General features: G+C 68.0%; 41 protein-coding genes, 1 other RNA gene and 1 pseudogene (1 of these 43 running past the window's edge). 36 read left to right on the forward strand and 7 right to left on the reverse strand.

The annotated features are described in order from the left end of the window. The 9 genes from ASE02_RS23305 to ASE02_RS22260 form a co-directional block, all read left to right on the forward strand. A protein-coding gene (locus ASE02_RS23305) for a TonB family protein (protein WP_369818528.1) crosses the window boundary here: on the forward strand, positions 1 to 137 show its 3' end. The gene continues 244 nt to the left of window position 1, outside the view; only the last 137 of its 381 coding nucleotides appear in the window; the start codon falls outside the window, past its left edge; its stop codon occupies positions 135 to 137. A 115-nt stretch (positions 138 to 252) separates the two neighbouring features. After that, complete coding sequence (locus tag ASE02_RS06610) at positions 253 to 1,455, forward strand: acyl-CoA dehydrogenase family protein (protein ID WP_056732385.1); 1,203 nt, start codon at positions 253 to 255, stop codon at positions 1,453 to 1,455. Positions 1,456 to 1,538: 83 nt separating this feature from the next. Then, positions 1,539 to 2,684: an acyl-CoA dehydrogenase family protein gene (locus ASE02_RS06615; protein ID WP_056732387.1), complete on the forward strand. Its 1,146-nt coding sequence runs from the start codon at positions 1,539 to 1,541 to the stop codon at positions 2,682 to 2,684. Positions 2,685 to 2,897: 213 nt separating this feature from the next. Further along, positions 2,898 to 3,932, forward strand: a complete 1,035-nt coding sequence (locus ASE02_RS06620; RefSeq protein ID WP_056732389.1) for an aldo/keto reductase — start codon at positions 2,898 to 2,900, stop codon at positions 3,930 to 3,932. Between the two features lie 84 nt (positions 3,933 to 4,016). Beyond that, a complete protein-coding gene (locus ASE02_RS06625) occupies positions 4,017 to 4,445 on the forward strand; it encodes a VOC family protein (RefSeq protein WP_056732391.1) in 429 nt (142 codons plus the stop codon). An 84-nt stretch (positions 4,446 to 4,529) separates the two neighbouring features. Beyond that, positions 4,530 to 5,210 carry an AraC family transcriptional regulator gene (locus ASE02_RS06630; RefSeq protein WP_056732393.1) on the forward strand — a complete coding sequence of 227 codons (681 nt, stop codon included), beginning with the start codon at positions 4,530 to 4,532 and terminating at the stop codon, positions 5,208 to 5,210. Positions 5,211 to 5,309: 99 nt separating this feature from the next. Continuing rightward, on the forward strand, positions 5,310 to 6,233 hold the full coding sequence (locus ASE02_RS06635) for a DMT family transporter (protein WP_369818526.1): 924 nt from the start codon (positions 5,310 to 5,312) through the stop codon (positions 6,231 to 6,233). A 760-nt stretch (positions 6,234 to 6,993) separates the two neighbouring features. After that, positions 6,994 to 7,464 (forward strand): RpiB/LacA/LacB family sugar-phosphate isomerase, encoded by a 471-nt coding sequence (locus ASE02_RS06645; RefSeq protein WP_056732398.1) that lies wholly within the window; start codon positions 6,994 to 6,996, stop codon positions 7,462 to 7,464. Positions 7,465 to 7,489: 25 nt separating this feature from the next. Further along, positions 7,490 to 7,768, forward strand: coding sequence for a hypothetical protein (locus ASE02_RS22260; protein WP_156405938.1), 279 nt, complete (start codon positions 7,490 to 7,492; stop codon positions 7,766 to 7,768). A 179-nt stretch (positions 7,769 to 7,947) separates the two neighbouring features. Here the strand turns inward: ASE02_RS22260 and ASE02_RS06650 are convergent, their stop codons facing one another. Then, positions 7,948 to 8,526, reverse strand: a complete 579-nt coding sequence (locus tag ASE02_RS06650) for a gamma carbonic anhydrase family protein (protein WP_056732401.1) — start codon at positions 8,524 to 8,526, stop codon at positions 7,948 to 7,950. A 101-nt stretch (positions 8,527 to 8,627) separates the two neighbouring features. On the opposite strand from ASE02_RS06650, the gene ASE02_RS06655 reads away from it, so the two are divergent. The 4 genes from ASE02_RS06655 to ASE02_RS06670 all read left to right on the forward strand — a co-directional run bounded on the left by ASE02_RS06655 (position 8,628) and on the right by ASE02_RS06670 (position 11,633). Continuing rightward, complete coding sequence (locus tag ASE02_RS06655) at positions 8,628 to 9,533, forward strand: DMT family transporter (RefSeq protein WP_056732403.1); 906 nt, start codon at positions 8,628 to 8,630, stop codon at positions 9,531 to 9,533. Beyond that, positions 9,530 to 10,249, forward strand: coding sequence for an N-acetylmuramoyl-L-alanine amidase (locus tag ASE02_RS06660; RefSeq protein WP_056732405.1), 720 nt, complete (start codon positions 9,530 to 9,532; stop codon positions 10,247 to 10,249). Before ASE02_RS06655 ends, ASE02_RS06660 begins: the two co-directional genes overlap by 4 nt. A 1-nt stretch (position 10,250) precedes the next feature. Then, the gene (locus ASE02_RS06665) at positions 10,251 to 10,778 is read left to right on the forward strand and encodes a GNAT family N-acetyltransferase (protein ID WP_235536631.1); all 528 of its coding nucleotides are present in this window, start codon (positions 10,251 to 10,253) and stop codon (positions 10,776 to 10,778) included. Between the two features lie 87 nt (positions 10,779 to 10,865). After that, the gene (locus ASE02_RS06670; protein ID WP_056732780.1) at positions 10,866 to 11,633 is read left to right on the forward strand and encodes an SDR family oxidoreductase; all 768 of its coding nucleotides are present in this window, start codon (positions 10,866 to 10,868) and stop codon (positions 11,631 to 11,633) included. A 45-nt stretch (positions 11,634 to 11,678) separates the two neighbouring features. Here the strand turns inward: ASE02_RS06670 and ASE02_RS06675 are convergent, their stop codons facing one another. Continuing rightward, positions 11,679 to 12,287, reverse strand: a complete 609-nt coding sequence (locus ASE02_RS06675) for a TetR/AcrR family transcriptional regulator (protein WP_056732407.1) — start codon at positions 12,285 to 12,287, stop codon at positions 11,679 to 11,681. Between the two features lie 90 nt (positions 12,288 to 12,377). Between ASE02_RS06675 and ASE02_RS06680 the strand changes: the two genes are divergently transcribed. The 10 genes from ASE02_RS06680 (at position 12,378) to murD (ending at position 23,258) form a co-directional block, all read left to right on the forward strand. Then, positions 12,378 to 13,703 carry a cytochrome P450 gene (locus tag ASE02_RS06680; RefSeq protein ID WP_162257142.1) on the forward strand — a complete coding sequence of 442 codons (1,326 nt, stop codon included), beginning with the start codon at positions 12,378 to 12,380 and terminating at the stop codon, positions 13,701 to 13,703. Positions 13,704 to 13,737: 34 nt separating this feature from the next. Beyond that, positions 13,738 to 14,121: RNase P RNA component class A (gene rnpB / locus ASE02_RS07575), an RNA gene on the forward strand. A gap of 287 nt (positions 14,122 to 14,408) precedes the next feature. Further along, positions 14,409 to 14,876 carry a division/cell wall cluster transcriptional repressor MraZ gene (locus ASE02_RS06685; protein ID WP_056732411.1) on the forward strand — a complete coding sequence of 156 codons (468 nt, stop codon included), beginning with the start codon at positions 14,409 to 14,411 and terminating at the stop codon, positions 14,874 to 14,876. Further along, positions 14,873 to 15,802, forward strand: coding sequence for a 16S rRNA (cytosine(1402)-N(4))-methyltransferase RsmH (gene rsmH / locus ASE02_RS06690; protein ID WP_056732413.1), 930 nt, complete (start codon positions 14,873 to 14,875; stop codon positions 15,800 to 15,802). Before ASE02_RS06685 ends, rsmH begins: the two co-directional genes overlap by 4 nt. Continuing rightward, positions 15,799 to 16,122, forward strand: a complete 324-nt coding sequence (locus tag ASE02_RS06695; RefSeq protein WP_056732415.1) for a hypothetical protein — start codon at positions 15,799 to 15,801, stop codon at positions 16,120 to 16,122. The genes rsmH and ASE02_RS06695 overlap by 4 nt, the downstream gene beginning before the upstream one ends. Positions 16,123 to 16,124: 2 nt before the next feature. Next, on the forward strand, positions 16,125 to 17,870 hold the full coding sequence (locus ASE02_RS06700; protein WP_056732417.1) for a penicillin-binding protein 2: 1,746 nt from the start codon (positions 16,125 to 16,127) through the stop codon (positions 17,868 to 17,870). Beyond that, a complete protein-coding gene (locus tag ASE02_RS06705) occupies positions 17,870 to 19,324 on the forward strand; it encodes a UDP-N-acetylmuramoyl-L-alanyl-D-glutamate--2,6-diaminopimelate ligase (protein ID WP_056732419.1) in 1,455 nt (484 codons plus the stop codon). The genes ASE02_RS06700 and ASE02_RS06705 overlap by 1 nt, the downstream gene beginning before the upstream one ends. Then, the gene (murF, locus tag ASE02_RS06710) at positions 19,317 to 20,714 is read left to right on the forward strand and encodes a UDP-N-acetylmuramoyl-tripeptide--D-alanyl-D-alanine ligase (protein ID WP_056732421.1); all 1,398 of its coding nucleotides are present in this window, start codon (positions 19,317 to 19,319) and stop codon (positions 20,712 to 20,714) included. The genes ASE02_RS06705 and murF overlap by 8 nt, the downstream gene beginning before the upstream one ends. Continuing rightward, positions 20,714 to 21,823 (forward strand): phospho-N-acetylmuramoyl-pentapeptide-transferase, encoded by a 1,110-nt coding sequence (gene mraY / locus ASE02_RS06715; protein ID WP_056732423.1) that lies wholly within the window; start codon positions 20,714 to 20,716, stop codon positions 21,821 to 21,823. The genes murF and mraY overlap by 1 nt, the downstream gene beginning before the upstream one ends. Positions 21,824 to 21,842: 19 nt before the next feature. Continuing rightward, positions 21,843 to 23,258 carry a UDP-N-acetylmuramoyl-L-alanine--D-glutamate ligase gene (murD, locus tag ASE02_RS06720; RefSeq protein ID WP_056732425.1) on the forward strand — a complete coding sequence of 472 codons (1,416 nt, stop codon included), beginning with the start codon at positions 21,843 to 21,845 and terminating at the stop codon, positions 23,256 to 23,258. Here murD and ASE02_RS06725 read toward each other — a convergent pair. Both ASE02_RS06725 and ASE02_RS06730 read right to left on the reverse strand, forming a co-directional pair. Next, complete coding sequence (locus tag ASE02_RS06725; RefSeq protein WP_056732428.1) at positions 23,255 to 23,698, reverse strand: cupin domain-containing protein; 444 nt, start codon at positions 23,696 to 23,698, stop codon at positions 23,255 to 23,257. The two genes, murD and ASE02_RS06725, sit on opposite strands and share 4 nt — an antisense overlap. A gap of 118 nt (positions 23,699 to 23,816) precedes the next feature. Further along, positions 23,817 to 24,497 carry a PEPxxWA-CTERM sorting domain-containing protein gene (locus ASE02_RS06730; RefSeq protein WP_056732429.1) on the reverse strand — a complete coding sequence of 227 codons (681 nt, stop codon included), beginning with the start codon at positions 24,495 to 24,497 and terminating at the stop codon, positions 23,817 to 23,819. 337 nt (positions 24,498 to 24,834) lie between these two features. Between ASE02_RS06730 and ftsW the strand changes: the two genes are divergently transcribed. The 4 genes from ftsW to murB are packed head-to-tail and all read left to right on the forward strand — an operon-like array spanning position 24,835 to position 29,428. Further along, positions 24,835 to 26,007, forward strand: a complete 1,173-nt coding sequence (ftsW, locus tag ASE02_RS06735) for a putative lipid II flippase FtsW (protein WP_056732431.1) — start codon at positions 24,835 to 24,837, stop codon at positions 26,005 to 26,007. Positions 26,008 to 26,016: 9 nt separating this feature from the next. Next, the gene (gene murG, locus ASE02_RS06740; protein WP_056732433.1) at positions 26,017 to 27,114 is read left to right on the forward strand and encodes an undecaprenyldiphospho-muramoylpentapeptide beta-N-acetylglucosaminyltransferase; all 1,098 of its coding nucleotides are present in this window, start codon (positions 26,017 to 26,019) and stop codon (positions 27,112 to 27,114) included. Further along, positions 27,111 to 28,523, forward strand: a complete 1,413-nt coding sequence (gene murC, locus ASE02_RS06745; protein ID WP_056732435.1) for a UDP-N-acetylmuramate--L-alanine ligase — start codon at positions 27,111 to 27,113, stop codon at positions 28,521 to 28,523. The genes murG and murC overlap by 4 nt, the downstream gene beginning before the upstream one ends. Beyond that, positions 28,520 to 29,428: a UDP-N-acetylmuramate dehydrogenase gene (gene murB, locus ASE02_RS06750; protein WP_056732436.1), complete on the forward strand. Its 909-nt coding sequence runs from the start codon at positions 28,520 to 28,522 to the stop codon at positions 29,426 to 29,428. Before murC ends, murB begins: the two co-directional genes overlap by 4 nt. Positions 29,429 to 29,522: 94 nt before the next feature. Here murB and ASE02_RS06755 read toward each other — a convergent pair whose 3' ends face one another. Further along, the gene (locus ASE02_RS06755) at positions 29,523 to 30,146 is read right to left on the reverse strand and encodes a PEPxxWA-CTERM sorting domain-containing protein (protein WP_056732439.1); all 624 of its coding nucleotides are present in this window, start codon (positions 30,144 to 30,146) and stop codon (positions 29,523 to 29,525) included. Between the two features lie 307 nt (positions 30,147 to 30,453). Beyond that, complete coding sequence (locus ASE02_RS06760; protein ID WP_056732441.1) at positions 30,454 to 30,900, reverse strand: PaaI family thioesterase; 447 nt, start codon at positions 30,898 to 30,900, stop codon at positions 30,454 to 30,456. A 103-nt stretch (positions 30,901 to 31,003) separates the two neighbouring features. Between ASE02_RS06760 and ASE02_RS06765 the strand changes: the two genes are divergently transcribed. From ASE02_RS06765 to ftsZ, 5 genes are all read left to right on the forward strand, one after another. Then, on the forward strand, positions 31,004 to 32,377 hold the full coding sequence (locus ASE02_RS06765) for a M20/M25/M40 family metallo-hydrolase (RefSeq protein WP_056732443.1): 1,374 nt from the start codon (positions 31,004 to 31,006) through the stop codon (positions 32,375 to 32,377). Further along, positions 32,374 to 33,351 carry a D-alanine--D-alanine ligase gene (locus tag ASE02_RS06770; protein ID WP_056732444.1) on the forward strand — a complete coding sequence of 326 codons (978 nt, stop codon included), beginning with the start codon at positions 32,374 to 32,376 and terminating at the stop codon, positions 33,349 to 33,351. The genes ASE02_RS06765 and ASE02_RS06770 overlap by 4 nt, the downstream gene beginning before the upstream one ends. After that, the gene (locus ASE02_RS06775; RefSeq protein WP_056732445.1) at positions 33,287 to 34,201 is read left to right on the forward strand and encodes a cell division protein FtsQ/DivIB; all 915 of its coding nucleotides are present in this window, start codon (positions 33,287 to 33,289) and stop codon (positions 34,199 to 34,201) included. Before ASE02_RS06770 ends, ASE02_RS06775 begins: the two co-directional genes overlap by 65 nt. A 19-nt stretch (positions 34,202 to 34,220) precedes the next feature. Beyond that, positions 34,221 to 35,549: a cell division protein FtsA gene (gene ftsA, locus ASE02_RS06780; protein ID WP_056732446.1), complete on the forward strand. Its 1,329-nt coding sequence runs from the start codon at positions 34,221 to 34,223 to the stop codon at positions 35,547 to 35,549. A gap of 337 nt (positions 35,550 to 35,886) precedes the next feature. Continuing rightward, on the forward strand, positions 35,887 to 37,485 hold the full coding sequence (gene ftsZ / locus ASE02_RS06785; protein ID WP_056732448.1) for a cell division protein FtsZ: 1,599 nt from the start codon (positions 35,887 to 35,889) through the stop codon (positions 37,483 to 37,485). 57 nt (positions 37,486 to 37,542) lie between these two features. Here the strand turns inward: ftsZ and ASE02_RS06790 are convergent, their stop codons facing one another. Then, positions 37,543 to 38,328: a GNAT family N-acetyltransferase gene (locus ASE02_RS06790; RefSeq protein ID WP_200957622.1), complete on the reverse strand. Its 786-nt coding sequence runs from the start codon at positions 38,326 to 38,328 to the stop codon at positions 37,543 to 37,545. Between the two features lie 502 nt (positions 38,329 to 38,830). Here ASE02_RS06790 and ASE02_RS06795 point away from each other — a divergent pair. The 4 genes and pseudogenes from ASE02_RS06795 to recN all read left to right on the forward strand — a co-directional run bounded on the left by ASE02_RS06795 (position 38,831) and on the right by recN (position 43,197). Then, positions 38,831 to 39,088 (forward strand): hypothetical protein, encoded by a 258-nt coding sequence (locus tag ASE02_RS06795; RefSeq protein ID WP_156405939.1) that lies wholly within the window; start codon positions 38,831 to 38,833, stop codon positions 39,086 to 39,088. A 293-nt stretch (positions 39,089 to 39,381) separates the two neighbouring features. Further along, a complete protein-coding gene (gene lpxC, locus ASE02_RS06800; protein WP_056732452.1) occupies positions 39,382 to 40,275 on the forward strand; it encodes a UDP-3-O-acyl-N-acetylglucosamine deacetylase in 894 nt (297 codons plus the stop codon). A gap of 121 nt (positions 40,276 to 40,396) precedes the next feature. Next, positions 40,397 to 41,260: pseudogene (locus ASE02_RS06805) on the forward strand (outer membrane protein assembly factor BamD); the annotation flags it as partial. 239 nt (positions 41,261 to 41,499) lie between these two features. Continuing rightward, positions 41,500 to 43,197 (forward strand): DNA repair protein RecN, encoded by a 1,698-nt coding sequence (gene recN, locus ASE02_RS06810; RefSeq protein ID WP_056732454.1) that lies wholly within the window; start codon positions 41,500 to 41,502, stop codon positions 43,195 to 43,197. Positions 43,198 to 43,275: the final 78 nt, after the last annotated feature.

A 43,275-nucleotide genomic window follows, 5' to 3' on the forward strand; every position in this document is an offset into this window, starting at 1 on the left:
AGGCGGCGCTCAAGCTTGCTCCGAAATTTCGATTGCACCCGGCGCTTCCCGACGGAACGCCCGTCAAAGGGGGCACAATCAAGATCCCTTTGCGGTTCATGGGGCCTTGGAGCAGCGTCACGCGTGGCGTCAACTGAACCGCGATAACTTATGCTGCCGTTTACGTAAGCGTCATCTTCACATCGTCACGCGGGGCGTCTATGGTCCGCGCCAACGAAATACGCTGTAAATGCTCACGCCAGGGAGCCCGCCATGGACCTCGATTTTTCGCCTGAAGACAACGCTTTCCGCGAGGAAGCCCGCAACTTCATCGCCCAGAACTATCCGCAGGAGCTGCGTGAAAAGCAGAATCGCGGCGAGGATCTCGGTCGTGAGGACTATCTGTCCTGGCACCGCACCCTGGCGAAAAAGGGCTGGTCGACCCCTTCGTGGCCGAAGGAATTCGGCGGCACCGAGTGGACCCCCACCCAGAAGTACATCTGGTCCGAGGAACAAGCCCGCGCCGACACCATCGGCATCTTGCCGTTCGGCGTCGCGATGCTGGCGCCGGTGATCTACACCTTCGGCACCCAGGAGCAGAAAGAGAAGTTCCTGCCGGGCATCCGTGACGGCCAGGTGTGGTGGTGCCAGGGCTATTCCGAGCCGGGCGCGGGTTCCGACCTCGCCTCGCTGAAGTGCAAGGCCGAGCGCGTCACCGGCGACGACGGCAAAGAGTACTACATCGTCAACGGCCAAAAGACGTGGACGACCCTCGGCCAGCACGCCGACTGGGGCTTCTTCCTGGTCCGCACCGACCCGAATTCGAAGCCGCAGGCCGGGATCTCCTTCCTGCTGATCGACATGAAGTCGCCGGGTATCGAGGTGCGCCGCATCACGACCCTGGAAGGCGGCCATGAGGTCAATGACGTCTTCCTCGACAATGTGAAGGTGCCGGTCGAGAACCGCGTCTTCCACGAGAACCAAGGCTGGACCTGCGCCAAGGCGCTGCTGGCCCATGAGCGTTCGGGCATCGCCGGCGTCGCGCGTTCGAAGCGTGGCCTGGAGCGGGTTCGCGAGATCGCCACCACCGAGCGTTCGGACGCCGGCGGCCCGCTGCTGGCCGACCCGTTTTTCAAGCGCAAGGTCGCCGAACTCGAGATCGACTTGACGGCGCTGGAATATACCGAACTGCGCACCCTGGCCGGCGAAAGTAGCGGCAAGGGTCCGGGCACGGAAAGCTCGATCCTCAAGATCAAGGGCACCGAGATCCAGCAGCGCCTGCACGAGCTCGCCCTGGAGGCCGTCGGCCACTACGGCGCGCCCTACCTGCGCGACCTCGGCCACAACGCCAACATCGGCCCCAGCTACGCCGACGGCCTGGCCGGCGACTACTTCAACGGCCGCAAGACCTCGATCTACGGCGGGTCGAACGAGATCCAGCGCAACATCATCGCCAAGATGGTGCTGGGCCTCTAAGCGCCGATCGTTTTAAGTTTCACAACAAGCCTAAGCCCGCCCCGGACGATGAGCCGGGGTGGGGTGTTGCACGGGGAAACCAGATGGATTTCAGCTTCACCGAAGAACAGTCGATGCTGCGCGATACGGTCGCGAGCTATCTGGCCGACCACTACAGCTTCGAACAGCGCCGTGACGCGCTGAAGGCCGAACCGGGCTGGCGCCCGGCGGTCTGGAAGGCCTTCGCCGAAGAGCTCGGCATCCTCGGCGCGCCGTTCTCCGAAGAGCTTGGCGGCCTCGGCGGCGGCTCGACCGACAACATGGTCATCATGGAAGAGCTGGGCAAATCCCTGGTGGTCGAGCCCTATCTCGGCACCGTGGTGATCGGCGGCGGCTTCCTGAAGCACTCCGGCTACGCCGGCGCGGCCGACATGATCGCCAGCATCATCGGCGGCGAGACGATCATCGCCTTCGCCTACGCCGAACCGCAGGCCCGCTACACCTGGCAGGACCTGAAGACCACGGCCAAGAAGGACGGCGCGGGCTATGTGCTGAACGGCCAGAAGGCGGTCGTCATCGGCGCGCCCTACGCCACGCACCTGATCGTCACCGCCCGCACCGGCGGCGCTCAGCGCGACGCCGGGGGCGTCTCGGTGTTCATCGTGCCGAAGAGCGCCAAGGGCGTGACCACCCGCGACTATCCGACGGTCGACGGCTTCCGCGCTTCGGAAGTGACCTTCGAGAACGTCGCCCTGGGCGCCGACGCCCTGATCGGCGCGGAGGGCGCGGCCCTGCCGCTGGTCGAGAAGGTGATCGACGAAGCCATCGTCGCCACCTGCGCCGAAGCCTGCGGCGTGTTCCGCCGCCTGCATGAAGGCACGCTGGAATACACCAAGCAGCGCAAGCAGTTCGGTCAGCCCATCAGCCAGTTCCAGGTGCTGCAGCACCGGATGGTGGACATGTTCATCCAGCTCGAGCAGTCGATCTCGATGACCTATATGGCCGACATCAAGCTGAACGACAGCGACGCCGAACGGGCCAAGGGCGCCTCGGCGGCCAAGGTCCAGATCGGCAAGGCGGCCAAGTTCATCGGCCAGAACGCCATCCAGCTGCACGGCGGCATGGGCATGACCGACGAAATGGCCATCGGCCACTACTTCAAGCGCTCCACGATGATCGAGAGCGCCTTCGGCTCCACCGATCACCACCTGGCCCGCTACGAAGGCCTCAGCCTCGGCAAGGTGGCCTAAGCACTAGAACGCATCCCGGCGAAAGCCGGGACCTAGGCGGCGCTCCGGCTTGCTGGAGCGCCGTTTTTTATGGGCCATTCAGCTGGCTTTCGCCGAGGTCGGCGGGTGAGGGGCGATCTGTGCCGCTTAGTCACAAGTGATTGTCTGACTGCGCCTCTAATTCCCAGGCCGGGTCGCCGCTATCTCCATGCCTCAGCGGCAAGGAGAGCCACCATGGAATACAGAACCCTCGGCAAGTCGGGTCTCAAGGTCCCGGCCTTGAGCTTCGGCGCCGGCACCTTTGGCGGGCAGGGACCGCTGTTCAGCGCCTGGGGCGACACCGACGCCGCCCAGGCGCGCAGGCTGATCGAGATCTGCCTGGAGGCGGGTGTGAACCTGTTCGACACCGCCGACGTCTATTCGAACGGCGCCTCGGAGGACGTGCTGGGCGAGGCGCTGCAGGGGCTGCGCGACCAGGCGCTGATCTCGACCAAGCTTGGCCTGCCGATGGGCGATGGCCCGCTGGACGCCGGGACCTCGCGGCTGCGGCTGGTCCGCGGCGTCGAGGCGGCGCTGAAGCGCCTGCGCACCGACAGGATCGACCTCTTACAACTCCACGCCTTCGACGCCGCGACCCCGGTCGAGGAGACGTTGTCGGCGCTCGACGACCTCGTGAGCGCGGGCAAGGTGCTCTATGTCGGCGCCTCGAATTTCTCGGGCTGGCAATTGATGAAGTCGCTGGCCGCCGCCGACCGCCACGGCTGGCCGCGCTATGTCGCCAACCAGGCCTATTATTCGCTGGTCGGCCGCGACTACGAGTGGGACCTGATGCCGCTCGGCCTCGACCAGGGCGTCGGCGCGATGGTCTGGAGCCCGCTGGGCTGGGGCCGGTTGACCGGCAAGATCCGCCGCGGCCAGCCGCTGCCCGAGAGCAGCCGCCTGCACGAGACCGCCGACTTCGGCCCGCCAGTCGATGACGAGCGGCTCTACCAGGTGGTGGAGGCGCTCGACGTCATCGCCGCCGAGACCGGCAAGACCCTGCCGCAGATCGCCATCAACTGGCTGCTGCGCCGACCAACCGTGTCCAGCGTCATCATCGGCGCGCGTAACGAGACACAGCTTCGCGACAATCTGGGCGCGGTCGGCTGGGCGCTGAGCCCTGACCAGATCGCGCGCCTGGACGCCGCCAGCGCGGTGACGCCGAGCTATCCTCACTATCCCTACTGGCGCGAGGGCGGCTTCAAGGCGGTCAATCCGCCGCCGGTCTGACGTCAAAAAATTTGCATGGGGGTGTCGGGACACGGCTGGCTGGTTCGTCCTAGGGTTCGTAAAACCCCCCGGAGGAGACCCCCCATGCGAATGATCTTCGTCAACCTGCCCGTGAAGAACGTCGAGGCGTCGCGGCGCTTCTTCGGCGCCCTGGGCTTCGACTTCAATCCGCAGTTCTCGAACGAGAACACCGCCTGCATGGTCATCGAAGAGAACATCTTCGCCATGCTGCTGGAGCATGATCGCTTCAAGGATTTCATCACCGGCGAGATCAGCGACGCCACCAAGGCCACCGAGGTTCTGACCTGCCTGTCGGCCGACAGCCGCGCCCAGGTGGACGGCACCCTGGCCAAGGCGCTGGCGGCGGGCGGCAAGCCTTGGAAACCGATCCTCGACATGGGGCCGATGTACGGCTGCAGCTTCCAGGACCTCGACGGCCACGTCTGGGAACTGATGTACATGGACCAGGCGGCGATGGCCGAGATGGGTGAGGCCGCCGAGGCCAGCGCCTAGAGTTTGATCGCCTAGAGGGATATTGGGTGGGGTGTGAACGCAGCTCACCCTCTCAGCTTTCGCAGCTATGGCGCGGACGGCGCGATGCACCGGCACGACCATGTGCAGCTGGTGCTGCCGGTGATCGGCCAGCTGGAGATCGAGGTGGGCGGGCGCGGCGGCCGGTTGGACGCCGCGCGCGCCGCCTTCGTTGCGCCGGGCGCCGATCACGTGCAATCGGGCGACGGCGCCAATCGCCTGCTGGTCGTCGACTGCGCGATGGCCGACGTCGGCGAGGCGGCGGTCGAGCGCATGAGCCGCCAGGTGTTCCTGCCCATATCGCCGGTGGCGCGGCGGCTGATCGAATTTGTCGACCTGTCGGGCCGCCGCCAGCCGATGTCGGCCGCGACCGCCTGGCGCTGCACGCCGTTGTTGCTCGAGGCCTTGCTGGACACGCCCCAGGCGCCCTCGCGGCTGGAGATGCTGAAGCGGCGGATCGAGGCTGATCCCGGTCGCGATTGGTCGGTCGCCGCCATGGCCCAGGCGGCGGGGGTGAGCGCCAGCCGGCTGCACGCGCTGTTCCTCGCCGAACTGGGCCAGACGCCGGGGCAGGTGCTGACGGAGCTGCGGCTGCGCGCCGTGCAGGACGGCCTGGCCACCTCCACCGCCTCGATCGCCGAATTGGCGTTCCAGGCCGGCTATTCCGACCAGGGCGCGCTGACCCGGGCGATGCGCCGGGCCACCGGCCTCACCCCCGCCGCATACCGCAAGCGTTTCCGGCGATAGCCTGGGTCCAAGCTTAGGTAGCCTCGGCCAAGACGCGCACCTCGCACCTCGCCACCCTGATCTCCGCAGTCAGGCGAGATGAAGAGGAACGGGCAGGTGGTGCGTGGAATCGCAAACGGAGTCGCGGCGGGCGCGGCCTGGGGCCTGGTGTTCCTGGCGCCCCAGATGCTGGGCGATTTCAGCCCGTTCCAACTCTCGGCCGCGCGCTATCTCGCCTATGGCGCGGTGGCGGCGCTGCTGCTCGCCCCGCGTTGGCGCCCGCTGGCCGCACGGCTGGGGCGGGCTGAATGGATCGGCCTGGTTCGGCTGAGCCTGCTCGGCAACATCCTCTACTACGTGCTGCTGGCGAGCGCCGTGCAGTGGGCGGGCGGCGCCTCGGCCTCGCTGATCGTCGGACTGCTGCCGGTGGCGTTGAGCGTGGTCGGCGCGCGCGAGGCGGGCGCGGTGAGCTTTCGCGCCCTGGTTCCGTCGATGGCGCTGTGCTTGGCCGGGGTGGGGCTGGTGGCGTTCGAGGCGTTCCGGCTCGACACCGGGAGCGGCGATCCGGTCGTCCGGCTGTTGGGATTGGTCTGCGCGGTCGGGGCGCTGGCCGCGTGGTCGGCCTATTCGGTGGACAACGCTCGCTGGCTGGCCCGGCGGCCGGATATCTCCGCCTACGACTGGTCGTTGCTGACTGGCGTGGTGACCGGCGCGTTGGCGCTGCTGCTGGCGATCCCGGCGTTCTGGGGCGGGGCCGGGCACGGGCCGGCGGAGTGGGCCAGGTTCTGGGGTGTCGCGACCGGGGTGGCGATCCTGGCCTCCGTGGTCGGCAACGGCCTGTGGAACCAGGCCAGCCGCCTGCTGCCCCTGACGCTCAGCGGCCAGCTGATTGTGTTCGAGACGCTGTTCGCCTTGCTCTATGGCTTCCTCTGGTCGCAGCGCTGGCCCACCGGCCTGGAGGTCCTGGCGATCGCCTGCCTGGTGGCCGGGGTGCTGTGGTGCGCCTCGCTTCATCGTGCACTGAGGGTGTCGCCGGCCTTGTAGGGGCGTAGACTATCCGCCTCTCAGGTTTTTGGTTTCAGGCGAAGTGCATCGAGGCCTGTTCGCCCGCTTCGGGGCAACCGGCTTAAGGCGGCTATCGACTCTTAGGGCCCCCTCAACCCTCACGCCGCATGGTGATCCCGGACGCTCTTCTATGCGACTGGCCGATAGGGGGAGGTGATGCGCAAGGGATTGGTCTCTCTGGACTCTCTCGTGGTCGCTAGGCCCCAGCGGTCCTGCTTTGTGAAGCTCGCATTCGCAAGCCTAGCGGTTGCCTGCGGCCTAAGTACGGTAGGATGCGCGCGCACCGCGCCTCGCGCCTGTGGCCCTGGCGCTAGCCACATCGATGCAGCCACCGCAATCCAGCGAGCCTCGACGTTTTCCCTCCGCGAGCCCCTGATGCTCAGGGAGATAGGATACTCCGCCGACAAGTTCGCCGAGGTCCTGCATAGTCCTGATTGCTGTCGCGTGGACCAACTGTCCCCGGGTGATGGATCCGCTCCCGAATGGCAGGTCGGGATCACCACACCGGAGGTCGACCGTCCCTGGGAGATCGTCGTGATGTTGGACCTGTGCGGTGGATACCGAGCGATGAACTGGATTCAATTGCAACGAACAGCGTCTGTCTCGTGACAGTCTAGGAGCGGCCTTCGATAACCACCCGCCTCGATCACCAGGGAGCCGACGTCGGCGATGCGCTGGTGGCGGACGCAGGTCAGGGCGGCGAATTGCACCTGACTCCAGAGGCGCGCTAGATTGCGGCATGACCCAGAAGCTGACCGATAGGCCCATCTCAATCGCGGCGGACCATCGCGGAGTCGCTTTGAAGGCGCGACTAAAAGCCTGGCTGCTCGCCAATGGTTACACGGTGAAGGATTGCGGGACGGACAGCGACGCCGAGCGGGTCGATGCGATGGACTACGCGCTTCAGCTGGCCGCGGAAATCAAGGCCGGCCGGTCTGACTTCGCCATCGGGATATGCGGTAGCGGGCAGATGATGGCGATAACGGCCAACCGCTTTCCCTTCATACGGGCGACACTTCTTCATGCCGCAGAAGAGACCGTCGGCGCCCGCGAACACGGTGACGCCAACATGCTGGTATTGGGCGCAGACGCCACCGACGACGTCACGGCTGAGCACATCCTCAAGGCGTTCTTGAACACCGCCGCCGTAGGGGAGCGGTATGCCGCGCGTCGAGAACGGCTAGCTAAACTCGATATTTCTGGGTTGTAGAGCTACGTCGGCCTGGGGGTAGGGCATGGAATGGTTGGATCGGCTGTTCCGACGAGCAGCGAAATTAGCGCTGGATGGAAGCAGCTACCGGACAGCCTGCACGCTCTACAGCGAGGATGGCGAACGCGCGGTCGAGATCCGCGAGTTCTCCAACCGCAAAACCTATCTCGTCGAAAGCGAATGGGTCGAAGGGACCACGTTCACGGACCGTCGTTCAGGCAGCATGGTCGGCCCGTTCAAATCTCCCGCGCACGCTGAACGCTTCATCACATCAACTGCGTGGTTTCGCGGCCAGACGCGCTAACCCATCGCGGAGATCGGCGGCGCCGCCTTGTCACCAACCCGCTCCTCCCGGCGAAAGCCGGGATCCAGATGGGGTGGCGCAGACGTGGGCTCTACCGGCTCAGAACTGATCCAGACAGCCACTGACTTATGAGATCTGGATCCCGGCTTTCGCCGGGAGGAGCGGTGTTGAATGTGGCTCTAGGCGGCGGCCGTGAGCCGGGCGTGTTCGGCGGCCATCTCGGCGCGGAAGCTGTCCTTTGACCACAGCCGGTAGTCGCCCTGAGTGTAGGCCTGGGCGTTGCGCCAATAGAGGAAGGCGTTCATCGCGTTGGCGACCGAGTTGTCGCGGGTCTTGGTGACCGCGCCGGGCGAGCCCATGACGATGGAGTTCGGCGGGATGACGGTTCCTTCCTTCAGGAACGCGCCCCCGGCGACGATGGAGCCGGCGCCGACCACGCAGCCGTCCATGATGGTGGCGCCGATGCCGATCAGGCAGTTGTCGCCGATATCGCAGCCGTGCAGCGTGACATGGTGGGTGATCGAGCAATTGGCCCCGACAATGGTCGGCGTGCCCGATCCGACATGGACCATCACGAAGTCCTGGATGTTGGTGCGCGGGCCGATGACCACGCGCTGGCTCTCGGCGCGGACCACGACATTGCACCAGATCGAGGCCTCGGCGGCGATCTCGACCTCGCCAAAGATGCGCGCGGACGGATCGATCCAGGCCGAGCCAAGGTCGCGGACGTCGGGGCCGAGGAAGGGCGTGGCGGTCATGGGGCGGTCTCCGGTGAATTGGCGGCACACTTCTAGATTTCCCGCGCGTCAGACAAGCCTCGGGCTTGCCAAAGTCGGCGCGACCGCGCCTAACCCGAGCCATGGCGTTTCGCGACTTCGCCCTCCTGGTCCTGGTCTGCCTGCTCTGGGCGACGAACAACATCGTATCCAAGTACGTGGTGGCCTATCTGCATGCGCCGCCGCTGTTCTACGCCGCCGTGCGGTTCGGCATCGTGGCGCTGGCCGTATTCCCCTGGCTGAGGAACCCGCCGCGACCGCTCTGGCGCCTGCTGTTGATCGCGGTGTGCATGGGCGCGGGCTCGTTCGCCTTCATGTTCATGGCGCTGCGAACGGTCAGCCCGTCGTCGGCGGCCATCGTCAGCCAGCTGATGGTGCCGACCACCACTTTCCTGTCCTTCCTGATCCTGGGCGAGCGGCTGAGCCGCCGGCGACTGCTGGGCATCGGCCTGACGCTGACGGGCGCCTTGGCGGTGATGTGGGACCCGCACGGGGTGAGCATCTCGGCCGGCCTGCTGCTTGTGCTGGCGTCGGTGGGCACGGGCTCGCTGGGGGCGGTGCTGATGAAGCAGATGGACGGGGTGAAGCCGCTGCAGTTCCAGGCCTGGGTCGGGCTGGCCTCGGCGGTGGTGCTGACGGCGCTGTCGGCGGCGTTCGAGCCGGGCGCGCTGCAGGCCGGCATCGCCATCGGGTGGAAGTTCTGGCTGGCGGTGACGTTCTCGGCCCTGATCGTCTCGGTCTTCGGCCACACGGCCTATTACTGGCTGATCCAGCGGTATGAGGCGAACCTGATCTCGCCGTTGACCCTGATGACGCCGCTGGCCACCATCGGCCTTGGCGTGGCGATCACGCATGATCCGTTCGACGCGCGGATGGCTTTCGGGGCCGCCGTGGCGCTGGCCGGGGTGCTGATCATCGCCATGCGGCCCAACCAGATCATGCTGCTCATCTACGCCCTGCGCGGCGCGACCACTCGGAGCCCCAAGTGAACGTCATCGAGGCGGCCTCGCCGAACTTCAACGAACGCACCACGCCGCCGGACATGCTGGTGCTGCACTATACCGGCATGCGGACCGGGCCCGAGGCGCTGGCCCGGCTGTGCGACGAGGCGGCCAAGGTCTCGTCGCACTATCTGGTCGAGGAGGACGGGCGGGTGTTCGCGCTGGTGGCCGAGGAGCGCCGCGCCTGGCATGCGGGGCTGTCGTCCTGGAAGGGACAGACCGATATCAACGGCCGCTCGATCGGGATCGAGATCGTCAATCCGGGCCATGAGTTCGGCTATCGCGCTTTTCCGGCCGCGCAGATCGCCGCGGTGATCGAGCTGATCGCTGACATCCGCACGCGCTGGAGCATCGAGGACAGCCGGATCGTCGGCCATTCCGACGTCGCGCCCGACCGCAAGGACGATCCCGGCGAACTGTTCCCCTGGAAGCAGTTGGCGCAGGCCGGCCACGGCCTGTGGGCCGAGCCGGACGCCGCGCCGGGCCTCCCGCTATCCGAGGGCGAGGAGGGGGCTGGCGTATTCGCGCTGCAGGCCGGCTTCACGCGACTGGGCTATGACTGCGCGCCGTCGGGTAAGTACGACGCCCGCACCACGGCGGTGGTCCGCGCCTTCCAGCGCCACTGGCGCCAGGAGAAGGTCGATGGCGTGGCCGACGGCATGACCCGGGCGCGGCTGATCGCGTTGCTGCGCGCGGCGGCCTGAGGTGAGCGCGTTCGAGATCCGGCCGACCGAGGCCTCGCAGGCTCCGGCGGTGCTGGCGCTCTATCGCGCGGCGGCGGCGGGTTCCGGGGGGCTGGCCCGCAGGCCTGATGAGATGGACCTGGCCTATGTCGAGGGCTTCCTGGCCAAGGCCTTGGCTGGCGGCGTGAGCCTGGGCGCCTGGCGCGGCGAGGCGCTGTGCGGCGAGATCCACGCTTCGCGCATCGGGCCCGACCAGTTCGCCCATGTGCTGTCTGACCTGACGGTCGCGGTCGATCCGGCCTGGCAGGGCCAGGGCGTGGGGCGGGCTCTGTTCCAGGCGCTGTTCGCCGCCGCCGCGCAGCTGAGCCCGCAGGTGACCCGCATCGAGCTGATGGCGCGCGAGGGCAATGGCGGCGCCATCCGGCTCTATCAGGCGCTGGGCTTCGTGGTCGACGGGCGGTTCGAGGGGCGGGTGCGGACGCCCGACGGCCGGCTGGAGGCCGACATCGCCATGGGCCTGCTGATCCCCGCCGCCGGCGGCGCGGCTTGACGTCGCTTGCCTCCGCCGTCAGCACTGCCGGTCAGAGGTTTTGCGTTCTAATTCATACCCACTTTTCGAAAACTAAGGATCGTTTTGATGCGCAATTTGTTCAGCGTTGAAGGCAAGGTCGCCCTGGTCACCGGCGGCAGCCGCGGCATCGGCGAGATGATCGCCCGCGGCTATGTCGAGAACGGCGCCAAGGTCTATGTCTCCTCGCGCAAGGCCGATGTCTGCGACCGGGTCGCCGAGGAGCTGTCGCAGTACGGGACCTGCATCTCGCTGCCGTTCGACCTGTCGAACATGGCCGGGATCGTCGGTCTGGCGGGCGCGCTGGCCGAGCGCGAGAGCAAGCTGGACATCCTGGTCAACAACGCCGGCGCCACCTGGGGCGCGCCGATCGACGAGTATCCGGAAGACGGCTGGGACAAGACCGTCGACCTGAACGTGAAGTCGATCTTCTTCCTGACCCAGAAGCTGTTGCCGCAACTGCGCGCCGCCGCCACGCATGAAGAGCCCTCGCGGGTGATCAACATCGCCTCGGTCAACGGCATCGAGCCGCCGTCCCTGGAGACCTACGCCTATTCGACCTCGAAGGCCGGCTGCATCATGCTGACCCGCCACCTGGCCAAGCGGCTGGCGCCCGAGCACATCCTGGTCAACGCCATCGCGCCCGGCCCCTTCCAGAGCCACATGATGGCCGCGACCCTGGCGCAGGCCGGCGACGCCATCGCCAAGGCCAATCCGCGCGGCCGGATCGGCACGCCGGAGGACATCGCCGGGGTGGCGATCTTCCTGGCCAGCCGCGCCAGCGCCTACACCACCGGCACGGTCGTCCCCTGCGACGGCGGTTCGGCCGAATTCTAAGGGCCTGGCGCCTCCCGGCCGGAGCGGTCGGGAGGCGCGGTTCCATCAGCGCAGCCGGCGTTCCAGGCCGGCGACCAGCAGGTCGAGGCCGTAGTCGAAGCCGTTCTCCGGCTTTTGCTGGCCGGCGAGCGCCCAGGCGATGTTGGGGAAGAGATCGGCGGGCGGGGCGGCGGCGCCGGCCGGGTTGGCGCGGCGGGTGACCTCAAAGCGCGCCCAGCCGACGATGAAAGATAGCGCCACGCCATAGGCGTGCAGGGCCTCGTCAGCCGGCACTCCCGCCCGGCGCATGACGCCGAGGCCCAGCTCCAGGGGGCGGATCGCCCGTGGTCCTGAGCTGTAGTCCTCCGGGAACAGCCGCGTGATGTCGCGGGTCTCGACCAGGCGGCGGCGCAAGGCGTGGGCCATACGGCGGAGGTCGCCGCGCCAGTCGCCGCTCGGGGCGCCATAGTCGAGGTTGTCGATCAGGTGGTCGAACAGCAGGAGGCCGAGGTCCTCCTTGTTCTTCACGTGCCAGTAGAGGGCGGGAGCCTGGACGCCGAGTTCGGCGGCGACGCTGCGCATGGTCAGGCGATCATAGCCGTTGCGGTCCAGCAGGCGCGCGGCGGCCTGGACGATGTCTTCGCGGGTGAGTTGGGGGCCGAGCTTGCGGGGCATGTGTGGAAAGAGCCGGGTTTATTTAACGTTGTAAAGTGCGAGTGAGCTCGCTAGCTTTCAATTTAACAACGTTAAATAAGGAGGTTCAGCGTGCAGGCTTCCCTTCCTCCGGTCCCGGTTCCGCCGGCCAGGTCGCTGCCGCTCTGGCGCGCCATCAAGGTGGCCAGAGGCAACACCTTGGCGGTGATCCCAGCGCAGGCCTTCGAGGTCCCGGTCTTTGACCAGTCGAGCGCGATCCTCGGGCGCAGCTTCCTGGTCAGTGATCCGGAGGGCGTGAAACGAGTGCTGCTGGACGAGGTCGCCAACTACCCGAAGTCGGAGTTTCAGAACCGGATCTTCGCCGCGGCGTTCGGCGACGGCATCCTGACCAGCGGGGGAGAGACCTGGAAGGCGCATCGGCGGTTGATGGCGCCTGCCTTCGATCCGCGCAGCGTCGAGGCCCACGCCCCGATGATGGCGGCGACCGCGCGCGCTTTCGTCGACGGCTGGCGGCCGGGAGAGACGATCGACGTCGCCCAGGCCATGGCCGAGCTCAGCCTGAAAATCATCGCACGGGCGATGTTCTCCGGTGCGGGAGACGACCTGGGGCCACGGATGGATCAGACCCTGCGGGCCATGGATGTGATCTTGGCGGACTTTGGCCTTATCGACGTGGTTCCGGGCGTTCGGGGCCTGCGCTGGCGGGCGCGGGAGCGGCGCATCGCGGCTGGGTTCGCGGTCTTCGACAGCTGGATCGCCGAGTTGATCGGTTCGCGTCGCGCGGCGCCGGCCGGAGGTGATCTGCTCGACCGCCTGATCGCCGCGCGCGATCCCGAGACCGGGCTTGGCCTGAGTGACCGGCAGGTGCGCGACCAGTTGGTGACGATCTTCGTGGCTGGGCATGAGACCACGGCCGTGGTGCTGGCCTGGACCTGGTACCTGCTGTCGCAGAACCCCGAGGCGGAGGCGCGGCTACACGCCGAGCTCGATGCGTCGCCCGGCGCGCCGCCGGCCTATGCGCGCCAGGTGGTGGAGGAGGCGATGCGGATCTTTCCGCCGGTTCCGCGCATCCCGCTGCGGCGGGCGGCGGCGGACGACGTGATCTGCGGCGTGCAGATACCGAAGGGCGCTTATGTCTGCGTCGCGCCGTGGGTGATCCATCGCCACCGCAGCCTGTGGAAAGATCCCGAGCGGTTTGATCCCGGCCGGTTCGCAGGCGAGCGGCCGGCGCGCTTTTCCTATCTGCCGTTCGGGGCGGGGCCGCGGGGCTGCATCGGGGCCTCGCTGGCGCTCACCGAGGTGGCGATCGTGCTGACCGAGGTGGCGCGGCGATATCGCCTGAAACTGGCGCCGGGACAGGTCGTGGCGATGAAGCCGCGCATGACGCTGCGCCCATTGGGACGAATTGGGATGGAGCTGGTTGCTCGCGCCGCTTGACCTGGGGCGGCTTGGGCCTCACTGAACGCGCGGACCAGACGGCTGGGCGATCGCGGCTGCCTTCGGGCGGTCGAGGAAAGTCCGGGCTCCACGACGACATGGCGGCGGGTAACGCCCGCCGGGGGCGACCCCAGGGATAGCGCCACAGAGAGCAGACCGCCTCGGCTGCGGCCGAGGTAAGGGTGAAAGGGTGGGGTAAGAGCCCACCGCGGACCTGGTGACAGGGACGGCACGGCAAGCCCCGCCAGGAGCAAGACCGAATAGGGACGTTGCGCCCGCCTTGTGCGGGTAGGGCTGTCGTAGGCCCGAGACGTCCGGGTAGGTCGCGAGAACCGTCCAGCAATGGGCGGTCCAGAGGAATGATCGCCGCGTCTGTTCGCAGACGAGACAGAACCCGGCTTATAGGCCGTCTGGTCCATCGATCCCCACAGCTTATCCACACCCCGGCGACGGGTGGGTCGCTATACTTAACGAGTTCGCTGTATGTTCTGTGGATCGTTAATGTTCGGCCTTCGAGCGGGGCCATGACACCTTTGTTTTTACGAGAATTGAGCTCTTGGAGTCATTGTCTCCCAATTGATCCCATGTTAACCCAATCAGCATCCGTTAAGGATCTTGGCGTCGCCGTTTTCGGGGGCGCCGGGGACCGGAAGCGGGGCTGAACGGGCGGTCCACGTGGGGCCGCGAACTGGGGCGACGGCGGGGATGTTTCTCTCGACCTTCGAGAAACAAGTGGACGCCAAGCGGCGCATCGTTGTGCCGCAGGAATTCCGCGCGCTCGTGTCGGGGCCGTTCGACGGCATCGTCTGCTTCCCGTCCATCGAAGCCGATTGCGTCGAAGGTGGCGGCAAGGCCTTGTTCGACCGTTACCTTTCGCTGATCGAGGAAATGCCCTTCGGTGATCCGACGCGTTCGGCCATCGAGCTTTCGGTGCTGGGCGGGCAGGCGAAGATGAGCTTCGACACCGCTGGCCGCATCACCTTGCCAGAACAACTCTGCGACCAGTTCGGCCTGACCGACTGGGTCGTGCTGGTCGGCCTCGGCGACCGCTTCCAGATCTGGGAGCGCGAGGCGTTCCAGGCCCACCGCGCCGCCCAACGTGAACTCGCCCGTGACGGGCTGGCCCAACTGCGCGCCCAGCAGCGGGCCGCGAAGCTGGCGGTCGGTCAATGAGCGCGCCCCACACATCGGTGCTGCTGGACGAGGTGATCGCCGCGCTCGAGCCTGCGCCGGGCAAGATCATCGTCGACGGCACCTTCGGGGCCGGCGGTTATTCGCGCGGCTTCCTGGCGACCGGCGCAAACGTGGTGGCCTTCGACCGCGATCCGAGCGCCCGGCAGTTCGCCGAGGGCCTGGGCGACAACTTCCGCCTGGTCGACGCGCGGTTCTCCGAAATGGCCGCCGAGCTGGGCGAGCGCTCGGTCGACGGGGTGGCGCTGGATCTCGGCGTGTCGTCCATGCAGCTCGACCAGGCCGAGCGCGGCTTCTCGTTCATGCGCGATGGTCCGCTGGACATGCGGATGGGTGCGAGCGGACCGACCGCCGCCGACATCGTCAACACCGCCGAGCCGGCCGAGCTGGCGCGGATCATCTGGCTCTATGGCGAAGAGCGCCAGTCGCGCCGGATCGCCGCCTTCATCATGCGCCGGCGTATTGAGCAGCCCTTCACCCGCACCCTGGATCTGGCCGAGGTCATCGAGCGCGCGCTGGGCGGCCGACGCGGCGCCAAGGTGCATCCGGCGACCCGCTCGTTCCAGGCGCTGCGCATCGCGGTCAACGAAGAGCTCAGCGAGCTGGAGGCTGGCCTCGAAGCCGCCGAGCGCGTGCTGAAGGTCGGCGGCCGCCTGGCCGTGGTGACCTTCCATTCGCTGGAAGACCGGATCGTCAAAGCCTTCTTCACCGCCCGGGCCGGCAAGACCCCGGGCGGGTCGCGTCACCTGCCGCCGGTGGAAGCCCTGGCGGCGCCGAGTTTCGACCTGCTGTTCAACGGCGCGCGCACGGCGGGGGAGGCTGAGACCTCGGCCAATCCGCGCGCGCGGTCAGCCAAACTTCGCGTGGGCGTGCGTACGGCCGCCCCGGTGTGGAGCGATGCGACATGAGCATTCTCGATCGCAAGGTTCGCGGTTTCCGGCTGATCGACGTGGTCGCCCTGGCCGTTCTGCTGGCCATCATCCTGTCGGTCTACCTGGCCAAGACCATCGCCGGTAAGGAGCGCGCCGAGATCGCCTCGGTCGAGAAGCTGATCGACGGCGAGAAGGCGCGCATCCGCCTGCTGCAGGCCGAGGTCGCTCACCTGGAGCAGCCGGCTCGCATCGAAACCCTGTCCACGACCCATCTCGGCATGGCGCCGCTGCAAGCCAAGCACGAGACGACCGTCGACAAGCTGTCGGAAATCGCCCTCGGGAAGCAAAAGCCGTGACTATGGCGCACCCCTCGTTCGAAGCGCCGGGCTGGCGCTGGCTGAAGGCCAAGGTCTGGGGGCTGGAGCACGCCTTCGAGCGCGCCAAGGCCGCCGGCAAGGCCGAGGACGACACCCGTATCCGCATCTTCTTCGTGCTGGCGCTGTTCTCGGCCAGCTTCGCGATGCTGGCGGTCGGCGCCACGCGCGCAGCGCTGTTCTCCGATGTCGGGCACGGCAACGGCCTGGTGGGGCCGGTCGGCGCGGCGCGGGCCGACCTGACCGACCGCAACGGCGCGATGCTGGCCGCCGACCTGTTGCACTACGGCCTCTATGTCGATCCGCGCGAGATCTGGGACGCCAACGAAACCCGCCGGGCGCTGCGATCGGCCCTGCCGAACGTCTCTCGCGCGCGCCTGGAAAAGGCGCTGAAGGGCGAGCGCCGCGGCTTCGTCGCCAGCGGCCTGACGCCGGAAGAGCGCGCGCGGGTCAATGCGCTGGGCCTGCCGGGCGTCAGCTTCGAGGGTGAAGAGCGCCGGGTCTATCCGCTGGGCCACACCGCCGCGCACCTGATCGGTTTCGCCGACACCGGCGGAGTCGGGATCGCCGGCGCCGAGCGGGCGCTGAACGACAGCCTGCGGGCGGGCGCGGCCTCGAACGGGGCGGTGGCGCTGTCCATCGACCTGCGCGTCCAGGCGGCGCTGGAGGACGAGCTCTACAAGGCCGCCGCCGAGTTCCAGCCGCGCGGCGCCGTGGGCATCGTCACCGACGTCCACACCGGCGAAATTCTCGGCATGGCCAGCTATCCCACCTTCGATCCGAACCGGGTCTCGGTGGCGAGCGACGACGCCAAACTGAACCGCGCCGCCGCGGCGATCTATGAGATGGGCTCTACCTTCAAGGCCTTCACCGTGGCCATCGGCCTGGACACCGGGGTCGCTAATCCGTCCTCGACCTTCGACGCCCGCGAGCCCTATCAACTGGGCTATCGGACCATCAAGGACTACCACGCGGCCCGGAAGATCCTGACCCTGGTCGAGGTGTTCCAGCACTCCTCCAATATCGGCACCGCCAAGCTCGCCGAGAGCATCGGCGCCGATCGCCTGAGCCACTATTTCACCGCGCTTGGCCTCACCAAGCCGGCCAAGGTCGAGCTGATGGAGTCGGCTCGCCCGCTGACGCCGCGCAAGTGGGACATGGACGCGGTGGCCTCGACCTCCTTCGGTCACGGCATGAACGTCAGCCCGCTGGCGCTCTCCAGCGCCATGGGCGCGCTGCTCAACGGCGGCAATCTGGTGCCGCTCACCATCCGCAAGCTGGAGCCGAACCAGCGGCCCCAAGGCGTGCGGGCGGTCTCCGAACAGACCTCGATGCAGATGCTGCAGATCATGCGCGCCAATGTCATCGGCGGCAGCGGCAAGTCGGCCAATGCGCCCGGCCTCAGCGTCGGCGGCAAGACCGGCACCGGCGAGAAGTATGATCCGACCATTCGCGGCTACTCGACCCAAAAGCAGGTGTCGTCCTTCGCCGCGGTGTTCCCGACCTCCGGTCCCGTCGAGGACAAGCGCTACTTCGTGCTGATCCTGATGGACGAGCCGCATGGCAACGCCAAGACCTACGGCTATTCGACCGGCGGCTGGGTCGCCGCGCCGGCCGCCGGCCGGGTGATCGACCGCATCGCCCCGTTCCTGGGCGTCCAGCGCCAGAACGAGATCATCAAGGTCGTGGGTGAAGACGGCGTGGCTCAACCCCTGGCGGACGGTCACTGATGGCGGCGCCTCTTTCCGCGCTGGTCCAGCGCAGCCTTGACGCCGATCCGGTGATCGAGGGCGTCACCGCCGACAGCCGCAAGGTGAAGCCGGGCTTCCTGTTCGCCGCCTTGCCGGGGTCCAAGGTCGACGGGCGTGAGTTCGCGACCAAGGCGGTCGCGGGCGGCGCCGTGGCGGTGATCTCGGCCGTGGACCTGCCGGACCTCGGCGTTCCGGTCATTGTCACCCCGGACCCGCGCCGGGCCTACGCCCTGGCGGCCAAGGCGTTCTGGCGGGCCCAGCCGCCGGTTGTGGTCGCGGTCACGGGGACCAACGGCAAGACCTCGGTCGCCGCCTTCTGCCGGCAGATTTTCAACTATACGGGCAAGACCGCCGCCAGCATGGGCACCCTGGGCGTGCGCGCCACGGGACCTGGATTGGACGAGCAGATCACGCCGCCGGGCCTGACCACGCCGGACGCCGCCGACGTCGCCGAACTGATGTCGATCCTGGCCGCCAAGGGCGTGACCCACTTGGCGCTGGAGGCCTCGTCGCACGGCGTTGATCAGCGCCGGCTGGACGGCGTGACCCTGACAGCCGCCGGGTTCCTGAACCTGACCCAGGACCATCTCGACTATCACCACACGATGGACGCCTATCGGGACGCCAAGCTGCGGCTGTTCGAAACCCTGCTGCCGCGTGGCGCGACCGCTGTGCTGAACGCCGATTCCGACGCCTATGGCGCTTTCGCGGCGACCGCCGTGACCTCCGGCCAGAGCATCTATTCGGTGGGCGAGGCGGGGCAGGGTTTGAAGCTGCTGAGCCGTCAGCCGACCCCGGAAGGCCAGACCCTGAAGATCGAGGCGGCTGGAAAGACTTACGAAGTTCGTCTGCCGCTGGTGGGCGGATACCAGGCTTCGAACGTTCTGGTGGCGGCGGGCCTGTGCATCGCCGCTGGCGAGGACGTGGCGAGCGTGATGTCCGCACTGGAAACCATCGAGGGCGCGCCGGGTCGGCTGCAACGGATCGGGACCGGTCCGAAGGGCGGCGAGGCCTATGTCGACTACGCCCATACGCCTGACGGCCTGGAGACGGTGCTGAAGGCGCTGCGCCCGCACGTCGAGGGCCGGCTGATCGTGGTGTTCGGCGCCGGCGGCGACCGTGACCGCGCCAAGCGCCCGTTGATGGGCAAGGCGGCGGCCGACCATGCCGACATCGCCATCGTCACCGACGACAACCCGCGCAGCGAGGTTCCGGCCGCGATCCGCGCCGAGGTCCTGGCCGGCGCCAAGGGCGCGCAGGAGATCGGCGACCGCCGCGAAGCGATCACCGCAGCCGTGGCCCTGATGGGCGCGGGCGACGTGCTGGTGGTGGCCGGCAAGGGCCACGAGCAGGGCCAGACCATCGCCGGCGTCGTGCATCCCTTTGACGACGTGACCGAAGTCGCTCAAGCCCTGGAGGCGCTCCGTGGCTGAGCCGCTGTGGACCTCGCAGGAGATCGTCGCGGCCACGGGCGGGCGCTTGTCGGGCGCGCCGTTCGTCGTGAACGGGGTCTCCATCGACACCCGCTCCATCGAGACCGGCGATCTGTTCGCGGCCCTGGCCGGCGTGCGGGACGGCCATGAGTTCGTGGCCCAGGCCCTGGCGGCCGGCGCCTCGGGCGCACTGGTGTCGCAAGGCGTCGAGGGCTTGAGCGTCGTCGTCGAAGACACGCTCAAGGCCTTGGAAAGACTTGGAGAAGCCGCGCGTGACCGGGCGCCGCAGACACGTCGCGGGGCGGTCACCGGATCGGTCGGCAAGACCAGCGTCACCCAGGCGGTGCGCGCCGGCTTGATGCTGGCCGGCAAGGCCCACTCGTCGGTGAAGAGCTACAACAACCATATCGGCGTGCCCCTGACCCTGGCCCGCATGCCGCGCGATACTGAGCGCGCGGTGTTCGAGATCGGCATGAACCACGCCGACGAGATCGCGCCGCTGTCGCGGTTCGTGCGGCCGCATGCTGTGGCGATCACCACGGTCGGGCCGGTCCATGTCGAAAACTTCCCGGACGGCGAGACGGGCGTCGCCCGCGCCAAGGCCGAGATCTTCGCCGGTATCGAGCCGGGCGGCGTGGCGGTGCTGAACGCCGACAACAAATGGTTCGATCTGCTGAGCGCCGAGGCCCGCAAGGCCGGCGCGGAGGTCCGCAGCTTCGGCTCCGGCGAGGGCTGTGACGCGCGGTTGATCGACTTCCAGCCGCAGGCCGGCCGAGCGAACGTCCGCGCCCGCCTGCATGGCCGGGCCTTGGACTTTCCGATCCTGCAGACCGGCTTCCACTGGGGGCCGAACAGCATGGCCGTCCTGCTGATGCTGGAGGCGCTGGGCGTCGATCTGAACGACAGCCTGACCGCGCTCGGAGACTTCGAGCCGCTGGCCGGCCGCGGGGCCGAACAGGTCGTCAAGCTGGCGGGCGGCGACTTCACCCTGATCGACGAGAGCTACAACGCCAATCCGATCTCGATGGGCGCGGCCTTCGCCTCGCTCGGCGCGCGCAAGAGCGCGGGGCGACGGATCGTCGCGCTGACCGACATGTTGGAATTGGGGGCTGACGGCCCAGCTTTCCACGCCGGCTTGGCCGAGCCGCTGAACAGCGCCGGGGTGGACCTGGTGTTCTGCGCCGGGCCGCTGATGAAATCGCTGTGGGGCGCCCTTCCTCCGACTCGTAGGGGCGGTTACGCGGAGACAGCAGCGGAGCTGGCGCCGCTGATCAGCGCGGCCGTAGAGCCGGGCGATCTGGTGATGGTCAAGGGTTCGAACGGCTCGAGAGCCGGCGCGGTGGCCGCCGCGCTGGTCGCTCTCGACGTGCGTTCGTTGGAGAAGGGCTGATGCTCTATTGGCTGTATCAACAGCTGTCGGCCGACGGATATGTTCCGTTCCTGAACCTGTTGAAATATCAGACTTTCCGCACGGGCATGGCGCTGTTCACGGCGCAGCTCGTGGTGGTGGCCATGGGCTCGCGCTTCATTCGCTGGATGCAGGCCAAACAGGGCAAGGGCCAGCCGATCCGCGCCGACGGCATCGAACGCCACGTGGTCGAGAAGGCCGGCACCCCGACGATGGGCGGGGTGATGATCCTGGCCGGCCTGTTGGTCGGCACGCTGCTGTGGTCGGACCTGACCAACGTCTATGTCTGGGCCGTGATCCTGGTGACCGCCGGCTACGGCGTGCTCGGATTCACCGATGACTACGCCAAGGTCACCAAGCAGACGACGGACGGCGTCTCGGGCAAGGTCAGGCTGCTGATGGAGGCGCTCATCGCGCTCGCCGCCGTCGCCCTGATGGTGGTGTTCGGCACCAATCCGCCGGAGACCCCGGACCTGTCGACCTCGGTCGCGTTCCCGATCTTCAAGCAGCTGCTGATGCCGCTGGGCTGGTTCTATCTGGCCTTCGGCGCCTTCATCATCGTCGGCGCGGCCAACGCCGTGAACTTCACCGACGGGCTGGACGGCCTGGCCACGGTGCCGGTGATGATCGCCGCCGCCGCCTTCGGCTTCATCGCCTACCTCGTCGGCAATTTCGTCTTCGCCCAGTATCTGAAGCTGCACTTCGTGCCCGGCGTGGGCGAGGTGGCGGTCTATTGCGGGGCGATGATCGGGGCTGGTCTCGGCTTCCTCTGGTACAACGCGCCGCCCGCCAAGATCTTCATGGGCGACACCGGTTCGCTGGCGCTCGGCGGCGGTATCGGCGCGGTGGCCGTGGCGACCAAGCACGAGATCGTGCTGGGCATCATCGGGGGCCTCTTCGTGATGGAGACCCTGTCGGTGATGATCCAGGTCGTGTCGTTCAAGCTGACCGGCAAGCGGGTGTTCCGCATGGCGCCGATCCACCACCATTTCGAAAAGCTGGGCTGGTCGGAATCGACCGTCGTGATCCGCTTCTGGATCATCGCGGTGATGCTCGCTCTGCTGGGCCTCGCAACCCTGAAGCTGCGGTAGGGGAGGGCAGGCGTAGGTCATGATCCCGGTCCGCGGCTTTGAAGGCAAGACGGTCGCCGTGTTCGGCCTGGCCCGTACCGGGCTGACGGCCGCGCGCGCCCTGATGCTGGGCGGAGCGCAGGTCGCGGTCTGGGACGAACGCCCCGAGAGCCGCGCGATCGCCGAGGCCGAGGGCCTGCCGCTGGTCGACCTGACCACCGCCGACTGGAGCAAGTTCGCGGCCCTGATGCTGTCGCCAGGCGTGCCGCTGACCCATCCCAAGCCGCACTGGACCGTCGAGAAGGCCAAGGCGGCGGGTGTCGAGATCCTGGGCGACCTGGAGCTGTTCGCCCGCACGGTGAACGCCGCGCCCGAGCACAAGCGCCCGAAGATCGTCGCCATCACCGGCACCAACGGCAAGTCGACCACCACCGCCCTGATCGGCCACATCTGCGCCGCCGCTGGTCGCGACACGCGGGTCGGCGGCAATATCGGCGTCGGGGTCCTGGACCTGGACGACATGCATGGCGGGGCGGTCTACGTGCTGGAGATGAGCTCCTACCAGCTCGACCTGACCTCCAGCCTGAAGCCCGACGTGTCGGTGTTGCTGAACGTCTCGCCCGACCACCTGGATCGCCACGGCGGCATGGAGGGCTATGTCGCCGCCAAGCGCCGGGTATTGCTGAACCAGGGCAAGGGCGACACCGCCGTCATCGGGGTCGACGATCCCTGGGGCCAGCGGATCTGCACCGAGATCACCGCCGCCAACCGCCGGACCATCGTGCCGGTCTCGGCCTCCAAGGCCATGGGGCGCGGCGTCTATGTCCTGCAGGGCCTGCTCTACGACGCCACCGGCGAGCGGGCGGTGGAGATCGCCGACCTGCTGCGCGCCAAGTCGCTGCCCGGCCGGCACAACTGGCAGAATGCGGCGGCCGCCTACACCGCCGTGCGCGGGCTGGGCCTGACCTCGCAAGAAGCCGCCGACGGCCTGATGACCTTCCCGGGCCTGGCGCACCGGATGGAGACGGTCGGCCATGTCGGCAAGATCCGCTTCGTAAACGACAGCAAGGCCACCAACGCCGACGCCGCCCGCCAGGCGATGTCGAGCTATCCGAAGTTCTACTGGATCGCCGGAGGCCAGCCGAAGAGCGGCGGCATCGACGACCTGACCGACCTCTTCCCGAGGATCGAGAAGGCCTATCTGATCGGCGAGGCGCAGCAGGCCTTCGCCAAGACGCTGGCCGGTAAGGCGCCGGTCGCCGAGTGCGGCACGATCGAGGCCGCCGTCGCCATGGCCTATGCCGACGCCGCGGCCTCGGGCCAGGAGGCGGTCGTGCTGCTGTCGCCGGCCTGCGCCTCGTTCGACCAGTTCGCGGACTTCGAGGCTCGCGGCGAAGCGTTCCGCGCCGCCGTCGCCGCGCTCACCGCGCCGGCCGCCAAGGGCGCGCGGGCTTAGCGCCGGGTCGGGTCGTCGGCCGGATTGACGTAGGTCATGCCGAACGGACCCTCGGCCGAGACCTGCACCACCGCCCCGCCGTTTGAGAACGCGAAGTGGTTCATCTTCGCTCCCGCCACCGCGAACCCGCCTGGGGCCAGCTTGGCGCTCATGGCCGGGTCGAGCTTGTCGCCCATGCCCAGCGACAGGTCGCCGGAGATGACGGTGACGTACTCGTCGGACGGATGTTGATGGGCCGGGATCTTGTAGCCGGCGGGCATCTTGAGCCTGAGCACGAAGAGGCCGGCCTTCGTCGGATCGCCCGACAGTACGCTCATCTGCGCGCCGGCCGGGAAGACCGCTGGAGCCGGACCCCACTTCAGGTCGCCGGTGTTGACCTGCGCCGCAGCGGGCGAGGTGAAGCACAGCAAGCCACTCACGAGAACAACTGCCTTAAGCATGACGTTTCTCCTGTGGATGCAGGAGAATAGCACAGGTCGGGCATTGCCGATCAGTGGTTTGCGAGCGGCGCTTGTCGCCGCCGCCGATCCAGGGACCGGCGGCGACGATAGGCGAGTGCTAGGCCAGCAGTGCGACTTGGCGACGCCGCCGCAGGGCGGCGCCGGCCATGCCGAAGCCGGCGATCATCATGGCCCAGGTCGCGGGCTCGGGGACGGCGCTGCCGGGCGTGGCCGAGCCGAAGGTGATATTGTCGAAGCCCGTCTGGCCGGCCGCGCCGCCGAAGTCGATCGACTTGGCGAGGCCGCCGAACGCCACGCCGACCGAGGTCCAGTTGCAGAAGCCGCCGGTCGGGTCGCCGGCGCAGTTTTGGCTGTACTGGGCCGCCAGATTCAGGCTGCCCAGCAGGTTCCCGGTGGCGTTCAGTCCGTCATAGACGTTCACGGTGGCGGCGGTGGAGGAAGTGTAGAAGAACGAGAAGCCGGTCGAGAAGCCGGCCGCGTAGTTCAGGACGGCGTTGTTGGCGTTCTGGAAGAACAGGATCGTGCTTGCCGACGGTTCGTTGGCGAAGTTCCCGCTGCCGCCGGCGTCGGTATCGATCAGGCCGAGCGACGAGGATGAGAAGGCCACGCCGTAGTTCGCGCCGCTGTTGCCCTGGCTATCGGTCCCGCCATTGTAGAAGTTGTTGATCGCGGCTTGGTTGCCCACGCCCTCGAAGTCGAGGACGACGACGGCCGCATTGGCCGACGAAGCGGTCGCGACGGCCATCGCCGCCCCGAGTAGAAGGTTGCGCAGTTTCATCTGTGTGGCCCCTGTGGCGCTGAATGGTTCGAAGAACTGGCGTCAGCCCGGGATAGCCAGGGTGATTTCACCCCCCCCCNTGCAACATGCCTTTCAATCTCAGATGGAGAAGGTGATTCACCGCTCGCGCGAATGAACACGCCAGCGAGGCGGCCAATTTGAACTTGGCGACCTAACAGGTGGCCTGGACGCGTGTTGGATGAGCTCTCGAGGGGCGCCCGCCTCGGCGGCCTATCGGTCGCAGCGCGGAGCTGTCGGGAGTTAAGGAAAATTAATCATAAGAGGGTCTTCTGCGGCGTGCGAATAGCGCGCACCCGAAAGCCCAACGGACCTGTTCATGAAAGCCAACCAAGCCCACGCCTTCGCACGCAGCGACAGGTCGCCGGTGGGCGTGTGGTGGTGGACCACCGATCGCTGGATGCTGGGCGCCGTGGCGGCGCTGATCTTCATCGGCGTGATGATGTCCTTCGCCGCGAGCCCCGCGGCCGCGGCGCGGATGAATGTCGGCGATCCCTTCCATTTCGCGGTGCGTCAGTGCGTGTTCGCCGCCGCCGGAGCGATGATCCTGGTCTCGACCTCGATGCTAGATGGGCGCGGCGTCAGGCGTGCGGCGTTCTTCATCTATGTGATCGCCATCGCCATCATGATCGCCCTGCCGTTCATGGGGCACACGGCCAAGGGCGCGACGCGCTGGGTGCAGCTTGGCGGCTTCACCCTGCAGCCCTCGGAATTCATGAAGCCAGCCCTGATCGTGCTGGTCTCCTGGATGTTCGCAGAAGGGCAGAAGGGCCAGGGCGTGCCCGGCGTCTCCATCGCCTTTGGCCTCTACTTCCTGTCGGTCGGCCTGCTGCTGGTGCAGCCGGACGTCGGCCAGACCGTGCTGATCACCGTGGCGTTCGGCGCGGCCTTCTGGATGGCGGGGGTGCCGCTGTCCTGGGTGATGCTGCTGGGCGGCGTAGCCGTGACCGGCCTGTCATCGACCTATTTCCTGTTCCCGCACGTCGCGAGCCGGGTTGACCGGTTCCTCAGTCCGGAACGCGCCGACACCCACCAGGTCGACCGCGCCGCCGAGGCCATCGCCGCTGGAGGCTTCTTCGGGCGCGGGCCGGGGGAGGGCGTGATGAAGCGCCACGTGCCCGACCTGCACACCGACTTCATCTATTCGGTCGGCGCCGAGGAATACGGCCTGATCTTCTCGCTGCTGCTGATCGCCTTGTTCTCGTTCATCGTCATCCGCGGCCTCTATCGCGCCATGAAGCTGAGCGATCCCTTCGAGCAGGTGGCTGCGGCCGGCCTATTCGTCCTCGTCGGCCAACAGGCCTTCATCAATGTGGCCGTGAACCTGAATATGATCCCGACGAAAGGCATGACCTTGCCGTTCATCTCCTACGGCGGCTCGTCCATGCTGGCGATCTGTCTGACCCTGGGCATGGCCCTGGCGCTGACCCGTCGCAGGCCGGGGGCCTATTCCCAAGGCGAGGGCCTCGCCAAGGCCGGCGCCTTCGCCTAAAGGCTCGTGATGCGTAAGATCGCCGTCGTCGCCGCCGGGGGAACCGGGGGGCATCTGTTTCCGGCTCAAGCGCTGGCCGAGGCCCTGATCGCGCGAGGCTGGCGCATCGTGCTGGCCACCGACGAGCGCGCCGCCGCCTTCGCCGAGAGCTTCCCCGCCGAAGAGCGTATCGGGCTGTCGGCCCGCACCTTCGAGCGCGGCAACCCTGTCAGCATGGCCCAGGCCGGGATCGCCATCGTGCGCGGCTTGCTGCAGGCGCGCGCCGCCTTCACCCGGATCGATCCGGCCGTGGTGGTGGGCTTCGGCGGCTATCCGTCGGTGCCGGGCCTGCTGGCTGGGATCACCCAGCGGCGGCCGACCCTGCTGCACGAACAGAACGCGGTCATGGGCCGGGCCAACCGCCAGCTGGCCAGCCATGTCCGCTCCGTCGCCTGCGCCTTCCCCGTGTTGCAGAAGGCGCCAGGCCGCGTCGCCGAGAACGCCGTGGTGGTCGGCAACCCGGTGCGTCCCGACATCCGGGCCCTGGCCGATCTGCCCTATACGCCGCCGACCGCCGACGGCCCGGTGCACCTGCTGATCACCGGCGGCAGCCAAGGCGCGCGCCTGCTCTCCGAACTGATGCCCGAGGCCATCGCCAAGCTGCCCGAGGAGCTGCGCGTGCGGCTGAAGGTGCAGCAGCAGACCCGCAAGGAGTCGATGGACGGCGCCCGCCGCATCTACGCCAACGCCATGGTCGAGGCCGAGATCGCGCCGTTCTTCCGCGACATGGCCAGCCGCCTGCGTGACGCCCATCTGGTGATCGGCCGCTCGGGCGCGGGCACGGTCTGCGAGTTCGCGGTGGCCGGAAAGCCCGCCATCTTGATCCCATTGGCCATCGCGCTGGACGACGACCAGGGCCAGAACGCCCGGGTCATGGCCGACGCCGGCGGGGCCGAGGTCGCCCGCGAGAACCAACTCACCGTCGACACCATGTCGAACGCCCTTCTGAAACTGCTGACCAACCCCGAGCGCCTGGCGCGCATGGCGGCCGGCGCGCGATCCATCGCCAAGCCTGACGCCGCCGAACGCCTGGCCGATCTGGTCGAGAGAACCGCCGTCCAAAGATGAACAAGCGCCCCGTCCCCTTCGCCCTCGGCCCCGTGCATTTCGTCGGTATCGGCGGGATCGGCATGAGCGGCATCGCCGAGATCATGCTGCGGATCGGCTATACGGTGCAGGGCTCCGACGCCAAGGCCAGCGCCAACACCGAGCGGCTGGAGAAGCTGGGCGCCAAGGTCTTCATCGGCCAGAGCGGCGCCAATGTCGAAGGCGCGTCGGCCATCGTCTATTCGACGGCGATCAAGGCCGATAATCCCGAGATGGTCGCCGCGCGCGAGCGGCGCATCCCGCTGGTGCATCGCGGCGAGATGCTGGCCGAACTGACCCGCCTGCAATACTCGGTCGCGGTCGGCGGCACCCACGGCAAGACCACCACCACCTCGATGGTCGCGGCGCTGCTGGACGCGGGAAACCTCGACCCGACAGTGATCAACGGCGGGATCATCAACGCCTACGGCACCAACGCCAAGGTCGGCGAAGGCGAGTGGATGGTGGTGGAGGCCGACGAGAGCGACGGCACCTTCCTGAAGCTGAAGTCCACCTGCGTCATCGTCACCAATATCGACCCCGAGCACCTGGACCACTACGGCGACTTCGACGCCGTGAAGAAGGCGTTCCAGGACTTCGTGGAGAACGTGCCGTTCTACGGCTTCGCGGCGGTCTGCACCGACCATCCGGAGGTCCAGGCCATGGCCGCGCGGGTCCAGAACCGCCGGGTTATCGCCTATGGGACCAATCCCCAGGCCGAGGTCCGCGCCGAGAAGATCAGCATGGGGCCGGACGGCTCGCGGTTCGACGCGGTGTTCGCCCCGCAGGACGGCGAGGTCGTGCGCCTGGAAGACCTGCACCTGCCGATGGCCGGCCAGCACAACGTGCTGAACGCCACGGCCGCCATCGCGGTCGCCCGCGAGTTGGGCGTTTCCGACGCGGACATCCGCAAGGGCCTGACCGGGTTCGGCGGGGTGAAGCGCCGCTTCACCACCATCGGCGTGGCCAACGGCGTGCGGGTGATCGACGACTACGGTCATCACCCCGTGGAGATCTCCTCGGTGCTCAAGGCCGCGCGCGCGGTGACTGAGGGCCGGGTGATCGCCGTGGTGCAGCCGCACCGCTATTCGCGCCTGCACGACCTGTTCAACGAGTTCTGCGGCTGCTTCAACGACGCCGACACGGTGATCGTGGCCGACGTCTATACGGCGGGCGAGAGCCCGATCCCCGGCGCAGACCGCGACGGACTGGTCGAGGGCCTGCGCCGCTTTGGCCATCGCCGCGCGGTGCCGCTGGACAGCCCGGCGCACCTGGCCGCCTTGATCGCCGAGGAGGCTAAGGCCGGCGATCTGGTGGTCTGCCTGGGGGCCGGCGACATCACCGTCTGGGCGCACGCCCTGCCGGCTCAACTCGAGGCGCTCTCCAAGTGAGCTGGCGAGACAGCCTGCCGGAGGTCCGCGGCCGCATCCTGAAGGATGAGCCGCTGGCGCCCTTCACCTGGTTCCGGGTCGGCGGTCCGGCCGACGTAATCTTCCTGCCGCAGGACGAGGCCGATCTCGCGGCCTTCCTGAAGGGGCTCGATCCGTCGGTGCCGGTGACGCCGATCGGCGTCGGCTCCAACACCCTGGTCCGCGACGGCGGGGTCGACGGGGTGGTGATCCGGCTGGGCAAGGCGTTCGGCGAGGTCGAACCGCGCGGCGACAACAGGATTTTCGCCGGCGCCGCCGTGCTCGACGCCGTGCTGGCCCGTGAGGCGGGCAGGGCGGGGATCGCCGGGCTGGAGTTCTATCGCGGGGTGCCGGGCTCCATCGGCGGCGCCACGGTGATGAACGCCGGGTGCTACGGCGCCGAAACCAAGGACGTGCTGGTCGAGGCCTACGCGGTGACGCGGGCCGGCGAGCGGGTGACCTTCAGCAACGCCGAGATGGGCTTCACCTATCGCAAGTCGGCCAAGGCCGCGCAGGGCGGCCTGATCTTTACCGGCGCCTTGTTCGAGGGCCGGCCCGACGATCCCGCCGCCATCGAGGCGCGGATGGCCGAGATCACCTCGCGGCGCGAGACCACCCAACCGATCCGCGAGAAGACCGGCGGCTCGACCTTCAAGAACCCGCCGGGCCATTCCTCCTGGAAGCTGGTCGACGAGGCCGGTTGGCGCGGCAAGCTGCACGGCGGGGCGATGTTCTCGCCGCTGCATTCGAACTTCCTGATCAACACCGGTGAGGCCACCGCGGCCGATCTGGAAGGCCTGGGCGAGGCCGTCCGCGCCGACGTGAAGGCCAAGCTGGGGGTCGAGCTGGAATGGGAAATCAAGCGAATCGGCCGCCCGGCCGGCTGATCTTCGTTAGCGCGGTGGAGATCGTCGGGGCCTAGGCGACAGGACAACGCCGCCGGCCTCTCGACCGACGGCGTGACTGTAGAGCTTGCGGCGATCAGACGGCCGCGAAGACGTTCCGGCGACGGTTGTTGCGGACCATCGAGCCGACCGCGCCGAAGCCGATGATCATCATCGCCCAGGTGGCCGGTTCGGGTACGCCGCCCGGGTTCGGGTTCGGCAGGCTGCCATTGTCGACCGACAGCGACGACTTGGCCAAGGAAACGAACCAGCCGGCGTCGTTGATGTCGATCTTCATGAAGACCTGCAGGCCGCCGGCGATATCGTCGAAGAAGTTCGAGCCCAGGTTGAAGCCGGTGAACGAGTAGATGTCGTTGGCGCCGGCCAGGCTGCCGATCTCAGTCAGGACGCCGTTGTCATAGGCGTAGATCTTGTCGATCTCACCTTGCGCCGCATCGACGTCGAACGCGCTGATGTTGAGCGTGGCCGTCGTGAAGGCGCCGGCGATCGCGCCATGGGTGTAGCCCCAGTCCTGGCCAAACCCGCGATAATAGGGGCTGCTGACCGTGTCGGCGGGGGTCGGCGTGAAGTATCCGAGAGGCGCTTCGACCGTATCGGTGTACGGCGCCGCGGCGCTGGTTCCAGCGCTGAGCAAGGTTAGAGCAGCCGCAGCGACGGAAACCGCTGCGAGGCGGAGATTGGACGTCAGTTTGATGGTCATGGGTGCCCCACGAATTGAAATATAACGATCTTCGTCGAACGCTATTATCTCATTAACCAATCAGCAACCACTTTTGCGAGTGCTGATAGGATTTCACCGCCGGGGCGAAAAAATCGGGTTCAGCCCGCCAAGGTCGCGGAAGATGTCAATTGGTTCGTCGCCGAAGCCCAGCAATTACGCCAAGACTGCCTGAATGTTGGCGGCGCCTTGCTCATCCAAGGCCAAGAATCTACTCGGAATTGTTGCGTCGTGACGTTCAGAGACTCATCCATACGATGAAAGGTGCTGGCTACTTACGGTGGAAGACTCAGATGGCCGTCTGGAGCCGGCTCGCGCCCAGAGCCTGATCGGCCGCCACTAGCCGGACGCTGGCCGTGGCCTTGGTCAGCCAGGTTCCAGTCTGATCGTACAGGCGGGCCTCGACAAATCCGACGCTCTTGCCCAACTGCACGACCTGGCCCTCGCCGATGATAGGGCCGACCTTGGCCGGGGCGAGATAGTGCACGTGCATGTCGATGGTGGCGCAAAAGAGCGCCCCCTGCGTGTGGGTGAAGATCGCCGGTCCCATGGTGTCGTCGAGCATGGCGGCGAGGAAACCGCCCTGGATGAAACCGGCCGGATTGCGGAATTCGGGCCGGGCCTCGAAGCCGATGCGGATCCAGCCTTCGGCCGGTCTGGCGTCCAGGACTTTCCAGCCCAGCAGGTGGGCGCAGGGCGGGGCGGGCAGGTGGTCGAGGGCGGTTGCGACGGGCATTTCGGTCTCCGATTGAGGCGAAGGATGCGCCATGGCTGCGGCCAGCGTGCTGTCAGCAGCGCGCGGCCTTGACAGGACTCTGTGCGAAGCGCACCCGCCGATCATGCGCATCGCTCTCCTTGCGGCCTCCGCGGCCAGCCTTCTCGCCATCCATCCCGTCCACGCCGCCGACCTGGCCGCCACAGCCGCCGCGCTTCGCGACAAGGCTTTGAAGGACTCCACCGCCTGGGACGTCACCGAGTCCCTGACCACCGAGGTCGGCGCCCGGCCGCAGGGCTCGCCCGGCATGGACCGGGCCCGCGACTGGGGCGTGGCGAAGCTCAACAGTCTCGGGTTCGAGAACGTCCATGTGGAGACCTTCGAGGCGGTCTCCTGGATGCGCGGCGCCGAGAGCGCCGAGGTGGTCTCGCCCTATCCGCAGAAGCTGCAGATCCTGGGCCTCGGCCGCTCGACGCCGACGCCGGCCGGCGGGCTGGAAGCCGAGATCGCGCTCTTCAAGACCCTCGACGAGATGCTGGCCCAGCCGCCCGGCGCCTTGAAGGGCAAGATCGCCGTCGTCACCCAGAAGACCCGCAAGACCCAGGACATCAAGGGCTACGCCGCCGCCGTGCGGGCGCGCTCGTCCGGCGGGGCCGAGGCCGCCAAGCGCGGGGCGGTCGCCTACCTGGTCCGTTCGATCTCCACCGACGACACCCGGCTGCCGCACACCGGCGGGGGCGGGGTGTCGGGCATCCCGACCGCGGCGCTGTCCACCCCCGACGCCGACCTGCTGGAGCGGATGGTCGCGCGCGGCAAGCCGGTCCGCATCAAGCTCGCCATGGCCTCGACCCAGCGGGACAAGGCGCCGGGCTACAACGTGGTCGGCGAGATCCGGGGCCGCGAGAAGCCCGAGGAGATCGTCGTCATCGGCGGCCACCTGGATTCCTGGGACGCCGGCACCGGCGCCGTGGACGACGCGGCCGGCATCGCCATCACCACCGCCGCCGCCAAGCTGATCGCCGACCTGCCGCAACGCCCGCGCCGCACGGTCCGCGTGGTGATGTGGGGCGCTGAGGAGCAGGGCGGCTCAGGTCCGGCCTACGCCGAGGCCCACAAGGGCGAAGTCGGGAACATCATCGTGGCGGGCGAGAGCGACCTGGGGGCGGGGGAGATCTTCAACGCCAAGCTGCCGCAAGGCAGCCTGGGGCACCCGGCGATGAAGGCTTTCGCCGCGGCGATCTTACCGCTGAACACCATCATCTCGTCGGAGCCGGCGAAGAACGGCGGCTCCGACATCGCCGGCTTGCAGCAGCTGGGCGTGCCGGTGACCGAGTTCCAGCAGGACGCTGGCCGCTACTTCGACCTGCATCACTCGGCCGACGACACGCTCGACAAGGTCGATCCGAAGGAGCTGGCCCAGAACGTCGCGGTCTGGGCGGCCTTCGTCTACACCGTCGCCGACAGCGACATCGACTTCCGCAAGGCGGCGGGTCAATGAGCCTGCCGCTGTCGGGCCGCCACGTCGCCCTGCTGTGGGGCGGTCTTTCGGCCGAGCGCGAGGTCAGCCTGTCCTCAGGGCGTGAATGCGGCGCGGCGCTGGAGCGGCTGGGGGCCAAGGTCTCCTATGTCGACGCCGGTCGCGACCTGGCCCAGGTGCTGGCGGGGCTGAAGCCGGACGTCTGCTTCAACGCCCTGCATGGGGAATGGGGCGAGGACGGCTGCGTGCAGGGCGTGCTGGAGACGCTGGACCTGCCCTACACCCACTCGGGGGTGCTGGCCTCGGCCCTGGCCATGGATAAGGCCAAGGCCAAGGCGGTGATCGCCGCTGCAGGCGTCACGGTGCCGGGCGGTGGCCTGTTCAACCGCCATGTCGCCGCCGCCGATCACGTGATGGCGCCGCCCTATGTGGTGAAGCCCAACGCCGAGGGATCCTCGGTCGGCGTCTTCATCGTCCGCGAGGGCGCCAACCAGCCGCCGCAGGAGCTGGCCGCTCCCAGTTGGACCTTCGGCGAGGAGGTGATGATCGAACCTTATATCCGCGGCAAGGAGCTGGCGGTGGCGGTGATGGGCGGCAAGGCGGTAACTGTTACCGAAATTGTGCCGCGCACAGACTTTTACGATTACGAAGCCAAGTACGCGCAGGGCGGTTCGGAGCACGTTTTGCCGGCCGCAATCCCTTACCCCGCCTTCGAAAAAGCCCTGGAGATGGCCGAGCGTGCGCATGCCGCACTTGGTTGCCGAGGGGTTACCCGATCTGACCTTCGTTATGACGACATTAACGACATTCTGGTCCTTCTAGAGGTGAACACACAGCCCGGCATGACGCCTACCTCGCTCGTCCCCGAGCAAGCGGCGCTGAAGGGCGTGGACTTCGACCGTCTGGTGCTTTGGATCACGGAGGATGCGTATGCCCGCGGCAGTGCGGGGGGAGTCGCGAGTATCGGCGAAGCCCCGGGCCAAAACGCCCGCTAGCTCCAAATCTCGGCCCCGGGCAAGCAAGCCCGGGACCTCGTATTCGCCTGCCAAGTTGGGCGCCACGCGCGGCGTCGGCCTGTCGCCCTGGCATGCGCTGATCGCGGCCGGCGGGGTCGTGGCTGTCGCCCTGGTGGTGACCATGGCCACCGGCCACCGCGCCGAGAAGCTGGGTTCCTCGGTCGGCACGGGCGTCGGCGGCCAACTGGCCGGCATGGGCTTCAAGCTGAAGGCCGTCCACGTGCAGGGCGCGTCCGAGATGGCGACCCCCGATATCCTGCGGGCGGCCGGCATCTATCAGGACCAGCCCATGCTGGGCATCGACCTGGAGCAGGTCCGTCAGCGCGTGGAAGCCGTGGGCTGGGTGAAGGAGGCGCGCGTCGTGCGCCTGCTGCCCGACACCCTGGTGCTGGCCGTGGTCGAACGTCGTCAGCTCGCCGTTTGGCAGAGCGGCGGCCGCAGCCACGTCATTGACGAAACCGGCCGGGTCATTCCCGAAGCCAACCCCGCCCGTTTCCCGACCCTGCCGTTGATCGTCGGGGCAGGGGCCAACGAGGCCGCCGCCGCGATCTTGCCGGAAGTGGCCGCCAGGCCGCGCCTGGCCGAGCGCCTGGAGGCCCTGGTGCGGGTCGACGGTCGTCGCTGGGACCTGCGGATGAAGGACGGATCGCTGGTGCAGTTGCCGGCGGTGGACGAGGGCGCGGCCCTGATCCAGCTCGAGCAGCTCGACCAGCGCTCGCGGATCCTGGAGCTGGGCTTCGAACGGATCGACCTGCGCGATCCGACTGTTGTTGCTGTTCGCCCGCGCGACGGGGTCCTTCCGGGCCAACTCGTCGCCAACGGCGCTTGATCTAGAAGGGACTGAGGACTTGTCGAGCCGCGTTGAGGACCGCAAGGAAAACCGCGAAGGCCTGAAGGCCGCGCTGGGCCGTCAGCCCGTGGTCGCGGCCGTGGATCTGGGCGCGTCCAAGGTCACCTGCTTCATCATGAAGCCGGACGGCGTGCGTCGGGGCGACCGGACCCTGACCGCCGCCGGCGTCGGCTATGTGCAATCGCGCGGCGTGCGCGGCGGCGCGATCATCAATCTGGATGAGGCGTCCGACGCCATCGCCCAGGCGGTCGAGCGGGCCGAGAACGTGGCCGGCGTCCAGGTGCAGAGCGTCACGGTCGCAACCGCCGGCGGCCAACTGGCCAGCCATCGCATCTCCGGCCGCGTCTCGATCGGCGCCCGTCCGATCTCGGACGGCGACCTGGTGCGCGCCATCCAGCAGGCCCTGGCCCAGATCAAGATCCCCGGCCGCCGCGCCGCCCACATCCTGCCGGTCGCCTGGACCGTCGACGGCCAGAACGCCATCCGCGACCCGCGCGCCATGTTTGGCCGTTCGTTGGGCGTCGAGCTGTTGGTGGTCTCGGTGAGCGAAGCGGTCTTCCAGACCCTGGGCGCCTGCGTCGAGCGGGCTCACCTGCAATTCGAAGGCGTGGTCGCCGCGCCCTTCACCTCGGCGCTGGCCGCCTTGGAAGAAGACGAGATGGACCTGGGCGCGGTCTGCATCGACATGGGCGGCGGTTCGACCTCCGCGGCGGTGTTCAGCGGCGGTAGCCTGGTCCACGTCGAAACCCTGGCGGTCGGCGGCAGCCACGTGACCGCCGACATCGCGCGCGGTCTGTCGACCTCCATCGCCGGCGCCGAGCGGATCAAGACCCTGCACGGTTCGGCCATCGCCTCGGCCAACGAAGACCGCGAGATGATCGAAGCTCCGCCGCGTGGCGACGATCCGGGGGCGGGCCCGGTGATCGCGCCGCGCTCGCTGCTGAAAGGCATCATCGCCCCGCGCGTTGAAGAGACCCTGGAACTGCTGCGCGACCGGTTGAAGGCCTCGGGCGCTCCGGTGGAGTCCGGCGCGGGCCTGGTCCTGACCGGCGGCGCCAGCCAACTGGCCGGCGTGCGCGAGGTCGCGGTGCGGGTGTTCGACCGTCCGGTCCGCTTGGGCCGTCCGCGCCGCGTGCCGCATCTGGCCGACGCCGCCTCAGGGCCGGCCTTCTGCGCCGCCGCCGGCGTCCTGCAACGCGCCGCCTTCGGTCCGCGCGAGGCGGTCTCGGCCAAGGCCCTGGCTTCGGTGAAGCTGCGCCGCGAGCCGCTCGATCCTCGCGCCAATCCGGTGGCCAAGGCCGCCGCCTGGCTGCGCGAAAACCTCTGAGTCGTTTCGACGGGACGTATGGTTAAGGTTGAGCGTGGCCGGCGGCTGCGCTCGCCCTGGATGTAAAACTCTGTTCGATGAGCATCTTGGGCTAAAAGGGCGATTGCTGAGTCGTGACGCCGCCGCCGAGCGGCGTGGTTAACGGCCAAGCCTTACACAGCAAGAAATTTTGTTGTGGATGCCGGTTGATCCGGGTCGACGCGGCTCCGACTCGCCTTATGCAGTTAACCGCCAATTAACGATGGTGGGCGCTTCCTTAACGCCTGCCGTCGCGGGAGCCAGGCGGGCGGGTCGCCGACGGTTCCCTTGACCACGGTACGGAGGACATAGGGTCCCAATGGCTATTGCACTTTCCGCGCCGCGCGCGACCGAACTCAAGCCGCGCATCGTCGTCTTCGGCGTCGGGGGCGCCGGCGGTAACGCTGTCAACAATATGATTGAGGCCGGGCTGGAAGGCGTCGAGTTCGTCGTCGCCAACACCGACGCTCAACAGCTTTCCTTCTCCAAGACCGACCGGCGCATCCAGCTGGGCGTTCAGGTGACCCAGGGCCTCGGGGCCGGGGCGCATCCTGAGGTCGGGATGAGCGCAGCCGAGGAGTCGATCCCCGAGATCGGCGAACACCTCGACGGCGCCCACATGATCTTCATCACCGCCGGCATGGGCGGCGGCACCGGCACTGGCGCCGCGCCGATCATCGCCAAGTGCGCGCGTGAACGCGGCATCCTGACGGTGGGCGTGGTCACCAAGCCCTTCCACTTCGAAGGCCGTCACCGGATGCGCCTGGCCGACGCCGGCATCGGCGAGCTGCAGCGCTACGTCGACACCCTGATCGTCATCCCGAACCAGAACCTGTTCCGGGTCGCCAACGAACGCACCACCTTCGCCGAAGCTTTCGGCATGGCCGACCAGGTCCTGCACTCGGGCGTCCGCTCGATCACCGACCTGATGGTGCTGCCGGGCCTGATCAACCTCGACTTCGCCGACGTCCGCACGGTCATGACCGAGATGGGCAAGGCGATGATGGGCACCGGGGAGGCGACCGGCGACGATCGCGCCCTGATGGCCGCCCAGAACGCCATCGCCAACCCGCTGCTGGACGAAGTTTCGCTGAAGGGCGCCAAGGCGGTCCTGGTCAACGTCACCGGCGGTCTCGACATGACCCTGCTGGAAGTCGACGAAGCCGCGAACGCGATCTCCGAGCAGGTCGACGCCGAGGCCAACATCATCTTCGGCGCGGCCTTCGATCCGACGCTGGAAGGCATGATCCGGGTTTCCGTGGTCGCCACCGGCATGGACGGCGCCTCGATCGCCGCCATTGAGCCGAAGGCCGAGCGGATGCCGCTCACCGCCCCGCCGCTGCGCGCCGATGTCGGCCGTCCCGCGCCCGTCACCCAGCCGGTGATGCGCACGACCCCGTCCTATGAGCGTCCGGCGCCGCCGAGCTTCGCCGACCGGCCCGCGCCGCGTTACCCGGAGCCTGCGGCCTACGTGCCGCCGACGCCTCAGGCCGCCGCGCCCGCGCCGATCCCGACGCCTGCGCCGGCTCCGCTGGTCGCGACCTTCGAGGAAGAAGAGCAGGGCGATCTCTATTCCGCTCCCGTCGCCGCGGCTCCCGCCCCGGCCCCGGTGGTGTCGGCTCCCGAGCCGCAGATCAGCCGTCCGCTGACCAAGATCATCGATCCGATGGTCGAGGAACATGACGAGGAGCCGCTGTTCGCAGAGGCCGCCTATGAGGATCGTCGCCCGCAACGCGGCGGTTTCCTGAGCCTGTTCGGCAGCCGTCCGCGCTACGAAACCCCGGCCCCCGCGCCGCAACGCCAAGCCCCGGTCAGCCGTGGCGGAGCGATGCCGGCCGAGCAGCCCATGGAAGAGGCCCAGGTGGAGAACCAGGAAGACCTGGAAATCCCGTCCTTCCTGCGCCGCCTGGCCAACTAAAGACCTTCACTGATCGATACGTGGAATGGCCGGGCTCGCGCCCGGCCATTTTGCGTTTCAGGCCCTGGAAATGTCCCAGGTCGGGCCGATGAACCTCAACCTCAGCTTGGCGACGACCCGCTGGGAGGCGAGGTTCGCCTTCGCCGTGCTGTAGAACAGCGTGCGATCGGCCAGGGCGGGCAGGGCGCTCCACCCGGCTGTGGCCGCGGCGGCCAGTCCTCGCCCCCGGAAGGCCGGCAAGGTCGCCAACCCAAGCTCGGCGCCGCCTGCGCCCAGCCTTGCGGCGAAAGCCAGGGAGGCGATCTGGCCGTCTTGCAAGGCCAGGCACCACGGCGCCCAGAGGTCGCTGACATCGCGAAACCCCATCTCGACCAGGTCGGGCGGCATGCCGTCGCGGGCGAGGTCCGCCTCCAGGCGTGCGCCCTCGGCGGTTCCCGAGGCGACAAACGGCGCGGTGGTCGGCGCCGGCGACCCGTGGGGCAGATGGAAGCTGAGGCCAGGATGCGTCTCGACGGTTCCCAGCGGCGCCAGGAGTTCAAGATATCGCTCAAGGTGGACCGGAGCACTGTCCGGCGTCGCCAGAGGTGGTTCGGTGGCGGCGAGGACAGTTAGCTCATGGGCGAGATCACCCGGAAGCTCGTGCCCGAACGAGATGAGATTGCCGCTATCGCAGCCGGCCAGGAACATCAGCGGTCCAGGCGATCCATCGGGGTCGGCCTCGCGCTCGATGCGGCCGTCAGGCGTCAGGCAAAACCGCGCCCGCAGTTCGGTGTTGATAAGGCTCCAGGCCGACAGGGCAGGAGCGGCCGCGCCCGTCGGGGCGGCTTGGATTGGAATAGGCATTGAAAGTGTCTCGTCACAGGGCGCGTGCGCCCGCTGGGCCGGTCGGCCCGATATCGTGACGGTCGGGAGTTAGCCGGAAACTTGGCTCACGCCGTGCGCCACGCTCGATGAACTTGCGTTGGATGTCTTCATCGTCGCCTCCCGCGTGATCTGCGCTGGGGTGAACGCTACAGGGCGCAGTTCAGGTCGGTCAACGCGGTCCTTCGAGCACCGGAGTCTTGGCGTCCCGTCGCCCCTCCGCCTGGAGCCAACGCCCGAACTCGGCGGCGAGCGCGTGATCGGCCTGGGCCGGGCCTTACAGGTTTCGGGCCTTCGCGAGATCTTCAGGGGCGCCGAAGTAGGTTAGGGCTGGCGTCTCCTATCGTGTGAGAATTGCGAGATGATAGATCCGCTCGAACAGATCGTTGGCGGCCCAGCACTTTGCGCGTGGATTGGAGCGGCGCCGACCTTCGGCGATTGTCCAGTCTTGGACTTTCGGATCTCGATAGCGGGATCAGGTAGCTTGACGCTCAGGACGTGGCCTTTGGATGCGGAAGGCAACTATCGCAGTGACGAACCTGGCCGGGTCACGTTCGAGTTTGAGCACATCCGCGCTGTGGACCTGGTGGATTTTCACCCTCAGTCGGTGGTGGACGTATTGAAGGTGGAACGTTGCGAGCGAGGGTTTCTCATGAGCATCGAGGCCGCTTTCGGGCTCCAGGGCACGATCGAAGCCGAGGGAGTGGCCGTCCGCTTTCAGCAACAGGAGCCGTCCATCTAGTAGGGCGCTAGGTCGATGGCGGAGAACCGCCATTATCGAGCTTTGGTGAGGGGCTACTCCGGCAGCCTCAGTTTGGAGAAGGCCTGCTCCCAAACGCCCCCAACCAAGGGCCTCCGCGAGCCCGCAACTCGCCCCGCTTTCGCCTTGATTCCTAAGGGAATCTTAAGCGTCCCAAAGCGAAACATTGCGAAACAGGAAGTGTTTTGCGGCGCCGCAGCATAATCCCTTATCTGACAGCTGGGGCGTACCGTGGCCACTCCGGCCGCAAGATCGAACCGAGAAGGCAGCGAGCTTTGCGCGCACAAGAGTTTCAGAACACCCTGCAGGGTCCGGCCATCTTCGCCGGCGTCGGCGTCCACACCGGCGCCTACACCCGCGTGGCTGTTCGAGCCGCTCCCGCCGATTCCGGCATCGTCTTTGTCCGCACCGACGTGACCGACCGCGACAACCGGGTTCCGGTGTCGGGCGAGGCCGTCACCAAGACCCAGCTGGGCACCGTGATCGAGAACGCCGCCGGCGTCAGCGTCTCCACCATCGAACACCTGATGGCCGCTATGGTCATGCTGGGGATCGACAACGCAGTGGTCGAGCTGGACGGCCCGGAAATGCCGATCATGGACGGCTCGTCGGCGCCCTTCGTGCAAATCCTCGACCGCGCCGGCCGCCGTCCGCAGGATGCGCCGCGCCGCTATATCGAGATCATCGAACCCATCGAATTCATCGACGGCGACAAGCGCGCCACCCTGACGCCTTCGGACCATTTCGAAGTCGCCTTCGAGATCGCCTTCGATTCCGCCGCCATCGGGCGTCAGCGGATCGACATGGTGATGGACGAGCGCGCCTTCCGCACCGAACTGGCCAACTGCCGGACCTTCGGCTTCCTGCACGAGGTCGAGTACCTGCGCAGCATCGGCCTGGCCCGCGGCGGCTCGATGGAGAACGCCGTCGTCATCGAGGGCGACCGAATCCTCAATCCGGAGGGCCTGCGCCGCCCGGACGAATTCGTGCGCCACAAGGCCCTGGACGCCATTGGCGACCTCTATGTGCTGGGCGCGCCGATCCTTGGCCGTTTCGAGGGCGTGCTGGCCGGACACGGCGTCAACAACCAGCTGGTTCGTGCGCTTCTGGCCTCGCCGAAGTCGTGGCGCTACCGCACCCTGGTGACGGAACTCGCCCAGGCGGTCTGACCGTCAGGGATTCTCCTACGTCCCAACGTCTTCGCCGCATTTGCGCCCCGCATTGCATGATGTAGAAGCGGGGACTCGCGGCGCGGGGGCGCGCGTCGTTCCATTTGAGGTGTAGGTGTCCTTGCTTCGCAATTCCCGGACTCGCACGGCTCTCGTCGTCAGCGTCGCCGTCCTCGCTCTGGCCGGCTGCGCCGGCAAGGACAAGAAACCACGGCTCGCCTATGAGGAGCGGCCCGTCGAGCTGCTCTACGCCACCGGCGCCGACCGGTTGGACCGTGGCCTGTGGAACCAGGCCGTTCAGTATTTCGGCGAGGTCGAGCGTCAGCATCCCTATTCGGAGTGGTCGCGCCGCGCGATCCTGATGACCGCCTACGCCCACTATCAGGGCAACGACTACGCCGAGGCCATCGGCGACGCCGACCGCTTCATCTCGCTCTATCCGGGCAATCCGGCGGCCGCCTACGCCCACTATCTGAAGGCCATCTGCTATTTCGAGCAGATCGTCGATGTGGGGCGCGACCAGGCCGCGACCGGCCAGGCGCTGAACAACCTGCAGGAAATCGTCCAGCGCTATCCGCGCACCGAATACGCCGCCGATGCGCGCCTGAAGATCGACATGGTCAACGACCAGTTGGCCGGCAAGGAAATGACCATCGGCCGCTACTACCTGCGTCAGGGCGACACCCTGGCCGCGGTCGGCCGGTTCAAGACCGTCATCGATCGCTATCAGACCACCAGCCACACGCCCGAGGCGCTCTATCGCCTGGTCGAGGCCTATCTGACCCTGGGCCTGGGCGAAGAAGCCAAGCGCAACGGTGCGGTGCTGGGCTACAACTATCCGGGCGACGCCTGGTATCGCGACGCCTACCGGCTGCTGACCGACAAGGGCCTGCGCCCCGCCGTCGAGCCGGCCCAGAACGAGCGCCGCAGCCTGATCTCGCGCCTGCCGTTCGTGAAGGACAAGGACGCCACCGTGAAGCCGCCGGTCGCCGACGCGCCGGCCGCCCCAGTCGCTGACCAGGTGTCGGCTGCGCCGCCGGCGGTTCAGGCCGCGCCGAGCGCGCCCGAGGCTGCTCCAGCCCCGGCCGAACCGGCCAAGGCTGAGCCTGCGAAGCGCAAGGGTCTGCTCTCCCGCCTGCCGTTCATGAAGGGCGGCGACGACAAATAGAACTTTATGTGAACTGACGGCTTCCGCGCCGTCTGATTCCAGGCGATCTTGCCGACATGCTGATCGGACTATGGATCCGCGACGTGGTGCTGATCGAGGCGCTGGACCTTTCGATAGGTCCGGGCCTTACGGCGCTTACGGGCGAGACAGGGGCGGGGAAGTCGATCATTCTCGACGCCCTGGGCCTCGCCACGGGCGCGCGCGCAGAAGCAGGCCTGGTGCGCCAGGGCTCGAATCAGGCCGTCGTCTCGGCGGTGTTCGCGCCTGCGCAGGCCCATCCCATCTGGGAGATCCTGGAAGAGAAGGGCATCTCCTACGCGCGCGACGAGGATCTAGTCCTGCGCCGCACGCTGTCGGCCGACGGCCGCAGCCGCGCCTTCGTCAATGACCAGGCCACCAGCGCCACGGTGCTGCGCGAACTGAGCGAGATGCTGCTGGAGGTTCACGGCCAGCACGAGACGGTCGGCCTGCTGGACGCCCGCACGCATCGGCCGTTGCTGGACGCCTATGGAGCGCTGGCGACCCTGAACACCGCTGTCGCCCAGCGCTGGACCGCATGGCGCGCCGCCCGCGGCCGCGCCGACGAGCTGCGCGAGGCGGTCGAGCGCGCCGCCGCGGAGTCCGAGGAGCTGGCCCTGCGGCTCTCCGAGCTTGACCGGCTGGACCCGCACGAGGGCGAAGAGGTGAAGCTGGCCGAGGAGCGCGCCATCCTGGGCGCCGCCGAGAAGGCGCTGACCGACATTTCCGAGGCCCGCCAGGCCTTCGACGGCCTGACCGGGCGTCTGGCCCAAGCCGTGCGCGCCGTCGAGCACGCCAGGACCCGGGCCATCGCCGCTGGGGCGGCTGAGGACGGAGCTGCCGTCACGCGGCTGGCCGCCGCCAGCACCGCCATCGACCGGGTGTTCAGCGAGGCCCAGGAGGCCGAGGCCGCCGTCGACGCCGTCGCCGACGCCTTCGACTTCCGACCCGACCAGTTGGAAAAGACCGAGGAGCGGCTGTTCGAGCTGCGCGCCATGGCTCGCAAGCTGTCGGTCAGCGTCGAGGAGCTGCCGATCCTGCGGGTGCGCTTCGCCGAGCGCCTGCGGGCGATGGAGTCCTCCGAGGACGATTTGAAGGCCGCCGACGCCGCCGTCGCCGCCGCGCGCGCCGCCTATCTGGCTGACGCCGGCAAGCTGTCGGACGCGCGTCGCGCGGCCGGCGATCGGCTGGCGACCTCGGTCATGGCCGAGCTGGCGCCGCTCAAGCTCGACAAGGCCCGGTTCCGGGTGGCCGTTGAAACCCTGGCCGAGGACCGCGCCGGTCCCACCGGCCAGGACCGCGTCGCCTTCGAGATCGCCACCAATCCCGGGGCACCGTTCGGCGACCTGGGCGCCATCGCTTCGGGCGGGGAGCTGGCGCGGTTCGCCTTGGCGCTGAAGGCCTCGCTGGCCGGCCGCGCCGAGGGCCCGCAGCCGCTGATGATCTTCGATGAAGTCGACCAGGGGGTAGGCGGCGCCGTCGCCGACGCCGTGGGCCTGCGCCTCAAGCGGCTGGCCGCCGACGCCCAGGTGTTGGTCGTCACCCATTCGCCGCAGGTCGCCGCCCGCGCCGAGGCGCACTGGCGAATCTCCAAGGCCGGCGACAGCGAGCGGATCCGCACCGCCGTCGAGACGCTGTCCCTGGAGGACCGCGAGGAAGAAATCGCCCGCATGCTGGCCGGCGCTCAAATCACCGACGCCGCGCGCGCTGCGGCCAGGGCCCTGATGGATGCCTGAGATGATCGTAGATGCTCCCCCCTTGGGGGAGCTGTCGGCGCAGCCGGCTGAGGGGGACTTTGACCGCGGCCACGGCGG

It is taken from the genome of Phenylobacterium sp. Root700 (assembly GCF_001429025.1).
Lineage (GTDB): Bacteria > Pseudomonadota > Alphaproteobacteria > Caulobacterales > Caulobacteraceae > Phenylobacterium.

Coding starts and splice junctions, on each gene's coding strand:
- ASE02_RS06610 (WP_056732385.1), top strand. CDS start 253: ATGGACCTCGATTTTTCGCCTGAAGACAACGCTTTCCGCGAGGAAGCC.
- ASE02_RS06615 (WP_056732387.1), top strand. CDS start 1,539: ATGGATTTCAGCTTCACCGAAGAACAGTCGATGCTGCGCGATACGGTC.
- ASE02_RS06620 (WP_056732389.1), top strand. CDS start 2,898: ATGGAATACAGAACCCTCGGCAAGTCGGGTCTCAAGGTCCCGGCCTTG.
- ASE02_RS06625 (WP_056732391.1), top strand. CDS start 4,017: ATGCGAATGATCTTCGTCAACCTGCCCGTGAAGAACGTCGAGGCGTCG.
- ASE02_RS06630 (WP_056732393.1), top strand. CDS start 4,530: ATGCACCGGCACGACCATGTGCAGCTGGTGCTGCCGGTGATCGGCCAG.
- ASE02_RS06645 (WP_056732398.1), top strand. CDS start 6,994: ATGACCCAGAAGCTGACCGATAGGCCCATCTCAATCGCGGCGGACCAT.
- ASE02_RS22260 (WP_156405938.1), top strand. CDS start 7,490: ATGGAATGGTTGGATCGGCTGTTCCGACGAGCAGCGAAATTAGCGCTG.
- ASE02_RS06650 (WP_056732401.1), bottom strand. CDS start 8,526: ATGACCGCCACGCCCTTCCTCGGCCCCGACGTCCGCGACCTTGGCTCG.
- ASE02_RS06655 (WP_056732403.1), top strand. CDS start 8,628: ATGGCGTTTCGCGACTTCGCCCTCCTGGTCCTGGTCTGCCTGCTCTGG.
- ASE02_RS06670 (WP_056732780.1), top strand. CDS start 10,866: ATGCGCAATTTGTTCAGCGTTGAAGGCAAGGTCGCCCTGGTCACCGGC.
- ASE02_RS06675 (WP_056732407.1), bottom strand. CDS start 12,287: ATGCCCCGCAAGCTCGGCCCCCAACTCACCCGCGAAGACATCGTCCAG.
- ASE02_RS06685 (WP_056732411.1), top strand. CDS start 14,409: ATGTTTCTCTCGACCTTCGAGAAACAAGTGGACGCCAAGCGGCGCATC.
- rsmH (WP_056732413.1), top strand. CDS start 14,873: ATGAGCGCGCCCCACACATCGGTGCTGCTGGACGAGGTGATCGCCGCG.
- ASE02_RS06695 (WP_056732415.1), top strand. CDS start 15,799: ATGAGCATTCTCGATCGCAAGGTTCGCGGTTTCCGGCTGATCGACGTG.
- ASE02_RS06700 (WP_056732417.1), top strand. CDS start 16,125: ATGGCGCACCCCTCGTTCGAAGCGCCGGGCTGGCGCTGGCTGAAGGCC.
- ASE02_RS06705 (WP_056732419.1), top strand. CDS start 17,870: ATGGCGGCGCCTCTTTCCGCGCTGGTCCAGCGCAGCCTTGACGCCGAT.
- mraY (WP_056732423.1), top strand. CDS start 20,714: ATGCTCTATTGGCTGTATCAACAGCTGTCGGCCGACGGATATGTTCCG.
- murD (WP_056732425.1), top strand. CDS start 21,843: ATGATCCCGGTCCGCGGCTTTGAAGGCAAGACGGTCGCCGTGTTCGGC.
- ASE02_RS06725 (WP_056732428.1), bottom strand. CDS start 23,698: ATGCTTAAGGCAGTTGTTCTCGTGAGTGGCTTGCTGTGCTTCACCTCG.
- ASE02_RS06730 (WP_056732429.1), bottom strand. CDS start 24,497: ATGAAACTGCGCAACCTTCTACTCGGGGCGGCGATGGCCGTCGCGACC.
- ftsW (WP_056732431.1), top strand. CDS start 24,835: ATGAAAGCCAACCAAGCCCACGCCTTCGCACGCAGCGACAGGTCGCCG.
- murG (WP_056732433.1), top strand. CDS start 26,017: ATGCGTAAGATCGCCGTCGTCGCCGCCGGGGGAACCGGGGGGCATCTG.
- murC (WP_056732435.1), top strand. CDS start 27,111: ATGAACAAGCGCCCCGTCCCCTTCGCCCTCGGCCCCGTGCATTTCGTC.
- ASE02_RS06755 (WP_056732439.1), bottom strand. CDS start 30,146: ATGACCATCAAACTGACGTCCAATCTCCGCCTCGCAGCGGTTTCCGTC.
- ASE02_RS06760 (WP_056732441.1), bottom strand. CDS start 30,900: ATGCCCGTCGCAACCGCCCTCGACCACCTGCCCGCCCCGCCCTGCGCC.
- ASE02_RS06765 (WP_056732443.1), top strand. CDS start 31,004: ATGCGCATCGCTCTCCTTGCGGCCTCCGCGGCCAGCCTTCTCGCCATC.
- ASE02_RS06770 (WP_056732444.1), top strand. CDS start 32,374: ATGAGCCTGCCGCTGTCGGGCCGCCACGTCGCCCTGCTGTGGGGCGGT.
- ASE02_RS06775 (WP_056732445.1), top strand. CDS start 33,287: ATGCCCGCGGCAGTGCGGGGGGAGTCGCGAGTATCGGCGAAGCCCCGG.
- ftsZ (WP_056732448.1), top strand. CDS start 35,887: ATGGCTATTGCACTTTCCGCGCCGCGCGCGACCGAACTCAAGCCGCGC.
- ASE02_RS06790 (WP_200957622.1), bottom strand. CDS start 38,328: ATGCCTATTCCAATCCAAGCCGCCCCGACGGGCGCGGCCGCTCCTGCC.
- recN (WP_056732454.1), top strand. CDS start 41,500: ATGCTGATCGGACTATGGATCCGCGACGTGGTGCTGATCGAGGCGCTG.